Genomic DNA, 57671 nt, shown 5'->3' on the forward strand with positions numbered 1-57671 from the left:
GGAGATTTTTTCGGCAGTCAGAGCCGAAAAAAAGTGAGCATGGGCAGAGAATGCACATCAAGCATTCTTTGCACATACGAACGGTGCTCCGGCGGGGATTCCGGTTTTGTCTTAGACTCTCTTCGCGACGGAGGTGTCCCCGGAACTTAAGCCTCCCTCCCTCCCGAACCAGCCAGCCCGCTGCCGCGGGATTCCTCTCACCGCCCCCCTGCCACACAACACCTGCCGTCATGAAGCATCTTGAGCCGAAGTCCACGTAGTTATATCCCTAAATCCCAAGTATATAAAAAGCAGGAACCATCACAATCCCTGCAATAGCCCCTGCCAATTATTACATCCTGATAACCGCCTTCACCATCTCATCTTTCCTGTGAATGCTGTCCTCCAGTGCCTCCCCTATCCGGGAGAATTCATAGGTATCGGTGACGATTTTCTTCACCGGAATCTTCCCGCTGCTCACCAGCTCGATGGCTGTGGGGTACAGATTTTTATATCTGAATACCGTGTGCAGCTTAGCCTCCTTGCTCATCAGCGTCCCAAAGTCATACGGAAAAACGGGATTGGCTGCCATACCTACCAGCACCACGGTTCCTCCCCTTTTGACCAGTTTTGCGGTCTGTTTTGTGGTGAACTCTGTGCCTGCTGTCTCAAATACCAGATCTACACCTTTCCCCTGGGTAAGTTCCATAATTGCTTCTTCAGCATTCTGTTCTCTCCCGTGAATCACTGCAGACGCTCCCAGTTCTTTTGCCATCTGCAGGCGTTTTTCTATAACATCCACCACATAAACAGTGCAGATTCCCATAGCTTTCAATGCCATCAAGGTGCAAAGTCCAATACAGCCGCTGCCCAAAATGGCTGCTGTCTGGCCTACTTTTCCCTCTGACTGCTCTGCCGCGTGAAGTCCCACACACAAAGGCTCAATCAGCGCCCCCTCTACGGTATCCATAGTATCAGGAAGCCTGTAAACCATATCCGCAGGATATCTGATATACTCTGCAAAAGCACCGTCGTACGGGGGAGTGGCCAGGAAAACCACATCCGGGCAGAGATGATATCTTCCGGTCTTGCAAAACTCACATTTTCCGCAGGGATATCCCGGTTCCACAGCCACCAGGTCCCCCTTCTCCAGGCCTTTTACCCCATCGCCCACTTCCACAATTTCTCCGCCGCATTCATGCCCCAGGATCATAGGCTTTTCCACCACGAAATCTCCGATGCGTCCATGCTCATAATAGTGAACGTCCGAACCGCAGACACCGCAGTGTAAAACCTTGATTAGAACTTCGTCCCGGCGGATGGCGGGGATGTCCCGCTCCTGCTCTTCAACCTTCTTTATATCTGTTAATACTGATACCTTCATAGTCTCACCTCTCCTATCGCATCGTTTACTCAATCACAGGAGTGCGGTTAATCTTCGGATCTGTAAAAACGTCATATTCGTCCAGACTCTTTGTACTGAACTCAGAGATTACCGCACCCTCCGGGCCGGCCTGAAACCAGTGTTTTGTGTTGGGGACAAGAGTATACTGTTCTCCGGCATGCAGTACAATCTCATGGCCAACCGTGTAGGTGTCCTCATATCCCTCCGGTTTCTTTCCAAGGGGATTGGAAGTCTCTTCTCCTTCCACATACAGGTACACGCTTCCGTACCTGCAGCGGAATGTTTCTTCTTTTCCCTCGTAGTGCAGCTCGGGTATGGGTCCGTGGCAGTGTTCCGGGCAAGTCTGGCCGGGAAAGAGAACCATCTCCTTTGCACAGCATCTGTCCGTATTCACAAAAGTGACCAAAATCAGCCCGATGTGTTCCAGATCCTCCAGTCCAAAGTCTGCGATTTCTATTGCAGCCTTTTCTTCATCTGTCAAAACAATTGCAGCCTTTTCATAAAATTCCAGCGCCTTTTTTCTGGCTTCTTCATAACATTCTTTGCGCATTCTATACCTCCTGCATAGTTATCCTTTATTTTACCTGTTTGATGACAGGTTCCTTTCCGCCGATTCCCTTGATTCTGAAGGTTTTTACCTCCCCGGGAAGCAGATCGAAATAGCAGTCGGAGCAATCATAATCTCCCTTGGCGTAAACTCCGTGTGCAAAACCGTCCGCGGTAACTGTAACCAGTTTATCCTCACCCTCCTGGCGGATCTCCACGGTTCTCACAGGGTTGGGTCCGAAGTTCAGCTGACGCATATCATCGGTGCGCAGCCATATATTGTCAACGGCATCACTGTCTGTATAGAGCATTACCGTACCTGCGGCATAATCTCTTTCAGGAAGCTTTTCCTTCAGAAGATATATCCTCTCTCCTGCAGGAACTTTCAGTACAATGTCTCTGAGTTCCTTCACCTTTCCGTCAAAGGAGACGTAGCCTATCTTTCCGGAAACCTCCAGATCCTCCGGATAGTCATTAGCCCCCTGCAATACCAGCTGCCCGTCTGCTGCCCGCATGGTAAACTTCTGATGAGCGAGAGCCCGCTTTACCGCATAAAAAGGAATCTTTCTTCTAAGGTAATAATCAATAATGGTCCAGCCCACTTCTCCCCAGGCATCGTTATACATCCAGAACAAACCGCCGCCGCAGTGTTCCTTAAAGCGGATAGCCTCCAGTGAATATCCGTACATTAATCCATGTACCATTCCGCCGTAGAGAATGTATTCGTCCAGGGACAGTGTCTCCGGATGATCCAGATAATTTTTCTCAATTGCTGCATTTACAGTTCCCTTTTCAAATACATTGGAATGCATATGCCAGATGTTTCCTTCCCTGTCCATGGAGGCCCCATCCATATATTCTTCTGTGCTTTTCCTGCAGCACGGACCGATAAAGCCGTATTCGCTTACAAACTTTGATTCTATGGTGTCATAATCCTTCGCCTCGATACGCTCTTCCATCTTTTTGCTCATCAGAGCATTGTGCCAGCGGTGAACATCTCCGACGGTATCATCATTGGGGAGATCCCCTCCGTAAGGTGAGCTGTTCCAGTAAGGAATCTGAGGGCAGTTGTTTCGTATGATCTCCTTCGCCATCAGATTGGCAATTCTAAGTCCATACTGGTGCTCATATGAAAATTCTATTCCCCATCTGGGATTGTCAATGGAATTAAAGATCCAGTGTACCTCATTGGTGCCGCAGTATAACCCCATACAGCAGTGGTTTCGCAGTCTCTTGGTCTGGTAATCCAGCTCCTGGCGCATCTCGTCCCGGAACCATTGCTGATGATCCGGATAGGTAGAACAGGCAAACATAAAGTCATGCCACAAAAGGAGTCCTTTCTGATCGCATAATTCATAGAAGAGGTCTCTCTCATACAGGCCCCCGCCCCAAACACGGATCATATTAAAGTTGGCCTCTGCCGCCTCGTCCGTGAGCACATGATACTTTTCATCCGGTACTCTGGCATAGATGAAATCATTGGGCACCCAGTTGCCTCCCTTGCAGTAGATGGGCTTCCCGTTGACAACCAGAATAAAATTCCTGTCCTCCCCGGCAATCACACTGGTATCCAGCTGTATGGTACGGATACCAAAGGAAAATGCAGGATATTCCTCTGTCTCCCCGCCGCAGGCAGCACATACCCGCACTTCATACAGGGGCTGCTCCCCGTAGCCATTGGGCCACCAGAGACAGGGATTCTTAACTTCAAGTTCCAGATCCAGATAGTTATATCCGGAGGTAAGAAGCTGCTTCTCCAGTTTGGCTTCCGCGCATACCGCGCCTTCTCTCACCATCTGAACCGTTACATCACAGCTTTTGGAACTGATGAAGCACAGATCCTCTATATTTACCATCGCATGTACCCGGGCTGTTTCCCCCAGCTTTTCCGTATGTAAGTGTACCTCGCGGATGGCAATAGTCTTATAGCTTCTCAGACAGACGTTTCCGGTGATTCCTATGGTGATTACTTTAGGCCCCCAGTCCCAGCCTACAGTATACTGAGGCCGTCTCACAAAGGAACGCCGGCCGTCCCCCCGGAATTCACCCCCGTTATTGCTCTCCAGGCAGACTGCATGATCCAGCTCCGCCAGATCCTCTTCTGCCACTTCTTCCAGACCGCTGGTGACTCTCACCATAATCTCGTTTTCCCCCGGCACCAGAAGATCCTTAACATCGTATACAAAGGGGTAGTGCACATTTCTGTGGCAGCCGATAAACTGTCCGTTTATAAAGATGTCGCTTCTGGTATCCAGCCCCTCCAGGACCAGCTCAACAATATCATCCTCCATACATACGGCGCTTCCGTCGAATGTCTTCCTGAACCACCAGGATCGGTCTTCTATCCACTCAGATTCCCTGCAGTAGTCAGAAAGTACGGGATCTTTAATAACCCCAGCCTCAATTAAAGGCATTCTCACATCTGCAGGCAGACTGCAGTCATACCACCCGTCTGTCTGACGGTCTATCTGGCTTTTATATTCCTTCCCCCATTTTAAAGGGGCCTCATGGAGCTGCCAGTTCTCATTTAAACACAATTTTTTCATTCTGTATCCACCTCTTCTTTTCTTATTATCTGAAACTTATGGCTTAACCCTTAACCGCTCCTGCAATCATTCCCTTAATAATCTGTTTGGAGAATGAGAAATACAGAACCACAGCCGGAAGAATCGCAATCAGCATGGCGGTCATCATCTTAGGGTAATCTGTGGTAAACTGACCTTTAAAGAGGGTAATCCCCACAGGTACAGTCATCCACTTTTCTGAGTCAATCAAAATCAGAGAAAATGTAAATTCGTTCCATACGTAGAAAAACTGTATGATGCCCACTGTTACTAAGATAGGCTTGCACATTGGCAGGATAATGGAAAACAGAGTTCTGTGAAGGGAACTCCCGTCAATGGCCGCCGCCTCCTCCACCTCCAGAGGAATCGATTTCACATAGCTTTCCACCAGGAAAATGGCTATGGGCAGCGAGAGGGCTGTGTACGGCAGCACCAGCGTGAACCAGTTGTCCGTCAGGCCCATCTTTGTAAAAAGCACGTACATCGGCACCATCAGGGCGTGAACCGGTACCAGCATCCCCACCAGGAAATATCCATAGAGTGCCTTTCTCCCTCTGAACTTGTATCTGGAGAGGAAGTAGCCTACCACGAATCCGATGAGCAGGATAAATACCAGAGAAAGAAAACTGTTTCGAATGGTGTTTCCCATCCAGGTAAGAATCTTGCTGTTGGTAAATATAGATATGTAATGCTGAAAATTCGGGCTCTTTGGCAGTGCAATGGGACTCTGGTAAAATTCCGCCTTATCCTTCAGCGAGGAGTAGAACAGCCATATCGCCGGAAAGATACAAGACAGGGAAAATAGTATCAGCACAATATTTGGTATAATTCTTAAAATTTTTCTTCCTGCTTCTTTCATCCTAAACCTCCTTATCCTTCCCGAACCGCAAAAGCAGTCCCCGGCTTCCCGCCACCAGAATCAGGCTGACAATCAGTATGATAATGGACATCGCACTGCCGTATCCCATCTTATAAGACATAAAAGACGTCTTATAGGCATACATGGCCATCACACTGCTGGATGTACCCGGTCCGCCTCCTGTCATGGCATAAATATGATCAAAAATCTTCATGTTGCCCGCAATACAAAGGGTAACGCAGACAATCAGGGTATTCTTAATCAGGGGAAGCGTGATATAAATGGCCCGCTTAAAGCCGCTTGCGCCGTCAATTTCCGCCATCTCAAAGATCTGGGGATCCACGGAAGACAGGGCCGACATGATAATCAGCAGGTAATAGCCCACATACTGCCAGATCAGCGGAATTGCCACCAGCAGAAGCACCAGCTTATCATTATTCAGCCATGCCTGAGCCAGATCCCCCTGACCGATTACTTTCAGAAAAGAATTTAAAAGCCCGTAGTGGTAATCATAGATCATATTCCAGATAAAACCGATGACAACAGCGGAAAGAACCGCCGGAAAATAACTCATGGTGCGGTGGAACCCTTTAAACTTAATGTGCCGTCCATTCAGCATCACTGCCAGAATAAAGGCAATTCCTATCTGCCCTGCCAGGCAGACTATGGTAAGATAAATATTATTTCCCAGAGACTGGCGGAAAACCGGGTCTTTAATAACGTCCAGATAATTCTGGATTCCCAGAAAAGTCTTATTCGTTCCTCCTGCCCAGTCGAACATTCCGTAGTAGGCGGCAAGGCACACCGGAACCAGAATAATAAAGCTGTACCAGAGAATACCGGGAAGCATATAGAGGAATATAGTCCGCTTTTTTACTTTTAAACAACTGCTCATACACTCACACCTTTCCAATTTTGGACAAAAAGAGAGACGGACCTTCTGCGGACAGAAGTTCCGCCCCTTTTTTCAGCCTTTATTTTAGTTTATCCTGCTCCGCCTGAATCTCTGCCGCCAGATCCTTCGGCTCCTTGGATCCATTCAGCAGATCCTGTATTCCTGTATTCATCACCTCAATGACAGCTCCGTCCATAACCAGATCGTATACCGGTGTGAAATTCAGTTCATTGGTGAGTGCGATAAAGTCCTGTGTCAGCTGAGGAAATGCAGATACATCCACATCCTCTACCAGACCGGCGCCCATAAGGCCGTGTTCTTTGGCAGCATATTCACACATCTCATATCCTGTGGTAGAGAAGATAAAGTCCATAGCTGCATCCAGCTTTTCTCCTGTGAGGTTTTTGTTCACTGCAAAATACCATCCGCATCCCCCGGAGATACTTTCCGGCTTGCTTCCATCCTCTGACGGGAGAACAGCTACCTTTGTATTCTTAATGGTCTCTTCGTCGGCAAAGGATTCAATTGCAGCCACACTCCAGTGTCCGGAGACAACTGCTGCTGCCCTGCCCTGAGAGTAATATTCAACGCCCTGTGTCTCTGTTATGGTGTTAAAGTCAGGATTCAGCACATTTTTCGTTGCCAGTGTCTGCAGTCTCTCCAGTGCTGATACAAAGGAATCATCTGTGAATTTTGCTGTCCCGGATTTGTCGATGATGCTATTTGTCCAGTCAGCCCCGGTAAACCTGTCGCCTAAGGTGGACAGGATGCAGGATTCCGCAGCCCATTTCTCACTGTTTCCCAGAGCAATGGCTGAAATTCCCTGTTCCTGGAACTTTTCTGCCGCAGCGTAGATGTCGTCCCAATTATCCGGGAAGGAATCGTATCCTATGGATTTCCACAGTGCCTCGTTGTAGTAAACCACGGAGGTTATAGACATCTGGTTTGGCATGCCGTAGATCTGGCCGTCCCTGGTGGCTGCGTCAAACACACCCTCTCTGAAGTTATCTTTATATTCGTATTTGTCCAGATACTCGTTAATGGGAGCCACGATGCCGTTCTCCACAAAATTATCTACCCAGGATCCCTTTACCATAAACACATCCGGCACCTCGTTCACAGCAGCCTGTGCCTGAATCTTTGTTGAGTAATCGGACTGGGACATGGCCTGCTGGGTTACTGTGATATCCGGGTGATCCTTCTCATACTGTTCCACCATGGCCAGATAGCTGTCTCCCACTGCATTGCTCTCCCGTTCTTCCTGCAGGTAATAATGTGATACGGTAAGTTCAATTCCGTCTCCTGCCCCTTTTTTGCCCTCTGCTTTTGCATCATCCCCGCCGCCGCAGGCAGTCAGACCAGTTACCGTAAGTATCCCTGCCATCAAAAGCGCAGCAGTTTTCATTTTCCTTTTCATTCCCAATACCTCCAATTCGTTTTTGTTAGATTCATTATATCGGCCCCGGCGAAAAGAAAAAACCGAAGTTATTGTTTTTGATATCCTGTTAAAATGACCTGTTGAGCGCCTGTCGGCCTGTCTGAGGACAAAAACATCCTAAGTTATTTACCAGTATCCTAAAAAATCATCTCCTTGGGGATTCTCCCCCTATTTCATTGACACTCTTTGTCTTCTGATGATAAGATCCAACCAGAGAACAATCTGCCATAAGGAGTATGACTATGAAAGTTAAAATGACCATGCGGAAGAAAATTATTCTGTTTTTCCTCTGCCTTGTAGCGATTCCCATTCTTATTATATATATTGTTGCCAGTAACCTGTTTATCAAAAGCGCCCAGAAGGATCTCAAGAACCTCTATGCCGCCAATATCAATGAGGTGGGGAAGAATATTGATGTGTTCTTCAGCGATGCCCTGGACTTAACCCTGTATCCCCTCATGGAACAAAACCTGAGGACCTTTCTCACAGAGCCCCCCTCCAGTCCATCTTATCTGAAAGACAAAAAAAATGCCAGCGATATTCTCCTTTCTATGCCCTATGGATTTTCCTCTGGCATTCACGGCATTACACTCGCTAACATGGTACCGGATATGATTGGTGTGGGATCTAACATCCGTCTGACCAAAGAGGATACGGAGGCCGCCAAAGAACAGAACGCATCTCCCAGCTGGGATTATTCCGCTGCCAGAGAGAAGAACGGATACCTATATCTCACCCGGCTGTTAAAAAATCCCAGCAATATCTCCCAGCACATTGGCTATATAAAGCTCTCCATCAGCTGCGCTAAGATAAAGGCTGCTATTGCGGAAAACCAGAAGGATGATCAAACCTCTTATTTTCTTCTCTCCCCGGGCAACGGATGTCTGGTAGAGTCAGATACCAGCCGACAGTCAGATTTCCCCAAAGAGGAGCTCTCGTATCAAAAACTATCTCAGCTGGCAGCTTCTGCGGAAAACAGTAAAATTATAAGCAACCGGATTCTCTCGGCCTACTCCATAGAGCACACGGATCTTATTATATACAGCATTACCAGGCCGGACGTCCTTACTGTGGTGAAGAAGACCTTTCTCTCCAACATGATGATTCTGTCTGTTCTGGTATTCGCCTTTTCCATCCTGCTGTCACTGGCCTTTGCGAAGATTATCACCAAGCCCATGGACATGCTGGGACGGCGCATGGCCTCCCTGTCCAATGAAGACTTTTCCGTCCGTGTACCGGTAAAGGGGACAGATGAAATCTCTGTTCTCTCTCATCATTTCAATGAAATGGCTGAGAGGCTTGAATTTCTCTATAAAGAGGTTTACATGGGAGAATTAAAATTAAAGCAGTCCCAGCTTGATATGCTGCAGACCCAGATCAATCCCCATTTCCTCTACAATACGCTGGACACCATCTACTGGATGGCCCAGATGGGAGATACCCAAAATGTAAGCACCATGGTTTCCAATATGTCGAAAATGATGCGTCTGACCCTCACGCCCAAGACAAACGATAAAATCCCCTTGTCACAGGAGTTAGAACATCTTTCCTGCTATATAACCATTCAGCAGATACGCTACGGAAGCAAAGTCCAGTTCTTCCAGACCTGTCCGGAGAATCTCATGGATGAGTATGTTCTTAGCTTTCTTCTGCAGCCTTTGGTGGAAAATGCATTGGTCCACGGCCTGAAAAACAGCCTCCACGGCTTTGTCCGGGTTACCATCTATGAGGAAAACGGCAATATTATATATGAAGTAGCCAATACCGGCGAATTGATCTGTCCGGACGAGATCAGCGCCATCCTGGCCGACCCCACAGATTCTCAGAAAGGGCTCGCCCTCAAAAATATCAGGGAGCGCCTCCGTCTGAAATATGGGGAAGCTTATCCAATGGAATATTATGTAGAAAAGGAATGCAGTGTATTTAAAATCACGCAGCCAAAGGAGAGTACGATATGATAAAGATACTGATTGCAGATGATGAAGATTTTATCCGGCACGGCATGCGCTACGCCATTCCCTGGGAGGACAACGGCATGGAGGTCATAGGAGAAGCCGGCAACGGGGAGGAAGCTCTGCAGCTTGCGGTCCGCCTCCGGCCTGATATTGTCCTGGCAGATATCCAGATGCCCCTTATGGACGGTCTGGAGCTGGCCCAGCGGCTCAGAGAACTGCTGCCGGAAACCAGGGTAGTAATTCTCACTGCTTACGGAAATACTGAGAATCTTACCAGCGCCATCGATGTCAAGGTAAGCGCCTTTCTTTTAAAGAGTGCAGACAGCAAAAAGATTCTGGAAACAGTAGTCAAAGTCAAAAAAGAAGCAGAGGCGGCTCAGGCCAGCTCTCATAAAGTTTCTCAGCTCAAAGATATCTATGAGGAAAACCGCCATCTGATTAAGGGCACCCTGCTCTCCCGGTTTTTGCAGAATCAGGTTTCCTATTCTCATTTTGCAAAAAAGGCGGGAAAAATCGGCCTGGATCTCTTTGCCTCTTCCTATGCACTGGCCCTGATCCGCACGGACAGTACAGATGAGAAGCTGGTTCTTGGCAGTCTGATCCAGCATTTTCTGCGTTTTCAGCCCTTTGCCTTTTTCATCCGGGATCAGCATGCCATTGTTATTCTGAATACAGAAGAATACCCTTTGGACCGGGATGCCATGGATGATATTCTCCCCGGTATACTTCCGGTCACCTTTGGCAATTCCATTGTTGTAATGAGGGATGTTACTTCCGCGGAAGAATTCCCCCTTGTCTACACGGTTCTCACCCAGGCGCTGGAACACTGCTTTTGGAACATCGGGCAGCCCTATACCCTTCTCACCCCGGAACAGAGTTTTACCTCTGACGCAAAGATACAGCCCTACACCCATGAAAGTCAGCTTATAACAGCCATACTTTCCAGAGACTCCGGCCGGATCCAGCAGCAGCTTCATACCTACTATTCCTACATGGAAGAGCATAAATGCTCCCGTCTGCTGTTTCTGGAATCGGTCAAACGGCTGGCGGTCCTGCTGGGAGCTGTCTCAGAGGATACCGGGGATATTCTGAAGATAAATGCGCTGATGGAAGAGATGGAAACCCCCCGGGAAATTATGGATCTCATTGCAAGCCTTGCCCTTCCCGCCAAAGCGGAACACCCTGCACATTCCCAGATTGAACCTGCGCTGCACTACATACACCAGCATTACACGGAAGATATCCATCTTGAGGACGCGGCGGGAGCTGCCTACCTATCCCCAGGCTATCTAAGCCGTATCTTTAAAGCGGAAACCGGCTATGCCTTTAAAGAGTATATCCACAGACTCCGTATTCAAAAGGCCCAGGATCTGGTGTGCGGCACAGATCTCAAATATTATGAGATAGCGGAACAGGTGGGATATAAGGATTACAAATATTTTTCCGCATACTTTAATAAAATTGCAGGATGCAGCGCAAAAGAATACCGGAACACTCACAGCCGCTCATCTGTATGAGTCTCACCCTCCCTGCCCTTAATAAGCTGGGGGCAGGGGAGATACTCTATGGAAACTTCATTTTTAATGACACCTATAAATTTCCCCATTCTCTTGCAGTCCAGTTTTTTAGTAATTACCATATCGTCTATGTTGCCGTTGAGCGATTTTAATAAATGTTTCTCTTTATAGTGATAGTACCTGCCAATATAGAGATACCCCTCCTTCAGAAACATCCAGATCTCCCCCTGCTTAGGCATAACTTCATCTTCGTACCGGAATCCCAGAAAAGAGCCTCTGAAAAACTGAGGTTCCAGAGCATTGTCGCAGATGTGCACGCAAAAGGTACAGTCTCTGGTTAATAAATTATTGTCTGCCACAATCATTTTTTCTATCTTGCTCTCATATTCCCCCAGCCCGTCCACTACGTTGGTGAACTCAAAACATCTGAGCCGGATCTTATCCTCTGTTTTCAGATAGATCATGCGGTCATATTCCAAATCTATAATAAACTTAATATATTCCTTTATATGAGGCGCCAGCTGCTTCATCTTATATACATATTCCTCGTACTGATAAGGAATTTTGGGCTCCCGGTCAGAGAATTCATCCATGGAACACCGGAGAGCAGAGGCAATGGACTGCATGGTTTCAAACCTGGGATCCGGGGTATCCCCGCTGCTTATTTTTGCCAATGTACTCAGAGGAATCCTGCTTATTTTCGCCAATTCCTCCAGGGTATATCCCCGGTCCCGGCAAATCTTTTTAATCTTTTCCCTTTTCAATATATCAGCCCTTCCATATTTGGTATTTTTATACATATTGCGTGAATTGACATTGATCGCTGCTCTTCTCTATAATTTACCATATGCGGTATCCCAAGGTTATACAGAAACCGCCAAGAATAAGATGGAGGAACACTATAATGGAAATGAAAACTCTGCAAATCGTATTTTCGGATGACAAGATTTATAATGTTAGTTTAACTGACGAAAATGGAAAAGTAAACCAATTGTTGTCAGGACTACTGCAGATAGGCCAGGCAGCAGCAATACCGTCTCCTGCGGAGGCTTGTCCAGAGGATGAAAGCGTCTCCAACAATCTCACTCTCTTGCTGAATCATCTGGGACTGTCACCTAATCTGAAGGGTTACTATTATATCAAATATGCAGTTCTCCAGGTCATGAGGGAGCCCAGTCTTCTGGTAGGGATCACCAAAAAATTGTACCCCGAGATCGCAGACGAGTATCACACAACCACCGGCAGCGTGGAACGCTCCATCCGCCATGCCATTCAGATAGTCTGGCGCAGCGGCCACAAGGAGCGGTACTGCCGGCTGACCCACAGTACTATAACAGACAAGCCAACCAACAGTCAGTTCATAGGAATCCTGGCTGAATACATAAAAATTGCAAAGGCAAATGATATGGCTATCGGCTGAAGAGCACTTTGGCCGGCAGTCTAAAAAAGGCAGATACCAAATGATATCTGCCTTTTTATCCTGTTTATCTGAATACGATAGAATTCAGGATTCCCGGAATATCTGCCTGCAGCTTCAGAATCTCTGCCTGCTGCTCCGGTCCGTAAGAGCCAATGGCGCTCTCCTTATCCTGTCCCGCTACAAACCACATGCCGGAATGCTGTCCCAGGTTTTTCGGATTCTTTAATTCCGCCATATAAAGCTCTGCTTCCTGCTTTGTCTTTGCTGCCACAACACCAAAAAGCGGCTCATAGTCATCCTCTCCGCTTTCGTTTTTGAAGGCAGCGGCATACATGGCGATCCACATCTTGTCAATGGCTCCGTACTGTACAGGCTCATCCCAGGATTCCGGTACTGTCATATAAAAATATTTTGTCACTACCCGGTCTAAGTCGAAGTCTATATCGTCATCACCTAATTTCATCCATACGCCGTCGCTGTCTACATAATAACCGTCCGGGGTATATCTGGATACATACATAGCTCCGCTTGCTCCTACGTAGTAGCTGCCAATCCAGCGGTTCGCGGCCATTGCCCCTGAAGAATTGAGATAATACCAGGTCTTTCCGTCCTTTATCCACCCGGTAGCCATCGCCCCGTTCTCTTTAAAGTAATACCAGGTGCTTCCCACCTGACACCAGCCCGCAGCCATGGCTCCGCTGCTCTTCAGATAATACCATGTATTCCCCTGCTTCAGCCAGCCTGTCTGCATCGCTCCGCTTCCGTTGGCATAATACCAGGTCTTTCCGTCCTGATACCAGCCTGTCGCCATGGAGCCGTCTGCTTTCATATAATACCAGATCTTGCCCTGCTTCAGCCAGCCCGTCTGCATGGCTCCGTTTGCCTTCAGATAATACCAGGTATTTCCTGATTTTATCCAGCCTGTCTGCATCACTCCGCTTCCGTTGGAATAGTACCAAGTCTTTCCATCCTGATACCAGCCTGTCGCCATAGATCCGTCTGCTTTCAGGTAATACCAGGTGCTTCCCTGCTTCAGCCAGCCTGTCTTCATCGCTCCGCTGTTGTCAGAATAATACCACTTTCCTCCTGCCATATACCAGCCGGCGGCCATAGATCCGTCACCCCGCAGATAGTACCAGGTATTCCCCAGTTTCAGCCAGCCCGTCTGCATGGCTCCGCTGTTGTCGGAATAATACCACTTTCCGCCCGCCTGGTACCAGCCGGTGGCCATAGCTCCGTCACCCTTCAGATAATACCAGGTATTCCCCAGTCTCAGCCAGCCCGTTACCATGTAGCCGGAATCATTGAAATAGTACCATTTGTTGTCAATGAGATCCCATTGGTTCACAGGATAGGTGCCGTCTGAATAAAGATACCACCAGCCTGTCTTATTCTGTTTCCATCCGCCAGTCTTCACCGGGGGAGTTGTCTGCTTCTCAATGCTAATCTCTTTCATGGCATTGGATAAATCATCAGCAAGCTTACCGCTTACCTCGGGAGCCGCAAAAGATACTCCTGCATATAGTGTCTTTGTATATTCATCTTTAAGCCATTCTGTAGACTCAATTCTTCCCCCGCTAATCTCACTATATCCTTCCGCCAGATATATGTTATTGTCAGTCGGTTCCGCATCCTCGGACTCTTTATGCCGCACAACAAGCATAGCAGGCATATCTCCTTCTGCTTTTACATACACCCTCCCGGCTTCCAGTATAAAGGAACCCTCGGTCCATATGCCTGTCCATTCCTGTGATCCAACATAGAGAGTGCTTCCTTTTCCTTTAACAATAATATCTTTATCAGCTGCTATAGCTTCATTTACGCTGTTTACAGTGAGATGTGCATTTGTCAGAAGAAGTTCCCCGCCTACGTACATTCCTACCTCTGTATTCAGGTAAAGAGAGCCTTCTCCCTCAATGTCTATACTTCCTGAGACATTTATTCCTGAAATAGCAGCTTCACCCAGATCAGCCTGTATCTCATTTGTCCCGTTCAGACGCAGACTCAGGTTCATCGGTTCGCCTGAAGAATCTTCTGCATAAATACCAAAATCTCCCACAGCCCCTGTATTAATCACAGCTTCTTCCAATGTAAGGATCCCGCTTGCAGGATCATATTTAGCAGTGCCCTCGCCGCACGGCACTGTATTATCTTCTGCCTCCAATATGTTCTGTCCGTTTACCCACAGCACTTTATCCGGCTCTGCCGCCCTTACCGTTGCCGGCAGTACTGCTATTCCAATCAGGACAGCCATCGCCGCCAGGCATTTCCCTAAGAATGTTCTTTTTACCTTTTCTTTACTCCGGTTGTTCATCATTTTCCTCCTTCATCTCCTTGTTTTTTATATAACAGCATAAACCAAGACCTTCCGACCTTTTCCACTCATCTCCTCCTCAGTTTCTTTTATGATTTATGCTCTATATCGTGATTTTCTACTGTACAAGAAAACTCACACTACTAAGTTCTATTATATAAGATATATGTAAAAAATGCATTATATTTTTTACTTTTTTATGTATAATTTGTGCATTTTATGGAATTTCAGTACATCAACGTAACTCCCAGACAAAGAAACAGCAGGACAACCACCCAAGCTTGTCCTGCTGTTTCTCTCATTTCCCTTATTATCTGAAGACCAGGGAATCTAAAATGCTTTCCACGTCTTTATGCATCTGCTGAATCTCCGCCTGCTGTGCCTTGGTGTACAGATCAATCACCGTGTTCTCATCACCGCCTGCAATAAACCAAAGTCCGGAGTGCTGGCCCAGATATCTTCCGTCTTCCATTTCCGCTGCGTATTCTCTCGCTTCCTGCTCCGTCCTCACCGCCTCAATGGTGAACAGCTCTTCCTGCTTCTTTTGATTGCCATCCATGACAGTGTCTGCATACAGGAACGCCCAAAGTCCTCTCCCCACGAAATATTCCATCCGGTTATTCCATGTCTCTGGCAATGTGAAATAGTAATATTTCGTCACCATCCGGTCACCGTCTGTCTTCATATCATCCTCTGAGAGAGGCATCCACATGCCGTCCGTATCCACATAATAGCCATCCGGTGTATAGCCCGAGGTGTGCATGGCGCCTGTACTTCCTACATAATAATTGCCGATCCAGCGGTTCACCGCCATGGCACCGCTGCTGTCGGCAAAATACCACTCATTCTCTGTCAGGAACCAGCCGGTGGCCATGGCCCCGTCTTCCTTCAGATAATAGGTAGTATTTCCATCTCTCAGCCAACCGGTATAGACTGCTCCGTCGCTCTTCAGATAATACCAGACGTTATTGGTTTTTGCCCATCCAGTCTTCATAGCCCCGCTGGAATCAAACACATAATTTTTTCCTGCCACCTGATACAGACCGGTTACCATCGCTCCGCTGTCCTTCAGATAATACCAGGTCTTCCCCAGCTTCAGCCAGCCCGTGGCCATTCTTCCGTCGGATCTCAGATAATACCAGGTATTTCCTACCTTACACCAGTTTACAGCCATGCTTCCGTCGGCTTTCAGATAGTACCACTCATCCTCAAGAAGTCTCCAACCGGTGGCCATGGCTCCGCTGTCCTCCAGATAATACCATAGACTGCCTGATTTCAGCCATCCCACAGCCATGCTTCCGTCGGACTTCAGATAATACCATTTGCCGCCGGTCAGTAACCAGCCCTTAGCCATCGCTCCGTCTCCCCGCAGATAATACCAGGTATTTTCCAAGAGTACCCAGCCGGTGGCCATCGCTCCGCTGTCCTTCAGATAGTACCAGGTATTTCCCACCTTGCACCAGCCGGTGGCCATCGCTCCGCTTGGCTTCAGATAGTACCAGACATTCCCCTTTTTCAGCCACCCGGTAGCCATATAGCCTGAGCCGTTAAAATAGTACCACTGTCTGTCAATGTATTTCCACTGATTCACCGGATATGACTTATCCTGGAACTGATACCACCAGCCGATTCTGTCTCTGATCCAACTGCCCTTCTTTTCAATTCTGACCTCATTCATAGCGTTGCCAAAATCCGGGGAAAGCTTTCCCTTCTCTCCTGGATTGAGAAAAGAGGTCCATGCAGCCGTCTCTTCCCCCTCCTGGAACCAGTCTGATACTGCGGCTTCCCCGCCGTTTCTCTCTGCATATCCGGAATCCAGGAGAATCTGAAGTTCAGGCTCCTCTCCCTCTGCCCCCTGTGTCTGCCTTGCAGCCACGCCTGGCATCCCCGGTCCGCCTTTGGCAGACACATTGCCGGATTTGACCGAGATCGTACCCCCTGCACAGATTCCCATATTTTCTGAGGAGTGTGCTGCGACAGATGCCCCCTCAATCCCTATGTCCTGTTCCGCCTGAAGAGCCGGCTCTTTGGATTTCACCGTGATGCTGCCTCCCTTTAAGCGCAAGTCTTCTGCTGTATAGATGCCGTCCTCAGCCTCAATACTCAAGGCTCCGTTCCCCTGAACGGTAATCCCGCCCGGAGAAAATATACCGCCTGTAATTTGGGCGTCCTTCCCCGCCTGAATCCGGCTGCTCCCTGCAAGCTGAATCGTCAGATCTGCGGGTGTCTCCCCTTCATATTTCACAGAGATGCCATTGCCGTCCTCATTTCCCGTTTCTATTACTGCGCTGTTCAATGTAAGCACATGTCTGGATGCATCGTATACTGCAGTACCTGCCCCGCAGGGCACTGTGTTTTGTTCCGCCTCCAGGATATTCTGTCCATTGACCCATAGTTCCCCGTCTCCCTCCGCTGCCATAGCTGTGGTTGAAAACAGCAGGCTTCCAAAAATCACAGCTGCCGCCAATCTCCAGCTTAAAGCTTTCGGTCCTTTGCTTCTTTCTTCTGTCTCTTTCATAGGCTCCTCCTTTGTATTTCTTCAACGTTCCATAGCCAAACCCTTTTTACTAACTATTCCCATTATAGCGAATTACCCATGGGATTGTCTATAGTCTGTTGTCCCCCTGCCTGGCTGTCTTTGGACAAAAAAAGCCGGACATATCCGGCTGCCGCTTTCAAAAAGCAGGCGATGAATGGCTTGATTCTCAAAGTATTGACATTATCTGGTCCATCTCTTTGTACTGATAAGGGATATTGTTTGCGCGGCACCATTTCTCAGCTATTTTGCACAGGGCTTCAAAGTTTTCATCTATTGTCCAATCTTTACTCACCCTGGGCAATTGAATCATATTTTTATTTCCCAGCGCTATACTATCATAATTATGAAAATAGGGAGTCAGAGAAAATTCCACTATGTTTAAATAGTAAGAGACATCTTCCTCCTGTTCTACGATCGCATCTGCAATATCTTCTATATAACAATACTCTTTGCCCCTTTCCAGCTCAACCCAGCATACCCCTCCCATTTCTTTTACCGTGAATTCATTATTTTGCAAATCTTCCGGGTTAACACTGTCTAATATGACATCTCTGAGAACTATATCATTGTCTTTTATTTTTACTTCAGCCAAAGTTTTATTGTTTCTTTTATACACAGAAATCAAGTCTATTGCTTTCCATTCCTTTCGTATTAATTCTTTATTAGTTAACCACATATTCAACGTTTTTATAGTCATCCTCTTACATACGTGTATAAAAGCCCGGTAATTCATGCTTATCATACAAATGATATATATAGCACCTAAAAAGAGAATATAGTTTTCTACTAATGTAACCTTACTGTCTTCTTTCACCAGGAATAAAAAGAGCGTTATCACTGTTAACGCAGCCATAAATCTATTCCCCCAGATAACTTCAGCGGGTATTTCCCTATATGTATTTCTTTTCGTATACGGGTAACAACTCCACCGCTTATTTCCAATATTCATACACTTTTCTTTTGGGTAAATGTTAATGACACGAAAATATTCTAACGCAATAGCATAGTAGAATAAAAACCAGAACACTAGTACTGTCAGTATATATGGCAGCATTTTATGCACCTCCAAATGGGAATCTGTTGTCCTTTATATACAGAATATTTTTAGAACTTAACCATATGATGTGAAACCTGCCGATAAGCATAGGGTATCCCCCGCTTTCTGCACCACTTCTCTGCAAACACGCATTCTTCATAATTTGCGAGGCAGCAAACATCCTCAGTGCTTATATAATTGCTATTATTTATATAGGGGATTTCGATAAAAATACTTGCTAGTGCACTTTTAATGTCTTCTCTGGCACACCTGATTATTTTGCAATCAGACACTCTTATAAAAAACTGTTCCTGTTTTCTATACTTTCGTTTTATAGTCATTTTTTCTACTAAATCTTCTATAAATACATAATTTGGTTCCTTACCTTCTACCCATAAAACCCCGCATCTCTCATAAAGATAATACGGCTCCCCATTTTTCTGTAAAAATAAGATACATTCTATTATGTCATTGCTTCTTTCTACACGAATCTTTGCCTTCGAACCCTTCCTGCCGCATGCCGTAACTTCCAGGACTTCTACTTCACTTTTTAACTTTTTTCTGATTTTGAATGCCCTTGGGGAATTTATACATGCAAGAAACAGGTATTTTATATTATCTCTATTTACTCGTTTGTAGTAGTCAAAAAATATTTCCAAATTTACGGCAGTAGCTATAATGAATCCAAATAAACCAATTGATATGAAGTATATAAGGCCTATCATGTAGCTATGACTTTTATATACACACATATTTATCAGCCATATTCCCAAAACACAAAACAGTAGAATATTTTGTATAATACATGCTGCTGCCATTTCCCGGGGAATGCCTTTGCTTGTATTTCTTTTAGAATACGGAAATAGCAAAAATCTCATTTTGTTTATCGTAATACATTTATCATAAGGATACTGATTAATAAACAGAACATAAGTATCTGCAATTGTATAATACCCTGCTACATATACAAATATAAAAATAAGAATTTCCATTCTTTTCCACCCCTTGTAAAACATCAATAATGTGACATGTATCGAAACATCTCTTCATATTTATATTTTATTTGATTTTTACGGCACCAGGCTTCCGCATATTGAGCAGTTTTGTCTCCATACATCCCTAAAGCCCATCTTCTGGTTTCTAGTTTATCAACCCTTGGAACTATTGCAAAGCGGTCAGATTCCGCATAGTATTCTTTGTTTTCCCTGTCTGCAGAAAATAAATTCGGTTCAGTCCTGTCAACGACGTAAATATGTTCCGCATCTTTTGACAACATGGCCTCTATAATCTTTTCTATATATAAAGCTTCTTTATCAGGTTTCTCCACCCACATGACAGAACAACGTTCGAATAGAGCCAACGGAACGTCTGTGTCGGTACCGTTCGGAAGTATTACATTATGATAAGTATAATTATCTGCCTGTCCTCTTACAACTGCATATTTTCTATTATTACGTTTATAAATTTTCTTTACGCCTACTACTCCTAAGTAATTTTTAGGTATCTCATAGTCCAGAATATGCAAAAAATGCTTATAATTTTTCATATTTAGTCTCTTAAATTCATATCTAAACAATTGTACTGACAGGCTCATACTATACAGCACTACAAATACTACCAATATAATAATATAATCACCTATGCAGTCCTCAAATGTTTCCTTATCGGATTTATTCCAGATCCACTTAAAAATAAAATACAAAAAACAAAATCTGTTTAAAATGCCAGAAATAAAACATTCCACAGGAATTCCTTTTTCTGTACATCGTCTTGTATATCCCCAAAGCAGACGCCTCAGCCAAGAAAATACATTTATGCAGCTTCGAGGCGGGTATCTGTTAATCACTTCAAAGTAATTTTCAGATATACGATGCTCCCACAATACATACAAACAGATAAAACTCATAATTTTTAAAATTATCATAGGTACTCCTATAACATCCCCAAAATATTTAATGCAGAGGCATAGACTGATACATTACTCTATAACAGTAACGGATTTTATTCGAGAAGCACCATCTTTCTACAGCCTTCATATCCCGGTCAGTAATAGAATAGTTCAAGTCCCCCTCCTCGTAATCCCATGCCCTTTTAAGTAAATGCGGTATAAGTATATAATTATCAGAGTTTTCTATTACTTGCTCATAGTTTTCAAAGACAGGAACTATCTCCAGGTCTGAAACTCTCAGGTAGTATTTATAATCCTTCTTTTTTTCAAGCATTACACGCATAATATCCTCTATGTAAACAAAATATTTTTCTTCTTTCCTTTCTACCCAAAAAACATCTAATAATTTATATAATACTAGTGGAGGAGTTTCTGCCTCCACAACAACATTTTTATACTCTTTATTATTACAAACAACAGTTGCGTAAGTTCTTCTCCTGGTTTTATAAGTACTGGCAATCTGCGCTTCCCCTATATATCTCTTTGCTCTCCTTCTCTTACTAAGGAATAGCAGATAAAAAAAGTTTCTTATTGTTAGCTTTTTATATTGATAGAGCAGTACTGTTCTTTCAAAGATTGCGATACAGAGTAAAGAAAAAAACAGTGCAGCAATGCAGTAGCCCTGCATCACTTTAGTAAAGTACTTTAGTTCTTTACAAAAGAAGTATATCCCACAAACAAATACCGCTCCGCTGCTCATTAACAGATATAGCTTAAAAAAGAACAACTCTCTTGGAACCCCTTTTACTGTATTCCTCTTTGTATATCCAAAGAGTTTAAACCTGACATTATATTTAGGATATATACACTTGTTCCTCGGATAAACGTTTATGTGATTACAATACAAAATTCCCATCCCCATCTCAAAATACAAGTTAATAACCAGTACCGTAAATAAATTATACAGCAAGCTCTTCATCATTTCCCCTATTTCTATATAATAGAATCTTGATTTCCGTTGCAATCTGCAGATATCACACCATGTATGCTATCATAAGTATAATCGATATTGATTTTCTTTGCATCTGATAATTATGCCATATTATTGTCCTTTGGTGTCTGTGCAGGCAGCCGCAATATATAAAAGAAAGTAAAAACGCCGTCCCAACCATATCCTGGTCCCTGGGCGACGCTTTTTCTCTACAAATATTTAAAATAATCTCTGTATTCATTTACAATCTTCGGCAGATAATCCTGGAATCCTTTGATATGCTGTATCACATAATCATCAATACTGAAATCCGACGCAGTTCCAAAGGTGAGCATCTCGTACATCTGTTCATGCTCCCGAAAGCTTACAGGTATAAAATCATAACAGTTAAAAATCTGAATCAGATAACGCATCCGGGTGAGGTGGGACCCCATCCGCTGTACCACACTGAAGGTAAGAGGCTTATTGGCTGCAATATAGATAATCTCGTGGAATTCATCATCACAGGTGAGAAACTCCTCCAGTCTTCCCATCTCAATAATCTCCTTTTGTGTCCTCAGATTCTCCATCAGCTTTTTCCGGTATTCCGGGCCGATGTGCTTCATAGCGGCTTTCATGGCAGCCGGTTCCAGATTTCTTCTTATAAAGAAGCCTTCATTCACCATATCAATATCAATATAGGAGACCTTGGATTCTTTCCTGGGCCTTATGTCAATTAAGAATTCCTCTTTCAGTTTCAGAACCGCTTCATGAACCGGTGTCCTGCTTACAGCCAGTTGTTCCGCGATATCTCCCTCATTAATTACAGTTCCAGGCTTCATAGTCAGATCCAGTATATTTGTCCGCATGATACGGTATGCATACTCTGCATGACTTTCTCCGTCTCTTCTAGCACCAACGTTCATACAACCCCTCCAGTGATTAACTTTGTTTTTTCATTAATTTACCATATAATCTTTCTCACGTCCATCCTTGCAGGCCAAACTTCTCATTCTCGTCTCACCTGCACCAGGGTCTCACCCCCGCAGGGAATAACCCCGATTTTCGCGTCCTGCCCCATAATCTTTAGGGCATTAGCCACCGCCTCCTGCACATCGGTAAATTTCTGAAATCTCAGCAGGCGGCACTCATCCTCTGTCAAGGTATCTGTAACACAGAATACCTGCACCTGTTCCACTACCTGATAATGGCAGAGAGGATTGCAGATCCCCACCAAATCCCGGATGGTTCCATTTTCAATATCTTTTCTGGCTGTCTTCTCGTCCTTATTCAGATACTTCTCCAGGATAGGCTTATGAGCAGGGGAATTTCCGCAGAGGCCTTCCGGCGGGTCAAACAGATAAATCACAATCCCTCCTTTTTTAACCCCCTTCAGTGAAAATCCTACGGGTTTGAATCCCTGCCAGTAGTCCAGATAACAGGGGTATGCAGAGACAATCACAATATCCGCCAGTTCCGGAATGGAGGGGCACAGGACCTTTTGGGCAAAAGCGACTCCCTCCCTGTGGGCTTTCAGATAATGGCCGCAGAATAATCCCAGAATCTGCCCCTGGGCGCTTAAGACTGTATTCACAATAAAATTCAGTCCCACCTTTTCTCCGATGGCATCAATCTCCTGCCTAGCCTTACAGTTTACATTTCCGAATACATCCTCGATCCGTTCAAAGCAGCCTGACAGATGGGTGGCCTCTGTTGTAATCCTGCCGCTGACTCCTGGCTGAATGATCTTGGCACCTCCGCCCCATCCCACTACGTTATGGGGAGCGATATTCCCGATAGCTATCAGATAGTCTGCCTCCAGGACGGCTTTGTGGATATATAGAGGAGTTTTCATTTGTTCTGTCTCACCGATGTACTGATAATCCTCCTCCCTCTGAGCGTCCACATTGACCACACCGTATTTTTTAAGCACATCTTTTCCTATCTTTTTATCCAGTTCTTCCTCCGTCAGAGGCCTGTGAGTTCCAGGAGCTGTTATAAATATTATATTCCGGCTTCTCTGTTCTACCCGCTTCAGAAGATACGGAATAATCTTCCGGGAGGGAGTGGGTCTGGTAGCATCGTCTATAATAACAGCTACTTTTCCGCCCAGAGGGATATCCTCCAGAGATGCCCCTCCCAAGGGCCGGTCAATGGCTTCTTCAATTACCTGTTCCTCCGGCACCGGATTTTCTTCCAGCTTCTGGGCTGCATAATATAAAAAATTCCTTCTATCCAATATCAGCTCTCTGGCACCGTTTCCTGTATCTATACGAAACTGCATTCTCTCCATTTTATGCTACACACCCTTCATTACTTTCTCCAGTTCCTCCAGGCGGCGTCTCATCTGCCGTTTTGCAAGGAATCCGTACAGACCTTTGAGCCCCATTTCACCGATCCAGAGTCTGGGCAGCAGTGCAATTTTTATCCAGGCCTGGACAGCCACACGCCCTTCCCCCATGGTCAGCTGAATAAAATGCGGTCCCCCTGTAATACTGTAAAGCTTTCCCCAAAGTCCCTCTTCTCCCATCTCCTGAAATCCTTCTTTTTGCAGATACCGGCCCGCAGCCTCCTCTATTAATTTTCTGTCGCCCAAAACCGAAACTTCTTCATAGTACCGAGACATATATCCTCCTCCTATCCGAACAGCCTGATTAAGAACAGCGAGATCCCAGGTATATAGGTTACAAGGAGCAGTACTGCAATCAGAGCTCCCAGCAGAGGCAGCGCCTCCCTGATAAATTCTCCCACCTTTACCTTTGTTATATTAGCAGCCGTGAACATAAGAATGCCAAATGGAGGTGTCACTCCGCCGATGGTAATGTTCATACACATAATAATCCCGAACTGCACCAGATCAATTCCCAGCTTTTGAGCAACCGGCGCCAGCAGGGGAGGAAAGATCACCAGTGCGGCATTGGCATCAAAAAACATTCCCATAAACAGCAGCAGGGCATTTACAATCAGCAAAAATACATACTTATTGTCTGTAAGTCCAAGCAGGAAGTTTGATACCGTAGAGGGAATCTGCTCCCAGTTCAGGTATTTTGAAAACAAGCCCGCACAGCACATGATAAACATAACAGATGCCGTGCTGAGTACAGATTCGATTAATATTCGCGGAATATGTTTTATTTTTAATTCTTTATAAATGAAAATCCCTAAAAATACGGAGTAGATCACACAGATAGCTCCGCATTCTGTGGGGGTAAACCATCCCAGCCTGAGCCCCATAATGATGCCAAAAGGCATAATGAGGGCCCATACAGAACTTCTTGCCTGTTTTCCCACCTCTTTCCAGGATGCTTTGGTCTTTCTGGACGGCAGATAACCACGTTTTTTGGAAATTCTCCACACAGTAATCATCAGTGCCGCTCCCATTAGAATTCCCGGTATATAACCTGCCATAAACATATCGCCGATGGACTGGTTCGTTACGGTAGCGTACAGAATCAGGCATATGCCAGGGGGAATAATCGGCGTGATTACAGAAGATGCCGCTGTCAATGCAGATGAAAATGCTTTGGAATAGCCTTTCTTCTCCATCTCAGGAACCAAAACCTTTGCCTCGAAGGCGCAATCCGCAATGGGTGAGCCTGAGATACCGCCCATAAAGACACTCAGAAGAATATTTACCTGTCCCAGGCCTCCCTGCATGTGTCCAGTCAGCACTTCCGCCATATCCATTAATTTTTTGGAAATCCCGGCATAGGACATCACAACGCCTGCTGTAATAAAGAAAGGAATTGCCAGCATTGGGTAGGATGTAGTGCTGCTCATAATTGCCTGAATCAGTAAGTCCATGGGAAGATCATTTGATAAGAAGATAAAATATACCATGCCTGATATGGCAAGTGAAAAAGCAACCGGTACATTTATCGCAAAAAGTATAAACATTAATAACAGAGGTAAAAATGCCATCTTCTACTCCCCCTCCTTTCCCTGTAAAGCTGTAATCTCATCTGTCATATCCTGTACCGGATCTATATTGATAAGGCTGGCATACAGCGGCCTGCTGTTATAATCTTCATATTTAAAAATATTATATATCTGCTTGATGCAATGCAGAAGCATCATTAAAAAGCCAAATACAACAGACAGATCTACGTAAGTATATGGGATATGGAGAATCGGTGTAAGCTTGGCAACAGCTGCAATGGAAAGATTCACTGACAGATATGCTATAGCCGCTATCGCTGCCATCTCAACCACTGTAGTAAATACTGCCACCCCTTTCTCCATCTTCTTTGGAAAGAGCTGGACCAGCAAATCGATACTGCTGTGTCCTTTTCTTTTAAATGCCGCGCTCGCTCCAACGAACACTACCCAGGCATAGCTGGCATAAGAGATCTCTTCTGCCCACGGCAGGGACTTTCCGGATACCAGGCGTAATATAACATTGGAACTGGTCAGTACAATCAGCAGAACGAGAAAGAAACCTGCGATAAACTCTTCCAGATTAGCCAAAAAAATTTTCAGTTTTTTCTGCATCTTGAATCTCCTTCTTTCAAATTTTAATGGCGGCCAGACATGCCTGTCCGGCCGCCGAACATACAGGTACTGTTTCAAGCCTGATTACTCTTTGTCCACAATTTCTTTCACCCTGTCAAAAACGCCGTCTGTCCATTCAGGAAATGCTGTATACACAGTTTTACATGTCTCAGCAAACGCCTCTGTATCTACTTCTACAAATTCAACCCCCTGTTCCTCCATTTCCTTTCTTACCTGCTTTTCAGCAGCTAATACTTCTTCCGTTGTTCCCTTCGCAAATGCCAGTGCCTCTTCTGTTAGAATGGTCTGCTGCTCTTTTGTCAGGCTCTGGAAGAACTCTTCAGACATTTCTAGTCCGCCCGGAGCAATCATATGGCCGGTGAGCATTACATAGGGAGCCACTTCATGGAGCTTGGCTGCATAGATACTTGGAAGAGGGTTCTCAGCCGCATCAGCCACACCCTGGGAGATTGCACTATAGACTTCACTGAAAGCTATGGTTGTGGGATTTCCTCCCATGGCTTCAATAGTCTTTACCCAAAGAGGGGTGGTAGGCACACGGCACATAATGCCCTTAAACTCTTCCGGGTTGGTAAATTTCTTTTTACTAATAACCTGTCTGGTTCCAAAATATGTAGTCATGCTGTCCAGAACACGTACTCCCTTTTCGGCCGCATGTTCCACCATCTCCTGCCCATAATCGGATAATCCCACTTTCTCTATATCCTCCGGGGCATTGTACAAATACGGGGCATTCATAACCGCATAATCCGGTACAAAATCAGACATCTGAGCTGGATCGAAAAATCCAATGATATTCCCCCCTCTGGTAATCGCCTCTACGATATCCTGTGCATTTGCATAAAGCTCCGAATTAGCATATACCTGCACTTCCAGGGAGCCCTGAGACCTCTCATTCACACGCTCTGCAAATGCCTCCATTTGGTTTACCGCCGGTTCTCCGCTGGTAAGAATAGTTGCAATCTTCAATACCACCGGTTCTCCATCTGACTTTTTATCTGTTTCTTCTTCTGCCTCTGATGTATTTGACTCTGTTCCCCCAGAGCTGTCATCAGAACTTTTTCCGCATCCGGCCAACATACCTGCAGCTAACACTGCAGCCATAAAAAGGCTTAAAATCTTTGTTTTCATATATGCTCTCCTTTTCTTCTGATTCCCAAAGGAAATGTACAGAATACCTGTCGTAATTTCCTTATATGTTATGTTTTTGTGTTTTTCTAATATATCAGACGCAATTACATCATAATACACTCAAGCCCACTGTGTCAATGATTTTTCTCGGTATTCTTTTTCTCTTACTACATTTTGTTATATATACATAGTTATTATTAAATATATTTGTGCGTTTTATCCATATGTTTCACCTGCTTCTCAGTCCCATTTTTTCTTTTTATAATATATCACTGTAATATTATCCAATTTTTTCTAGCCGGCAATTTATCTTCAAAACAATAAGCTGCTGCCCGAAGACAATCTGTCTTCAGGCAGCAGCCTGTCTGCACACCATTTCCATTCCATTTTACTTATACTGACAATTCTCCCTGAAAACCTCATACATAGTCAGAATATTTTCCAGAGGCACTCCCGGCTGAATATTATGCACCTGTGAGAAGACATAGCCGCCTCCAGGCTTAAAGATTTCCAGATTTGTTTTCACCTGCTCTTTTACCGCTTCTGCTGTCCCCAGGTTCAGACAGCTCTGTGTATCCACTCCACCTCCCCAAAAAGTAATTTTTCTTCCATACTTCTTCTTCAGTGTCTCCGGATCCATACCTCTGGCTGATATCTGAACCGGATTCAGGGCATCCACCCCTATTTCAATCAGATCGCCAATAATAGGTTCAATCGCCCCGCAGCAATGCAGCAGCAGCTTTTTCTTATACTTTTTCTTTATATAGCTGTAAAGCCGTTCCTGATAAGGCTTCACCCTGGCTCTGTACGTCTCCGGGGACATCAGCAGCGCGTCCTGTGCCCCCAAATCATCCGCCACTTTTACAATGTCAATCTTATCCCCTATGCGCACCATAATAAAATCAATCAGTTCCAGATAATATGCCAGAATCTTCTCGTGAAGGGCATCCGAGAGTTCTTCATTGGCAAGCAGATCCATATAATAATTTTGATTTCCTCTCAGCCAGGAGGGAAGGCCAAACATAGGCTCCCGCAGCCCCTCCAGAATACAGCACTTATCCCTGTGAGCCTCCGCCCTCTCTGTCAGCCCTTCTACCATGTACTCTGTAGGCGGCAGAAAGGTGAAAGCCTCCAAGTCCTCCGGCTCCTCCACCTGCTCCATGGGGTGAAAACACATGTTATAATAATACCCATCCGGATTCAGCTTTTGTCCCACCCCCCACATGTCTGTAAAGGTGCCGTCCCCATTGTCCTTCCATGGGCGGGATTCATTAATGTACAGGGAACACGTATCACCTCCAAAATACTCCACCACGCTGTCATCCGGCACAACAACCCCCTGCTGAACTGCTTTTATGATAGTCCCATTGTCTTTCAGCCCCAGTTTTACCTTCAATGCCTTCTCAATCTGTTCATGCATGGTAGAATTATTAATTCCTCCAATATCCAGCGGCACCCTGTCAGCCTCTTCATGATTCAATGCCGCCATTACCCTTTCCTTTGATGTCATATTACATCTCCTGTAGTGATTTATTCGCGTCTGATATATCACTATATTCAATATAATACTTTTTGCTCCATGGGTCAATGTCCATTTTTGCTCATATTTTCCATGTATTTTCAGTAATACTGTACAATTCTTTATCCTTTTTTATTTATGTAATATTTCACATTCCCAATCTTTTGAGTCAATATATTCAATTAATTCATTGGCCTCTTCCACACTGTCCGCCAGTATGTTGAGCGCCGTCCGCTCATGAGGCAGTTCCTCATAGATTGCGTCGATATCTCCCTTTGTAAAGGGTCCCATTCCCAGAACAAGGTTCTTTCCTCCTTCCAGTACAGCTCTGCACTGGGGCAGCATTTCTTCCACAGAAGGACCTGTCAGATCTTTATTCAGCTGGACTGCTTTTAAATTAGCCACCTGCAGAATCCCGTCCAGATGCAAAAAGCTGGCTGGATGAAGATGTACCAGCGAATACTCATAATCCTCAACAATTCTGCAGGAAGTCTGATACAGATACTCCTGATAATGCGCCGGAGACATCAGGGAAGCCAGATCTTCCTGGTACCAGATTACTCTTCCGGGAGCCCATATATGATAAAATCCTATGCTCCTGCCCCCTAAAAAAGAGGTTGTCACCTTATACTGATCCCTGATAAGCATTCGGAGAGCTTCCGCTACCCGGAAAAATGCAGCCTTTACTTTTTCCGGTTCATCCATCAGTGCATAGGCCATCTCCGATTGCCCCATTAAGGCTCCCACGGTGTCTGTCACGCCCCTTAAAATAGGCTGGCATACCGGAAACCGTCCCTTGGCAAACGACGTCAGTTTTTCCGAAAATTCCAGGTACTTCTGGTACCACTGGTTCCTTTCTTTGTCTTCTATCCCCTTTATATCCCCCGGCTCTCCAATCACTGGCCTTGTGATCACACTAACCGTTTCTCCAACTATTCTGGCGCCAAAGATTGCCTCCATCCACGGAAGTCCTGTACAAGGCTCGGCCGCAAAGAATCCATCCTGGTTAACAGCCTCCGCCTCCAGAAACATACGTTCATAATCCGTCAAAAAATCTTCGACCACAATCTGTTCCGGTGTGATTTCATGCCCCCGCTCCAGCAAAGGAAGCATAGCCTCAAACCTTCTGCTCAAAAATAAGTCCCCAATCCGCACAATCACCAAAGGTTTATTCCCCGTCTCTCCCGCCCAGAACGCCCTGTGGCGCCTCAGTTTTTCTTCTGCACTCACCATATGTTCCTTCTCCTTTCTGCTTACAAATTTTTCTTCTAATATATCACATACTACTTATAAATGCAATTTATTTATTATTGCTGTAAAATTCAATATTTCTGTCTTCTTTATGATATATCACTTCTTTATGGTCAAAAAAAGAGGATGCACACGCTGTGCACCCTCCGCCTGTTTCCGGCACCCGGAACTTTTCTTCTTTACTCATCGTCAATCTCTACGGTTACCATATACACACTGGTCTCCGGAACCACCTGGGTAACCGTGCCGCTCAGCTTCGCAAGGGGTTTTCTCAAATTGCCCGACATTGCAACCGCATCCTTAATGGTATAATAATACATCAGCCCGGACATGGTACTTGCTTTGTCCTCTTTTAATTCGATCCTGTCCCCTGGTTTCACAAGCCCCTCTCTCTCCATGGTAAAATCAACCAGCTGCCCCATTGATACATGCCCTCTTTCTACTCTGTGTTGTTTTTATCTTACCACAAAAGTCTGAGAATTCCAACAGGAGCAGATCAGTCCCTTTTAAGCCGCAGGGCAAATCCAATGCTTGCCAAAAAGGGCACATAATAATCAGCCGTCCACCCCTTCCCGTCCAAAGCCTGTATTTTTATTTATAGGTTTCCTTATAATTCTGGAAATATTCTCTGTGGTGAGGATTTTCCTCCCACAATTCCTCAGCCTTTACGCCCCATTCTCTGGCATATTCCACACACTTGCCGCAGAGGTGTTCCACAGTCTCCGGCGACTGCAGATCGGTAGACCTGGCCCCGGTTTCGTGCACCATCCTCTGGAGGATCTCCGGGTTCTCCAGCATCGGGCAGGGCCGGAGATGATTCCCGTTAAAGGGCTGGTTTTCTCTGTAGGCCATAAACAGCGGCTGCTTCAGAGCCTCCAGAAGAGAAACCTCTTTTATATTGGCGCTGGAGTAATGAACAAATACACAAGGTTCTGCATCTCCGTTGGCATTAATATGCAGGTAGTTCCTGCCCCCGGCAATGCAGCCGCCTACAAACTCCCCGTCATTCTGGAAATCCATGACAAAGATTGGCTTGCCCCCTTCTCTGCCTCTGATCTCCCGGATTCTGCGGTACATATACTCTCTTTGTTTCACCGTGGGAATCAGTTCCTTTACCGCCGCATTGCCCACAGGCATGTAATTAAAGTACCAGCTGTAGCGGCAGCCGTGCCCAATAATCAGATCCAGGAATTCATCTGAGGTGACAGTCTGGACGTTAGCTCTGGTGTAACAGATGGAAGTACCAAAAATCAGGCCGTACTTCTTCAGCAGATCCATGGCTCCCAGCACCTTCTGAAAGATTCCATTTCCTCTCCGCCCGTCGTTTACCTCCTCGAACCCCTCCAGGCTCAAAGACAGGGATAAGTTCCCCACTCTCACCATCTCCCTGCAGAAGTCATCATCCACCAGAGTTCCGTTGGTAAATGCGTGAAATGCACAGTCGTTGTGCTTCTCGCACAGGCGGATCAAATCTTTTTTTCTCACCAGGGGCTCTCCCCCTGTATACATGTAGAAGTAAACGCCCAGCTCTTTGCCCTGGGTAATTATGCTGTCTAAAAGCTCATAGGACAGATTCAGCTTATGCCCGTATTCAGCCGCCCAGCACCCCGTACAGTGAAGGTTGCATGCGCTGGTGGGATCCAGAAGCATAACCCAGGGAATATTGCACTGGTGCTCCTTTCTCATCCTTCGTATGGTCTTCGTCCCCTGAAAGGCAGCTTCGTATCCCAGATTCAGCACAGTCGTCCTGAGCACATGGGGATTTACTTCATCCAGAAGACAATTAATATATCCCATCCACTTTCCATCCTGCTGCTGAATGAGGGCTCTGGCCCCTGCATAGGTTTTTTCCTGAAACATATCTCCGGCCAGCTTTTCTACCAGATCCACCAGATTCAAAAGATGTTTCTCTCTGTCTTTGTTCACATATTTGAGCACTTCATCGATTGTCTTTCCCACTGCTGCCCGTTCCATTTTTCTCGTTACTGTCATATTTTTTCCCTCCTACCCTACATAAAAATCCCCAAAGCCGCCAGTGTCATGAATACCGCGTCCGTCAGGCATACCACTTTCTTTTGTTTTACCCCCAGCCAATATCCGTACAGGAATCCTCCCACAGCCCCGGGAACAGACAAGCCTAATACACAGATACCGCCCCATAGGGCGCCGCCGTTCCCGTAGTAAAGGCAGATTCCTATAATAACTGCCTCAAGCCCCGTTCTCACAGATCTCAGGATGCATCCCTTCACAGACAGAGGATCCTCCCTGCGCTCTAGAAACCCTGCCTTGTCTGTCCCATTCCGGAACCGCCGCACCGCAATCATCAGCAGCAGCAAAGCTGCCGAATAATGACAGAATCTTCCACTGATATGTACGGCCGGAAGCTTTTGCATCAGACAGGCCGCCAGTCCCCCGAGAGCCATCAAAAGCAGCTGCACGCCCGCATACAAAACCCCCATGACAAGAGCCTTCTTTTTTCCCCAGTTTTCCTGGGTAGCTCCAATCTCCATAGTGGTTTCGAATATATGCAGGGCCAGACCCAGGGCAAGGAACCACACTACAACTGTCCCCACCTCACACCACCTCTTTCCGGACAATAGAATTATATCTTCCTTTAATTATAAAAAAAGAGACTGAACATGTTAATATTCAATCTCTTTCCAATGTTTTCTTTATAATGACAACAACACTATTTTGTCGCTTTTCAATGACAAATCTGACTATTTGTCATGTATGGCTATATAGTTCCCGAATCATCTCATCCAGGGGCTCTGCCACCAGCATAGTATACGCCTGGGCAACCTCCTGCGTCGTTACCTCCCACTCTGTCTTAATCCACCGTATTATTACAAAAGAACTGACCGCCGCGTAATACTCTGCTATAGAATCCGGCGTGAGAAGACGGTTGGCCATATGCTTTCCCTTCATTTTACTCTCCAGCACCCTTTTCATAATGTCCCGGAATGCCTGGAAAATTATATCCTGAAATGAATTCTGTCCCTGAATCCGTACGGCTTTTCTGTAAAAGTCAAGATCCATCTCCATTCGCCTCAGCATCAGACGGACTGCCTCTTCCATCATATTGCTCTCAATCAGGGCTTCTGCCGGCTGTATTATTTCCTCTGTAAAAATCCACTCTAAAAGGTCATACTTATCCTTAAAGTGATTATAGAAGGTAGGCCGCATCAGACCTGCTTCCTCTGTGATATCCCGGATTGTAATCTTCTCAAAAGGCATCTTAAGAATCAGCTTCTTCAGACTGTACCCCAACGCCTCTTCTGTTGTATTTCCCTTCTGGCCCATAATACCCCCGCTCTGTGGTATGCTGTCATTCTGTCCTATCTATGGATATTATACAATATCATGCCAGAAATTCAATACAAATCGTAAGCCGGCCAAAAGGCCCTTTATAATAACGGCTGTCACGGGGCATCGATTACCGTACCGTCCATGGCATTGATGATCAAAAGGGCCTGAGCCGCACTGTGAAAGCCTGCCTGGGATAAAAGATACTCCCCCTCCTCCGGATACACAGTCTCCATACTCCCGTAAAAGATCCATGCGGGGACCAGTCTGCCCTCCTGGCCATCCGCGTCCTCCGCAGTTCTTACATACCCGAGTTTTATCTGCTGCACCTGCGCAGAGGCTTGAATGTTCTGTTCCTGATAGCTTTTATATTTCTCTCCTATCATACGCTGAAATACCTCAGCTATCTCCTGGAAGGGCAGAAGATAAACTGCCTCACCGGCTCCTGCCTCAACAACATAAGGATTTTTAATCAAGACCCGCCGCAGGCCGTCATCGGTGTAGAGGATGGAAATCTCCTCCGGCTGCCAGATCTTCTGATTGGCAGAGCTCCCCTCCCCCAATCCGATCCCTCCTTCGCTCTTCCTGTCTTCTCTCAAAGTCAGGGAGGTTGCATATTTGCCCGCTTCCCGGTAATACAGGAGCGGGATCTGGTCAATTTCCCTGGTATAGTGAAGGACGAGGCCGGTTTCTGCGTCTTTCTCCTCAAAATAAGGGCTGGCCGCTTTCTGATACTCCAATTGCGCCAGGGCAAAGCCTTCATAGCCCAGCTGTTCCAGAAGGGCATTGCCCTCCCCAATGATTGTCTCAGACGGAGTTTCCATGGAAAAATCCCCCTCCTGATCAGAGACCCTGGACTCCGTAAAGTACTCGGCACACCTGGCTGTCCTGTCATAAAATCCTATCTTTTGAAGCACCTCACCCTCATCGTTGACTGTTACCATTTGAAATTCATATTCCTTATCCCCTATGGTGACATATCCCTCCAGGCTCGCCCCGTCTGCAGGTTCCGGTATCTCGATGGGAACCTCCTTCATCTCCACAGATGCCGGTGCCTTCTCGCCTCTCTTGCGGTACGCTTCTATCTCGCTGTCCAGACGCTCCCTCACCCCGGAATCCGCTTTGTCTCTCAACGCCTCCAGCTGCCGGATATATCGCTCACACTCCTCTTTGGTCATCTCTCCCGCCTGTTTTTCATCCTGATACTGCATCAGCGGCTGTCCCTGAAAGAGCACCCCTGTGACCCTGTCCAGATCCTCCTGACTGATATCTCCTGATTTTACAGGTCTTATCTCCATCTTCTCAGCTTCCGGCACCCAGATATCCGCATCCGCCTCAACCCGAAACATCCCCTCATTTGTCTCAAAAGAAGTCTGATACCTCTCCGGGGCCTGTACCTGCCCTTTTACTGTAGATACATTCTCCCCCTTTTCCTCCGCGGTGTTTTGGCTTTGGGCACCTCCCTGCACCTCATTTTGTTTTTTCTCTGTAACCGTCATCTGACTGGTAGTCTGATAACATCCCAGAAGCCCTGTCACAAGAACTCCCGCACACGCGGCTCCCGCAAGAAACTTATTTATACATCTGCTGCTCATACACTTCCTCCTTTCTCATCCCAGCATACCAGCAAGAACATTCAAAGTATTCAGGAAGTTGTAAATAAATTGTAAGCGTCTGTAAAAAGAATACGGGCTACCGTGCCGCAGCCGGGAGAGCTCTCGATTTCAAGGCTGGCCTTGTGGATATGGGCAATTTCTTTGCACAGGGCAAGCCCCAGTCCAATCCCGCCCTCTTTTTTAGTTCTCGCCTTGTCAACCATATAGAAAGCCTCTGTTACCTTTGAAACCTCGTCCGGGGGGATTCCCCTCCCCTCATCGATCACCTCGATCTTGTGATCCTTTGCCTCCATCCAGATACTGCCTCCCGGCCTGGAAGCTTTGATGGCATTATCCACAAGGTTTACCAGCAGGCTTTCCATGAGATCGCTGTCCATGGGGATCTTCTCCATCCGGCAGTCCATGGAAAACTGTATCTCCTTCTCCCGGAGGTGTTCCTTCTCCACATGGGCAACCCTTTGAAACAATTCCTCCACAGAGCCAAGAGTCAGATGAATCGTATCATTTACATAAAGTCCGGTGAGGCTCATCATCTTGCCGGACAGCCGTTCCAGGCGGCAGCATTCCTGGTAAATATAGGAGAGGGCCTTCTCTCTCTGCGCCTCCTGCAGCTTTACATGGAGCAGCGTATCCGCATACCCCATGATGGAGGTCATGGGCGTCTTTAATTCGTGGGTCAGACTCCCCAAAAGCATCTTCTGTTTTTCTGTAATCTCCTGCAGCTGGGTAATCTGTGTTTCCACCTGCTCCGCCATCTGATTAAAAGCCTCTCCCACCACCTGAATCTCATCCCGGGAAGTTACGGGGACCCGCTCCTGGTACTGCCCCCGGCTGATGGCCAGGGATGCTTTCTCCAGATTGTACAGAGGCCTCAGGGCAAGCCGGGTCAGAATGCCAATGCCGGCTGCTGCCAGAAATGATACCAGCAGATAAACGCCTCCGAACAGCACCGCCTGCTTTTCAATCCCTGTAAAAACCTGGGTAATATCCTTTGCCGTCAGAATATACGTTTCCTCCATTCCCTCCACGGGCCTGGCCATTAGGAGAATGTACCTGTGATTCAGCTTTTGAATCTCATAATCCGGATGATTGCTGTCCCAGGGGCTAAGCTTGTCCAGAATCCCTGTATCAGACACCTGAAACTCTGTGAGATTTATCACAGGCTCCCTATTTTGTATCAGAGCATAATCCTTCCCGCAGCACTTCCTGAACTGAAAGTCCAGAAAAGATGCTTTTACCGTACCGCTCATTTCCAGGAGTTCATTGGATTTGCAGAACTGTTCAAAGGCGTATCCCACGCCCTCCATCTGCTTTCCCTCATTAAACACTCTCTGCCCGATGCTGTAGCCGCCCATCCGGACAATGGTAAAGCTCCCGCAGATCCCCAGAGCCAGCAGAAGTATGCCTGTAGTTAGTATGGATATCTTTTTCCAAAGCTTCATTCACTATCCTCCAGGCGGTATCCCAGCTTGGGAATGGTCTTTATCTGGTCCTTCAGACCCAGTTTCTTTCTCAGCTGGCCCACGTGTACATCCACAGTCCGGGTCTCCCCCATATAGTCACTGCCCCACACCTGCAGCAGCAGCTGCTCTCTGGTAAACGCCACATTCTTATTCTTTACCAGCAGCAAAAGCAGATCATACTCCATGGGTTTCAGGATGACACACTCCCCGTCTTTTCTTACCTGATGGCTGTCCAGGTTAATTTCAATCCCTCCGAAGCTTAGTACCTCCTTCTGCCGTCCGGTCCTCTCCAGGACCTTTTCTATCCGCACCAAAAGCTCCAGCACCTCAAAGGGCTTTACAATATAATCCTCAGCCCCCTCCCGAAGGCCTTTTACTTTAGAAGCAACATCTGACATAGCCGTAAGGTATATGACTGGAATTGCCCTTTTTTTAAAGCATTCCATTAACTCAAATCCATTCCGGCCGGGCAGCATAATATCCACAAGGGCCAGATCCAGCTCCTTCTCATTCCACAGTGCCTGCTCCGCGGCGTCTCCTTCGTAAACCGGGAGAGTCTCATATCCGGCCACCTCCAGGTTCATACAGATCAAATCTGAGATTGCTTTTTCATCTTCCACAACCAGAATCCTGTTTTTCATCTCTGTCTCTCCTCTGTTTTTCAAGTTAAGGCTATTTTACCACAGAGAGGAAGATAAAAAATACAACAAAATGTAAACAGAGAGGTTCCTCACTATCCGTAGACTCTGGCAATCTCCTCCCGCATAATTTCTACCCACCGAACGGCATTCTTCGGCTGATTTCCAAGTGTATTATTGTCTTTCATTATAAATTCACAGATCCCGCCTCTTGTCTCCTCCACCGCTCTTCTGCAGTCTCTTCTCACCACATCCTCATTCATAACAGGCATCGCAAGGGGGGTGGGCATAGGTTTTACAGAGGCAATATAGTCTTTTCCCAGATATTCCGGCACTTTTGACCAGTCTGCCCATGGGGAAACCGACACCCTTCTAAGGTTGGGCAGCTGCTTCACATAACTCCACCGGGGATCAAAAGGCTCACAGCACCCATAACAGGTAAGGGCAAACCTTTCCAGTATTTTTTTGTGTCTGGGCAGGATAAACTCCCCATACAATTCCGGGTTCATAGAAACCGTCTCCTGGCTGTCACAGAACCCCCACATGTCCTGTGTCGTCACCGTCTGCCCCTCTTCCACCCGGGGAATCTCATCTGTAAACCCGAATCCGCCGCTTCCCACATAGGTTCCCTCCGTATTCTGGGCCAATAAGCCGCCTTTTTCCAAATCATCCAGCATCTGCAGCTTCCCTTCACACAGAAGATCCAGCATACGTTCGGCCCATTCAGGCTCTGCTATAAAATCACACATGAAATCTTCCATCCCCCTAAGATTTACATAATCCCAGCAAAGTCCCAGGGTCCACCACCAGGTATTTTTTCTGCGGACTTTTAAAATACCATCAAAAATCTCATGCGCCAGATTCATCACCCGGTCGGATTCCGTCCAGTCGATGGTGTATCTTGGGTGATGCAGTTTTTGGAAGTCGCGCTCATACTCCTCAATCGCCTGCTTGACAATATAGCTGCCGCCATTTTCACCCCCGATTTTTTCCAGCGGAACTCCCCATCCGGAATCCCAATAGCTGTAGGGAACATCAAAATACGGTTCTATCACTTTGTCGTCCCTCATTTTTTCTGCCCAGAAAATCTGCTTTCTCAGCGCCATCTCCCAAACTCTTGCCAGGGGTTCCCGGCACTGCAGCGTAGAGGCCGGTATGCACTCATTCCATCCGTTTTCCGGATCGATAAACACAACCGGCCGATCCGTTTTCAGATCATTGTGCAGCCTCCACAGCTCTTTCTTCTCCTTCATATCCGGCCGTTCAGAGATTTCTGCCACCTGACCGGCCAGCCTCCTTAGAATTTCTTTTTCATCCTCTGTAAATAAAAAGGTAGTACCCATTGCCTTTAGTTCCGGATAACCGGCTGCTGTCTGCTCTGTAGCCGGATCTCTTTTATGTTCTAATAATCCCATTAACGTCCTCTCCTATCTTTCTCTGCTCTGCCTGTAGTCCGTGGGAGACACATCCAGTATCTTTTTAAATGCCGCGCAGAAATAATGCTGAGACTTGTACCCCACCTTCTCTGCCACCTCATATATCCGCAAATCTGTCTGCTCCAGCAGCACAAGCGCCCTCTGCATACGTATCTTAGTCAGATAATCTATCAGCGTTGTCCCCATCTCTGCCCGGAATAAACGGCTGAGATATGCCGGGCTTACACCGCACCATTCTGCAGTCTGCTGGGCGGAGACATCCGAATCACTGAAGTTTTCCTCAAGAAACTTCCTGGCCTGCAATACAAGACCTGACAAATGCTTCCTGTCCTCTTCTTCCCAGCCCTGATAAATCAGAAACATAGATTCAGGGCCTCCGGCTCTGGCCACCCTGGTCTGCAGCTGCGTTTTCATACAGTCATTCACCACAGCCTTAAGCTCTGCATCTGCTGCATACATCTGGTTTTCATCCTTCATATCCAGAAATAGAAACAATCGATCAAAGGCATCGAAAAAGGTATACACAGTCCCATAGTATCCCAGCACCTCCTCCGAGATATTCCGCAGTACAAACTGCCAGAGCTGCCTGTCCCAATCTTTTTGGATAAATAAGTCATCCGTGCCGGACGGAGTTATTCTCCACAGACACAAATCTCCGGAAAAACTGATTTCATGGAAGGAAAGGGCCTCCCTGATTTCCTCTGCATCCAGGGCACCCATCAGAATCTGGTTGAGCACTCGTTCCCGTAAAAGGGGAAGATGCTCCTTCAGCATTTTCTCCGCCTGCCTCATGTGCACATTTTTATTTCTGCGCTCTGTTATTACAGCCTTTGCCCTGTCTATAATATCTTTCAGCTGTTCTTCATTTACCGGTTTCAGAATATAGTCAAAAACCCCCATCCGCACTGCCTGCCTGGCATATTCAAATTCATCATATCCTGTAATAATGATACAGATGGTATCCGGATGCTCCTCATATATTTTTTGAATCAGATCCAGCCCATTCAAAAGCGGCATACAGATATCAATGAGACAGATATCCGGCTGTTTGGCACATACTTCCTGAATGGCACATTCCCCGTTAGGCGCAGAACCGCATATTTCCATTCCCATCTCTTCCCATGGCAGCGCCTCTGCAAGTCCCCGCCTGATCTTTGGTTCGTCATCTGCTATTAAAACTTTCAGCATACTCAGTCCTCCTGTATTACCGGGTGGCATATTAGTGCAGTTGTCCCTCCGTTTGGTTCACTTTCCAGATATAGTCCATAGGGTTTACCATAATTCAGTACAATCCTCTGATGTACATTCACCACTCCGTATGCACCGTTTGACTCCGGTTTAAAATGCTCCAGCAGGCCCCGAACCTGCTCCAGCTTTTCCTCTGCCATTCCTAACCCATTGTCCTCAACCGCCATAAAAATCTGGTCTTGTTCCCGCCATACATGAATAGTAATCTTTCCCGCCGCCCCGCTCTCTTTAATGCCATGGTAAATGGAATTTTCCACTAAAGGCTGCAGGATCAGTTTCTGTACTTTCAGCTCTTCACAGTTTTTAGCCACATGAATCTCATAGGAGATCATCTCCTCATACCGCACCTTTTGTATCTGCAGATAGCTTGTCACATGCTGTATTTCCTGTGCCACTGTTATGATTTCCCTGCCCTTTGACAGCGAGATGCGGAATAAGGTGGATAACGCATCTATAGTTTCCACAATATCTGCAGCGTGGTATGACTTTGCCATCCAATGAATCGTATCCAGCGTATTGTATAGAAAGTGAGGCTTAATATTAGCCTGCAAAGCTTCCATCTCTGCCTTGCGTTTTGCTTTCTGCTCTGTATATACTTGCTTTACATAGTTATTCAGCTGCTGAATCATGACATTAAAGCCATACCCCAGCTCCGTGATTTCCTCCGGTGCTCTCTCATCAAAATGGACGGTCAGATCGCCGTCCTCCGCCTTTTTCATCAATGCCCTGAGCGTTTGGATTGGCCTGACAATAGACCCTCCCACCTGAATGGACACCACAGCCATTATCAGGGTAATCACAAACAGCATTACCGCCAGGAGACTTTTCAGTGTATTAATCTGTCCCAAATATTCTGTCATAGGAACAACTCCGATAATCTGCCAGTGGTTTCTCTGGTTATACACCTCTACCTGGATATTATCTTTCTTAAATTGAGGAATAATGCCTACCACAGGGGAGTAGACCGTTTTTCCCTCTTTGTTAAGGATATAAACGTAAGACCCATTGCGGCTTAAGATATTGGACATAGATCTCTCCAGCACCTGACTGTACATCTCTACGCTTACCGCTCCTATATATTCTCCCCTGCTGTTAAACATGCCCCGGCACACGATTAGCATCTCAGAGTTCCTGGGTTCCATCTCCTGGTAAATCTGTTCATTGGCCCTGAAATTAAGCACATGGGCTGTTTTCTGTTCCCGGCTGCACAGCTGGTACCATGGCTGCGCTTCCGCCTCTGCATAAATCAGCTCCTCCTGATCCGTAGAGTACTGAAAACCGTTCTCATAGGAGATAACCACACGGGCCACCTGCTCCACACTTGTGCGGTAATAATTAAGCAGCCGGTACATTTTTTCTTTTCTTTCAGAATCACCGTTATAACTGCCTATGTCCTGAATTTCTCCGATTTCCTGTATCTGTCTGTCTCTGGAAATAAAGTAGGCCAGGCTGTCATAAGACTTAAACTGCTGATCGATATTATAGTTGATCAGATCCAGCGAATCCTTCGCATTATTCGCTGCCAGGTCCATGATGCTCTTTTTATACGCTGCCTGCATGGTCAGAGACAAGATGACAATAGGAACCAGAATGATCCCGACAAAATACACCATAAGCCGGGTACTGATACTGTTTTTTCTCACTTTTTTTCCTATTATCATCTGTCTGCCTCTCCTGCAAAGGTCTGCCGGATTCTGCAGACCTTTTTTCTTTTCTATCTATAGTTATCTACACTGTCTGCACGCACGCCTTCATAGGGAATATAGTAATTATTCTCCAGGGTTTCTCCGCCTGCGGCTTTAATCGCTACATCCACACATTCACTGCCCTGCTTCTCTGCATTCTGGAAGACCGTACCTGACATGGTTCCCTTTTCCACCGCATCCAAGGCCTCTCCCTGAGCATCAATGCCATATACCTTAATCTTGCCTGTCATCCCTTTTTCCTCAATTGCCATCACGGCGCCCAGTGCCATAGCATCGTTCTGGGCTACCACGGCATCAATCTCTTTTCCGGAGGAAAGCCAGTTTTCCATGAGAGACATTCCGTCTTCTCTGGACCAGTTGGCGGTTTGTTCCGCAACAATCTCGATGTCCGTTCCCTCAATTGTCTTCTTCAGACCGTCATAACGGCCAATCTGTGCATCATGCCCCATCTGGCCAAACATAACAACTATATTTCCCTTTCCCTGCAGATCCTCTACTACCATTTCTGCCTGGATCTCTCCGGATTCTACGGCGTCAGAGCCTACATAAGTGCTGGCCTGATCCTGGTTTGAGGTGGTGGAAATCAAAGTGATAATAGGGATCCCTGCCTCCTTTGCCGCCGTCACAGCAGGTGCACAGCCATCCGCTGATATGGGGTTCATAACAATCACGTCTACCTTCTGGGCAATAAAGTTTTCTACCTGTCCCACCTGTTTTTCTGCATTCATCTGGCCATCAGCCACCTGGATATTGACACCTGCCTCTTCTGCCCTTTTCTTAAATGCGTCGCTCAGCCGAACAATATATTCGTCCGACAGTCCCTGGAACGTTACCCCTATGGTAATCTCTTCTTTCCCGGAGTCATCTGCGCTCTCCTCAGACGCTTTTTCTTCTGTTCCCGTTTTTTCTTCCTCTTTGCTCTCTTTTGCCGTATCACCGCAGCCCGCAAGACCTGCTGCCAGCATTGTGAGTACTAACATCTTTGCCATCCATTTTCTTCTCATTTTCATACCTCCATTTTATATGATTATTTCCCTTTGTGGAATACAAAGTTCTTTCCATTATTTTTTACTGCTTTTTGTCTGCACATCCAGCAGCACTGCCAGAACAATAATGATACCTTTGATGATCTGCTGATAATATGCCGATACATTCATCAAGTCCAGCCCATTGCTTATCATTGCCATGAGCAGCGAGCCAATCACTGCGCCATATATGGTTCCCACACCTCCTGAAGTACTGACACCCCCGATGACAGCCCCGGCAATGGCATCCAGTTCATATCCTTCCCCCATCGTCGGAGTTCCGGACTGGATTCTCCCCGCCAGCATAATTCCTCCAAGACCAGCCAGTGCCCCGGCAGCGGTATAGACGATAAGCTTCACACGCTGCACCCGGATTCCCGACACATGAGCTGACTGTTCATTCCCTCCTACCGCATAAACATGACGGCCGAATTTGGTCTTATTCAGAATAAAGGCAGTTACTATAACAACCGCGACCATAATAATAACCAGCATAGGAATTCCCAGTACTTTTCCGCTGCCCATAAAGATATAGGCGGCTGACAGACCAAAAACGGGAGTGGCATTTGTCACAAGGAGTGCCATCCCTCTGGCTGCCTGCTGCATTCCCAAAGTGGCAATAAAAGCAGGGACACGCCCTTTGGATACAATCAGCCCGTTTATAAAGCCGCATAACATGCCAACCAGGATTGCTGTTAAAAATGCTGCCGGCATATTCGTTTTATCTGCCAGGCCGAACATGGCCGAAGTCACCCCGGCCAAAGCCATGATAGAACCCGATGAAAGATCCATCCCTCCGGTTATGAGGCACAGTGTCTGGCCAATGGCTATTACAGCCACAGTAGATGCCTGCTTTAAAATATTCAGCAGATTGGACGGGGTAAAAAACGCCTGGTTTGCAATGGACAGCACCAGGAAAATAACCAGAAAAATAATATAAATCCCGTATCTGGAAATAATCGTTTTTATATTCTTCTTCTCACTTAGCATCTTCAATATTTTCCCCCAATCCTGTTGCATATTTCATAATTGCCTCCTGTGTCATTTCATTTTTTTTCAATACTCCTGTGATACGGCCCTCATGCATAACCAGTGTCCGGTCACAGATTCCCAGGATTTCCGGAAGCTCTGAGGAAATCATCAGGATCGCCTTCCCGCCCGCCGCCAGCTCTCTCATAATACTGTAAATCTCGTATTTTGCCCCCACATCAATTCCCCTGGTAGGTTCGTCCATTATGAGAATTTGCGGATTCGACATGAGCCATCTGGCAATAATCACCTTCTGCTGATTCCCACCCGAAAGATTCCTGATTCCCTGATTTCTGGAAGGGGTCTTAATATTGAGCTGCCGGATTCTCTGATCCACCCCCTCATTTTCTTTCCTGCTGTTAATCACCTGCCCCCACCGGCAGAATTGCTTCAGGGTGAGGATACTCATATCCTTTTTCACTGTAGTTTTCAGATTCAGCCCCGACTGCGCCCTGTCTTCAGTGACAAAGGCCAATCCGGCACGAATTGCATACCGGGGACTTTTTATAGAGAGCCTGGAGCTCCCTATATAGATTTCTCCGCTGTCCGCCCGCCGCAGTCCGAAGATCGTCTCTACCAGTTCACTTCTTCCCGCTCCCATAAGCCCTGCAATTCCCAGAATCTCACCTCTTCTGAGCGAAAAGTCCACGCCGTTAAACAGAGAACCGCTGCTCAGAGCTTTGACTCTTAAAATCTCCTCACCCAGCTCATGGGGAATCTTTGGGGGGTATACATCCTCTATACTCCTCCCTACCATCTTTGCAATAAGCTCATTGGCTGTCAGATGGGACGCTTCATAAGTACCCACAGTTTTTCCGTCCCGCATTACCGTGATCCGGTCTGCAATGCGGAATATCTCATCCATTTTATGGGATATGTAAACAATCCCTATGCCCCGGGAACGGAATTCCCCAATCACCCGGAAAAGGGCATCCACTTCTTTATCAGAGATAGCCGAAGTGGGTTCGTCCATAATTATAACTTTGGCTTTCATAGAAACAGCTTTTGCAATCTCTACCATCTGCCGTTTTGCCACAGACAGTTCCCTCATTTTTAGATTGGGATCAAGCTCCAGCCCCAGCTGCTGCAGTGCATTCTGTGCTTCGCGCTTCATAGCCTTCTTATCATACAGAATCCCCCTGCCTATCTCTCTTCCCAGAAATATATTCTCCGATACCGTCATATCCAGCACCGTATTCAACTCCTGGTGTATCATAGCAATGCCGTTTCTCATGGCATCCATAGGGGACTGAATCACAGTCTTAGCTCCATACAGCCGCATCTCCCCTTCGTCAGGGTGATATATCCCATCCACAATCTTCATAAGCGTGGATTTACCGGCTCCGTTTTCCCCCATAATGACATGCACCTCTCCGGGGCTCACCTTCAATTCCACCTTATCAAGCGCCAAAACACCCGGAAATCTTTTCGTAATGTTTCTAAGCTCCAAAAGATACTCTCCCATCAATTCACCTCCTACCATAAAGTATAGAGAATTCAGGAAAAAAGTATTTATTATAATATGACAAGGTTGTCCACTATTTTGACCTTATACCGTAGAGAAACAGAATTTCTCCCGGTAAAGAACATTTATATAATGAATATCGCCGCTGATCTGCAGCTAAAGATAAGGCCGCTGGAAATAAGCATCAAACAGCCGGCCATAGGAAATGTTATTCAAAATATGTTAAGAAAAGCCTCAAAAAAACGCCTGTAAACTGACATACATGCAGTTTCTGTGAGTTTATTTTCGCCTAATATGCTGATTAATTATGGTAAGGGACAAGTTTTCCCTCTTCCAATAACCAGGTGACATAACTGCAGCGCCGGGGGCCACCTCTGGCCCCCGGCGCTGCAGTTATGTCACCGTCCCCCTCTCTTTAATGCTGAACCGTAACCCATTTCAATTCCGTATATTCCTCCGCTGAAAATGAGCTGTTCTCCCGCCCTACACCGCTCATCTTCACGCCTCCGAAGGGCGCACGGGTGGAGCCTACCACTGTAGATTCATTAATATGCACCATCCCCGCTTCTATCTCCTCAGAAAGGGAGAGGGCCAGCGTGATATCATTGGTCAGAATGGAACTGGACAGGCCATACTCATTATCATTGCACAGTTCCACCCCATGCCGGGCATCTTCTGCGCAGATTACACATACCACCGGTCCGAAACATTCTTCATAGAAAATATCCATCTCTTGGGTGACATCCTTTAAAAGCGTTGGTTCGTAAAAAGCGCCCCTGTGCTTTCCCCCGGCAAGAAGCTTTGCCCCTTTGTTCACCGCATCTTCTATCAGACGGTCTAAAACCTGGCACTGTTTTTCGTGAATCAGTGGACCAACGATTGTCTCCGGATCGTGGGGATCTCCCATGACGATCTTGCCCGTTTTCTCCGCCATCACCTCACAGAACTTTTCATAGACAGGTTCCTCGGCAATGATTCTGCTGGTGGCCATACAGATCTGTCCCTGGTGGAAATATCCACCGAATACAGCAATATCCGCCGCTTTATCCACATCAAAATCCTTTAGTATCAACATAGGGTTCTTCCCTCCCAGTTCCAGGGAGTACCGTTTCAGAGAGGAGGCAGCCTGCACGGCAAGCCTCTGTCCCACCTGGCTGGAACCTGTAAGGGCAACCATCCGCACCCTCCTGTCTGCGGTCAGGGCGTCGCCCACCACCCTCCCGGACCCCGGAAGGACGCTGAGCACGCCTTTGGGAAGTCCGGCCTTTTCAAAGCACCTGGCAATCACAAGGCCGGATAAGGGCGTGCAGGACGACGGTTTCAGAATAAAAGTATTCCCCATTGCAATGGCGAAAGCCACCTTATTGATTGCCAGAAATAAAGGATAATTAAACGGGGCGATTCCCACCACCACTCCCAGCGGATTTCTTGTGTAGTAAGAAAGGTGATTGGGGTATTCTCCCTGGATTACCCCTCCCGATATACGGCAGCATTCCCCGGCAGCGGTCCGGATTAGTCCGGTGCAGCTGGCAATCTCTGCAGTAATCTTTGTGAGGGAGGATCCGCTCTCGTCAATCAGCCACGGTATATACTTTTCTGCGTCTTCCTCCAGGCAGTCGGCAGCTTTTAAGAGAATGGCTTCTCTTTCCTTGGCCAGGGAGTGTCCCCAGCTTTTCCGGGCTTCATAGGCGCCCCGAAGGGCCTCCTCCACCTCTTTTTCCCCCGCTGCCCTCACCCGGCAGAACACTTCTCCCGTTGCAGGATTAACGTTATCAATCCATGCTTCTTTTTCAGGGCGGACCCACTCCCCATTTACAAACAGGTCAAATTCTCTCATTCTCTTTCCCCCTATTTTATCATGTCACGCAAGGCTGCGATAGTTCCCTCCAGGCCGAATCCGTATTTGTCATAAAGCTCCGGTCCGTCTCCAAATCCCGGGAATACCTGGGGGATACCCATACGGGTAAACCTGCAGTCCAGATTCTTATCTGCAATTACCTCTGCCACAGCGCTTCCCAGGCCGCCAATGGTGTAATGGTCTTCCAGTGTCAGGATCGCACCGGTGTCACGGGCCGCTCTCACAATGGCTTCCTCATCAATGGGCTTCAGGGTATGCATGTCCAGTACTCTCACGGAGATCCCTTCTTTTTCCAGTGAATTGGCCGCGTCAACAGCCTGAGCCACCATAACCCCGCAGGCTATGATGACCGCATCCTTTCCGGGCCTTGTCTCGATAGCCTTCCCAACCTGATAGGTTACCTCTCCGGGCTGGTACACCACAGGTTCGCCTTTTCCTCTGGCAAGACGTATATACACCGGGCCGGGATGGTTCTCGGTAGCCAGCAGCACATCCCTCACAATCCCCGGATCCCCCGGAACGATGAGGGTCATATTGGCCATAGATCGCACAATTCCCAAATCCTCCATGGCATTATGGGTGGATCCCCCGGTGGAGGTAAGCCCCCCGTTGGTCGCTATGATGCGCACCGGGAGATTCTGGTAGCAGATATCTGTCCGGAGCTGTTCGCAGGCGCGCATAGAGGCGAAGGTGGACATTGTGGTGGCATAGGGGATATTTCCCTCAAGGGCAAGTCCCGCCGCCATGCCAAGCATCGTCTGTTCTGCTATGCCTGCATTGATAAATCTCTCCGGGAATGCCTTTTTGCATCCTTTTACACTGCAGGTACGCATCAAGTCTGCTGTCAGCACATAGATTTTCTGATTTCTCTCACCCATTTCCTGAAGAGTATCTCCGCAGATTGTTCTGGATGCCGCGAATTGGCCAAAATTAAACGTTACACCCATATTACTCACCCCTTTCCTTATCCCAGGCTGCCCGTATCTCTGCAAGCGCCTTATTCATATCCTCCTCACTGACAGAGCCCGCATGCCAGTCAGGATTATTTTCCATAAAGGAAACGCCTTTTCCTTTTACCGTCCGGCAGATAACCACTGTGGGGGTATCCGACTCGGGAGAAGGCAGCTGATCCAGAGCATCCACCAGCTGAGCCATATCGTGCCCGTCAACCTCCACCACATTCCAGCCAAATGCCTTCCACTTATCCCCGTAGGGTTCCATCTTCATCATGTCTTCCGTAAAATCATCCAGCTGAAGACAGTTCCTGTCTACAAATGCAACCAGGTTTCCCAGCTTATACTGATGGGCGTTCAGCGCTGCTTCCCAGGTAGTTCCCTCCTGGGATTCCCCGTCGCCCAGAAGAACAAATACTCTGTGCTTTTCCTGGTTTACCTTTGCGGAAAAGGCCATCCCGCATCCAATGGGCAGTCCGTGCCCCAGTGACCCGGAAGAGGTTTCCACTCCGGGCAGATTGACCTTGCAGGGATGCATTCCGTATGCACTGTTCAGCTGTCCGTAGGTCTTCAGAATCTCATCAAAATCAAAAAATCCCTTCAGCGCCATAGCGATGTACATTCCTACCGCACCGTGTCCCTTACTGAGGATAAAGCGGTCCCGGCCCGGCATCCTGATATCTTTTGGGTCTACATGCAGCCCATAGTGGTACAGGGCAATCATGATATCTGTCATAGACAAATCTCCGCCTATGTGAACGCTGCCCTCAAAAGTTCCGCACAGTGTGAGCAGATTCACCCGCATCTGATACGCTTTTTCTTTTAAACTCATTACAACTTGTGTGTCGGCCATATATATTCCTCCTTTCTGGAATTTGCCTGTTTAACATTCTAGTAAAATCTTAGGATATCTGGACTCCTGAAATAACGCAAAGGCATCCAGCGCCTGTGCCAGAGGAATTACCTTTCCGATAATTTTCTCCGTCTGTACCCTGGGAATGAGGTTAATTGCCCGGGGAAACAGATAATGGCTTGTAAATACTGTCTGAATACTGGCCTCCTTCATATAAAGTTTATAGAGATTCAGAGGCATCTCATACGCAGGGGGAAACACTGCAAAATATGTTACTTTGCCGCAGTGAGCCACAAGGTCAAGGCATACATTGGCCGCCTTTGGCGAGCCCGACACTTCAAATACGTGATCAAACCCATTTCCCTCAGTAATCTCCATGCTTCTCTTCTCCAAATCATCATGAAAGGGATCCAGCGCATACTCCGCGCCCATGTCCAGCGCCAGCCGGCGCTTCTCAGGCACGGGATCAATGGCTGTTATCCTGGCGCCCCCTGCCAGAAGCACCATATTCAGCAGTATGGAGCCTATACCGCCGATCCCGGACACCGCCACGGTCTGTCCATGTTTGATTCCCGCCAGATCCATGGCGCGTATGGTGCACACGGAAGGCTCCACCAGGGAATACTTCTTTAAATCCGCATCCGCGGGTATCTTATATACTGCGCTGATGTCTGTGACAATATATTCACTGAATGCCGCTACCGGCGCTGCCTGAAGACAGTACTGGGGCAGCCCCTTTTTGCACATGGGGCACTTTCCGCACACTGCCACCGGCGCCACCACTACCTTGTCCCCGATCCGGTAACCGTAATCCCCGGTTCCTTCTCCCAGCTCAGTTATCACACCCGATGCCTCATGCCCCAGGGGAATCCCCGGCTGAGCGCCCAGAACCCCCATGGTCACCATATGCACATCTGTGGCACAAAGAGCGGCATAGGCTGTCTTTATCTTAACCATTCCGGGACGTACCTCTGGGATATTCACCTCCCGGACCTCAATCTTATCCTTTGCTGCAAAATACACTGATTTCATTTTTTCCATACGCTTCACCCGAAGTCCCTTTTGTCTTTAGGCAGGAGATAAACTACCTCCTGCCTAAGAATTCATTCCCTATATTTCACCGCACTATTTGCTCTGTGCCTCTTCTCTGATCTGATCAATGGTTTTCCACTCAAAAGGAAGCACCTTGCAGTACTGCAGATCCGGATCCTCATACTCTTTCCAGTTTTCCTTTGTGATAGCTCCGTTTGGAAGATCTGATGCGGCCGGAAGGTTGCTTGCGTCGTATCCTTCCTCAAACATCATATGAATCAGATCCACTGCAGCGGAACCGTTTAAGTTCGGGCTGTTGTATCCGGTTACCAGCATCTCTCCGCTCTCCAGATACGGGAACATTTCTTTTCCGCCGTCTGCGGCGCAGGCTACATAGATATCTTTTCCGGGTGTGAGACCTGCATTTTTGATTGCCTTGATTGCCCCGGCGCCCATGGGGTCACAGGCTGCCATAATTAAATTTATGTCAGAGTTTCCGGCGATAATATCTTCTGCCGCTGCAAGTCCGCCCTCATTTGTCCAGTCACCCTGACCCTGGGCAACAATTTCAAAATCCCATTTGTCACTGCTGAATTTTCCTTTATCTCTCAGCTCGCTGAACAGATCATTTGCCTCCAGGTATGCGTCTTCCTGGCAGGCGTAAGGATTGCCCTGCTGTTCTGCGCGTTTGTACAGAATTCCTGCGATCATGCCGTTGATGCGGCTCTCATCAATGGTGTGTCCCATCATACCCAAAATCGCTGCTGCCTTAATATGCTGATCCTTGAAGAACTCACCCATATAGAGTCCGGATTCCCAGCCGCCGAAGTAGTTGTTGGCAAGGATAGAAGTAACCACCGGCACGTCCTCTGCAAAGTCTACACCGGCACCGATAACCGGAATTCCTGCTTCCACCGCTCTTTTTACATCTGCTGCCGCTGCTGTAACGTCCATAGGATTCAGGATAATCGCATCATATCCGGCTGTAATCATGGATTCCACATCCGCGCTCTGCTTGGAAATATTGCCGTCCGCGCACAGCATAACCAGCTCATACCCATAATCCTCAGCCGCCTTTGTTGCACTGTCAATCATCTCTGTAAAGAAAGAGCTTCCCATCTGGCCCATAGATAAGCCAATGGTAAGATTTCCTTTTTGCTCCTTAGGCAGTGCCTTGTCAATATCCTTTCTGTCCTTCATAGCAGGAGATACCAGCCCGCTCAGGGCATTTCTCTCAGTAAGCTTGTAGATCTCGTGTAAGTCACCTGTATCGGCAGTGTCCTCCGCCTTGGTGTCACTGGCTGCCGTGGTATCGGATTCTTCTGCTTCTGTCTCCTTCGTTTCTGCTGCCGGTTCTTCTTTCACCTCATCAGAGCTAGCCTTGGTGTCCCCGCAGCCTGCCAGGGAACCTGCTACCATCCCCACTGTCAGTGCCATTGCCAATAGTTTTCTTACTTTCTTTTTCTGCATAAATCCTTCTCCTTTCATTTACGCTTTTTTATTAGTGAATTCATTTCACTCCCTTTGTTACTGCTTTTTGTTTCCTATACTTTTCAAGAGAACTGCCGCAATGATGATCACACCCTTTGCAACCTTCTGGGGATAAGCAGCAATACTCAGCAGGTTCATGATATTTCCTATCAATGCCATAATCAGTACACCGATGATGGTATTTACAACAGATGCCTTTCCGCCCTCCAGATTCGCACCGCCGATAACCACGGCAGCAATTGCGTCCAGCTCGTATCCGCCGGATACGGTAGCCGGGGTTCCGATGGCTGCCCGGCAGGTAACAAAGATTCCTGCAAGTGCACTGAGCGCACCGCAGATGGTATATGCCGCCGCCTTGTAGAGGTTCACATTGATACCGGACAGGCGCACTGCTGTCTCGTTGCTTCCGGACGCTATGGTAAGACGACCGTAGGAAGTCCATTTGATTAAGAATACGAACAGCAGAATCACAATCAGCGTTACGTATACAGCAACCGGCACTCCCAGAAGCGGATCTTTAATTTCCGCAAACGCAATAAGAGCATCTGTGGCAGGAGTGGACGGCAGACGGATGGGCTGTCCGTTTGTGAGAATGTAGGCCAGTCCCTGGGCCATTGTCATAACAGCCAGAGTGGCAATGAATGCCGCCATCTTAAAATACGCTACCAGCACACCGTTCAGCAGTCCTATGACTCCGCCCACAAGGGCAGTAATCACAACACACCCGAGAAGTGCGGGAACTGAGGTAATGCTTTCTTTTGTGAGAAGCAGGGCGATAACCACACTTCCCACCCCCAGAATTGCACCGCAGGACAGGTCAATGCCCCCGGTCATAATGACAAGCATGCACCCGATCCCTACCAGGGCATACGGCACCTGCTGCCTCAGTACATTCACAACGTTTCTCTGGGAAAGAAAATTCGGTGACAGGCAGCTGGCAATTATAATCAGTAAAACAAAGATGATAATCGCATTGTTTTCCTTAAAAAACTTCTTTAAATTAAATTTATTTGCAACTTTTGCCTCGCTCATATTCGCATCCTCCGCTTTTATAATCCTGTAGAAGCCTATACCCCCATAGAGTAAGAGATTAGGTTACTTTCCGAAAAGTCTTTCTTATCCAGTTCTCCGGTGACTTCGCCGCCCCTCATGATAATCACCCGGTCACACATCCCCATAATTTCCTGCATCTCGGAAGATATCATCACAATAGAATAGTTTTTGGCAGCAAAATCATTGATAATTTTATAGATCTCTCTTTTTGCACCTACATCCACACCCCGGGTAGGCTCATCCAGCAGCAGTACTTTACAGTCTGAGGCCAATAGCTTTGCAATTGCCACCTTCTGCTGATTTCCGCCGGACAGGCTGGACACATCATTTTCTATACTTCCCACCTTGATAGACAGCTGCTCTACCATATCGTTGATATACGCGGTCTCCTTCTTTCCCGAAAGCTTCCCGAAAGCTGTCTTAAAAAGCTTCAGACACCCCAGGGTAATGTTATTTCGGATCGGAAGATCCAGCAGTACTCCCTGGGTTTTTCTGTCTTCAGGCAGCAGTCCTATCCCGTTGTGTATGGCATCCCTGGGGCTTCGAATGGTTACTTCCCTGCCATCCAGATAGATTTTTCCGGAATCCCTTTTATCCTCTCCGAAGATAGCCCGGATGGTCTCTGTCCTTCCCGCCCCTACAAGACCGTTGATTCCCAGAACCTCTCCCTGGCGGACCTCAAAAGAAACGTTGCTGACTTTCCCTCTGACACTGATATTTTCCACTTTGAAATTTACCGGTCCTATCCGGACCTCCCTTTTGGGATAATAGTCCTGAAGCTCTCTTCCTACCATTTTATTGGCCAGCTCCTGTTTTGTAATAGAAGAGGTCTCCACCGTGTCAATGTAGGTGCCGTCCCTCATAATGGTTATTCTGTCGCACAGCTCCATGACCTCTTCCAGACGGTGGGAGATATAGATGATGGCAACTCCCTCCTCCCGCAGTTTCCGCAGCAGACGGAACAAGTGCACGACCTCATTGTTGGAGAGCACGGAGGTAGGCTCGTCCAGTATCAGTACAGAAGCATTTCTGGACAGGGCCTTGCAGATTTCCACCACCTGCTGGTATGCCACCGTCAAATCACCTACCTCATCCGTTGCTTTTATATCCGAAAATCCTGTCTCGTTCAGATATTCCTGCGCCTTTTTCCGAAGCTCCTTCCAGTTGATAATCTTACTGTCTTTGTTCAGACTGTCGATGAAAATATTTTCAGCTACGGTCAGATCGTTTACCAGCATCAGCTCCTGGTAGATAATGGAGATTCCATAGGCCATTCCATCCTTGGGACTTTTTATATTGGCAAGTTTGCCTCCTATGTATATTTCCCCCTCATCCTTTTCCAGGGATCCGGCCAAAATCTTCATAATTGTGGATTTTCCTGCCCCGTTCTCTCCCATGAGCGCATGAATCTCACCCTTTCTCACCTTGAGAGAGACGTTGTCCAAAGCCACAACTCCGCCGAACCGCTTGCAGATGCCGCGCATATCTACCCAGTTTTCTGAATTGCTCATAGCGCACCTCCTATCTCGCCAGCATATATCCTCCGTCTATGGTAAGGACTGCTCCTGTAACCTGTTCTGCCGCCTCGCTGGCCAGGTAGACAGCCGCAGCCCCGATTTCTATGGGTTTGCCAAAACGCCCGGTGGGAGTGCAGGACAGCCAATAATCCGTCCATCCCTTCGTCTCTCCCTCATCCTTCACTCCCGTTACCAGATTGGTCTCTGTATATCCGGGAGCGATTGCATTTACCCGTATACCATACTGTGCCCATTCATAGGCCAGGCACTTGGTCAGCCTGTCCCCGGCCGCTTTGGCCGCGTTGTAGGAACAGCTTTTCTGGGGGATATTCACAATCCTGGAAGAATTGGAGGTGATATTAATGATCCGCCCTCCCTTCTGTTCCTTCATCTTCAGCCCTGCATAATGGCACATAAGAAATGTTCCGTTTAAGTCTACGTCCAATACCCGGTACCATCCGCTCAGATCATCTGTGTCTTCCATCGGGTCAAAGGGAGTGGCAATCCCGGCATTGTTTACCAGCACATCAATTCTTCCGTAATCCTCAGCCACTTTGGCAACCACTCTTTTGGCATCCTCCTGCTTTGTCACATCCCCTTCATAGGCCCGGTGGACACCGCCGAATTGCTCTAGCTCTTCTATGGTCTTAGCAGCGCTTGCCTGATTTCTGCACATAATAGCAACACTGGCTCCGCTCTGCGCCATAGCCAGGGAGATTCCTTTTCCAATTCCCTTATTTCCCCCGGTTATCAGGACCACTTTCTCCTTCAGGGAAAATGCATGTTCCAAAGACTCTATCATAAAAGCTCCTTTCTCACTTGGTACAGTCAAAAACCAGCTTTGCATATTTTCCTGATTTCTGATCCGCGTAGGCCTGCTTACACTCATCCAAAGCATATATCTTTTCCACCACCGGCTTAAAATTCATCTGGGGAAGCATATTAACAGCCCTGGGGAAGGATTCCTGGGCCAGATACATTCCCTGGATTCTCAGCTCTTTCCGGTAGGTGTACTCCAGAAGATTCATAGACATTTCATAGTCCCTCCGGTACATGGACATGAATACCAGATGTGCTCCCCTGGCAGCAAAATCCAGGGTTTTTCTGGCCGCGGGTCCGTTTCCGGAGGACTCAATCACTGCATCAAAGCCTTTATTGCCCGTAATTTTCTGCACCTGCTCTTCAATATCCGGATCCAGAGGATTAAGCACGTAATCGGCGCCCATCTCTAACGCTCTTTTTCGCTTTCCCTCCATAGGCTCCAGCACGGTCACCCGCCCTGCGCCGCTCCGTTTCAGAAGCTGGGTCATCATAAGGCCGATGCCGCCCCCGCCTGAGACAGCCACGTGAGCCCCCAGCCGGAAGTCCGCCAGTTCCACTGCCCGCACCGCAATATTAAAGGGTTCTGTCAGTGCCGCGTCCAAAAGACTTACCCCTTCCGGCAGCTTATATACCTGATCCTCATGCCATACGATGTACTCCGCCTGGGCAGCCCCCAGGCCCTCTGCATGTTCGCAGAACTGAGATTCCCCTCCAAGACAGTAGTCACAGGAACCGCAGGTCCGGTAAAAATTGCCTGTTACTTTATCCCCTACCTTCAGCCCTTTGCGGTTTGCCTTTGGTCCCAGGGCCTCAATGGTCCCGGAAAGCTCGTGTCCGCAGGGCGATGGAATAGGAAGATCAAAATATCCCTCCAGCAGATGGGGATCGGAACCGCACACAGAGGCATACGCTACTTTGATCAGAACCTCGTCCTCATTTACAATCTCCGGCTTCGGTACCTCCATACAGGCTACCTCTCCCAGCTCTTTGGTGCTCTCATTAAATGCTTTCACCAGCATAACTGCTTTCATCCCTGCTCCTCCTTTACCAGATGGTCACTCCGCCGTCTATTAGAAAATCACTCCCTGTTGCATACGAAGACAGCTCAGAAGCCAGAAATACAACAATTCCCATAATCTCATTCAGGGACGCAAAGCGGTTCATAGGGACCGCATCCCTTACAAATTCCTCCAGAGGAGCCATATCCATATCATCGTGCAGACCGGAGAGAATCATTCCGGGGCTGATGCTGTTGCACCGGATGCCGTCCTCCACATAGCTGACTGCCATAGACTTGGTGAACTGAATCACACCTGCCTTCGTGGCGGCATAAACGGCCATATGCTGACTCATATCCTTTCTGCTCCCTTTATTGATGATGTGCCCTGACATCGAGGCAGTATTGATTATAGAGCCTCCGTTTCCCAGCTCTTTCATCTTGTTTGCCGCGATCCGGTTAACCAGAAACATTCCTGTAAGGTTAATATCTACCACACGCTTCCATTCCTCCAGGGAAATACCGGAGGGACTGTCGCTGCGTCCCGCAACACCGGCATTGGAGAATACAATATCCAGCCTTCCAAACAGCTCTGCTGTCTCCCGGATCATTCTTGTCACATCTGCTTCGTCCGCAACATTTCCCATGCACTTCCCCGTCTTTACGCCGTACCGTTTTTCGATTTCTCTGCAATTCTCTTCGAGAATCTGTGCCTTCTGGGGAATATCCATCAATACAACATCCGCTCCGGCCTCCGCCAGTCCGGCCGCACAGGATCTTCCGATCCCCCCGGCCCCTCCGGTCACAAGGGCTGTCTTTCCCTTCAGGGAGAGCATCTCATAGATACTCCTCAGTTCTGCAATCTGCAATGGTTTCATACTCTTTCTCCTTCCTGTTTTATCCTGCCTTCTCTATCCATACATCCTAATTTGCACTCTTAATCCTGCAGCTCAATTAAATTTCCGTCCGGATCCTTTAAAAATGCCCAGTGCTCCTCCGGGGTGGCTCTTCTGTCCGGAGGAAAGAAAAAGTAAACCCCGTCTGCCTTCATAGTTTCGTAAGCCTCAAAAATATTTGGAACACGCAGGCAGATATGAGTATAGCCAGGCTGGTTCCAAACCGTCTCGTCCCCTTCTTTTTGCGGATGAAATTGAAACAGCTCCAACACAATCCCATCCGGGGATTTTAAGAAACAAAAATCCGAAAAAGCTCCCGCCGACAGCCGGTACAGCCCATTGTGGGAACTGATAAATTCTTCTGAAAACACATCCTGAAATTCCAGCTGAAACCCGAAATACTTTGTATAAAACTCAATGGTTCTGCCAATATCCCGCACCGTAATTCCCACATGCAGAAACTTAGATACGCTCATATGCCATTTCCTCCCTGTTAGCCTGTCTGTTCTGTTTCTTTACAACATTTTTACTAGATTTATATAGAGTTACCTGTTTTTTTTATGCACTTTGCATATCTTTTAAGGTAATTATAGTATTTTCAATCATTTTTACAATTCGAATTTCAGGAGAGATCTATTCCTTGCGGGAATGAATCCCTGAACTACCTCAGGAGTTAGCCTTTGTTCCGTCCTCATGTGCCGCGGTATATGCCGTCCGGGTCATCTGCTCTGGTTTTTCAGGAGGACAATAGCCGGCTTTCTCCCATAAAGGAGCATTATACTCATACAAGGCGTCCACCAGTGGACCGGTGATCCCGGGATCGATCATGGCCGGCTCCGCCACCCAGCTTCCTCCCGGTGCCATTAACCTGATGCGGTATAAGCACTCCTCGTACCGTTCCCGGTATCCTGCGCCCTGCCTGTCCAGAATCCCCTGGTTATCGAATCCTCCCACAAAACAAATCTGCTTTCCATACTTCTTTTTCAGCTCATAGGGATGGTTGCTTAACTGCAGGGGATTTAAGGCGTCTATTCCCAGCTCTATAAAATCATCCATGAGAGGCGCAATATAGCCGCAGGAATGATGTTCGTACAGCATGCCCTGGCTGTGTACTGCATCCACAATTCGTTTCAAATAGGGTTTTATCATCTTTCTCCAGGTTTCCAGAGACATAAACATTCTGTCATTGGATCCGTAGTCGTCGTGGAACTGTATCTTATCAGGTTTATAGTATTGAGCGATTAAATTTATTTCCTCTATCCGGTAATCGGTGAGCGCTCCCAGAAGATCTCCGGCTGCCTCTTCTTCCATCAAAAGACCGCACAGGGCATCCTCCACCCCTGTCATAGCGTGAAACTGCTCGAATAAGCCATTTATTATAATCACACTGCTAAGCTTGTTCTCCCTGTCCCACTGTGCGGTATCCTCCCTGGCGCCCCTCTCCCAGTCATAGCTTTTGGGATCCGGAATCTTCAGATGCGTTCTCCACTCTGTGATATCCTCCAGTCTCTTTGTTCCCCTGGTCACCA

Annotated in this window: 50 protein-coding genes (1 of these 50 running past the window's edge); 3 read left to right on the forward strand and 47 right to left on the reverse strand. The window is 47.1% G+C overall.

Annotation, left to right across the window (positions count from 1 at the left end; genetic code table 11):
- Window positions 1-331: 331 nt before the first annotated feature.
- From BUA56_RS15460 to BUA56_RS15485, 6 genes are all read right to left on the reverse strand, one after another.
- On the reverse strand, window positions 332-1363 hold the full coding sequence (locus BUA56_RS15460; protein ID WP_072853323.1) for an NAD(P)-dependent alcohol dehydrogenase: 1032 nt from the start codon (window positions 1361-1363) through the stop codon (window positions 332-334).
- Between the two features lie 25 nt (window positions 1364-1388).
- Window positions 1389-1934, reverse strand: coding sequence for a D-lyxose/D-mannose family sugar isomerase (locus BUA56_RS15465; RefSeq protein WP_072853325.1), 546 nt, complete (start codon window positions 1932-1934; stop codon window positions 1389-1391).
- 25 nt (window positions 1935-1959) lie between these two features.
- Complete coding sequence (locus BUA56_RS15470; RefSeq protein WP_072853327.1) at window positions 1960-4476, reverse strand: glycoside hydrolase family 2 protein; 2517 nt, start codon at window positions 4474-4476, stop codon at window positions 1960-1962.
- A gap of 43 nt (window positions 4477-4519) precedes the next feature.
- On the reverse strand, window positions 4520-5353 hold the full coding sequence (locus BUA56_RS15475; RefSeq protein ID WP_072853329.1) for a carbohydrate ABC transporter permease: 834 nt from the start codon (window positions 5351-5353) through the stop codon (window positions 4520-4522).
- 1 nt (window position 5354) lies between these two features.
- Window positions 5355-6248, reverse strand: coding sequence for a carbohydrate ABC transporter permease (locus BUA56_RS15480; RefSeq protein ID WP_072853331.1), 894 nt, complete (start codon window positions 6246-6248; stop codon window positions 5355-5357).
- Between the two features lie 79 nt (window positions 6249-6327).
- Window positions 6328-7665 (reverse strand): ABC transporter substrate-binding protein, encoded by a 1338-nt coding sequence (locus tag BUA56_RS15485; RefSeq protein WP_072853333.1) that lies wholly within the window; start codon window positions 7663-7665, stop codon window positions 6328-6330.
- 263 nt (window positions 7666-7928) lie between these two features.
- On the opposite strand from BUA56_RS15485, the gene BUA56_RS15490 reads away from it, so the two are divergent.
- Complete coding sequence (locus tag BUA56_RS15490; RefSeq protein WP_072853335.1) at window positions 7929-9644, forward strand: sensor histidine kinase; 1716 nt, start codon at window positions 7929-7931, stop codon at window positions 9642-9644.
- On the forward strand, window positions 9641-11158 hold the full coding sequence (locus BUA56_RS15495; RefSeq protein ID WP_072853337.1) for a response regulator transcription factor: 1518 nt from the start codon (window positions 9641-9643) through the stop codon (window positions 11156-11158). Before BUA56_RS15490 ends, BUA56_RS15495 begins: the two co-directional genes overlap by 4 nt.
- On the opposite strand, the gene BUA56_RS15500 is transcribed toward BUA56_RS15495, so the two are convergent.
- On the reverse strand, window positions 11137-11958 hold the full coding sequence (locus BUA56_RS15500; RefSeq protein ID WP_072853339.1) for a helix-turn-helix domain-containing protein: 822 nt from the start codon (window positions 11956-11958) through the stop codon (window positions 11137-11139). The two genes, BUA56_RS15495 and BUA56_RS15500, sit on opposite strands and share 22 nt — an antisense overlap.
- A gap of 104 nt (window positions 11959-12062) precedes the next feature.
- On the opposite strand from BUA56_RS15500, the gene BUA56_RS15505 reads away from it, so the two are divergent.
- A complete protein-coding gene (locus BUA56_RS15505) occupies window positions 12063-12578 on the forward strand; it encodes a sporulation initiation factor Spo0A C-terminal domain-containing protein (RefSeq protein WP_072853341.1) in 516 nt (171 codons plus the stop codon).
- 64 nt (window positions 12579-12642) lie between these two features.
- On the opposite strand, the gene BUA56_RS15510 is transcribed toward BUA56_RS15505, so the two are convergent.
- The 40 genes from BUA56_RS15510 to BUA56_RS15705 form a co-directional block, all read right to left on the reverse strand.
- Window positions 12643-14892, reverse strand: coding sequence for an N-acetylmuramoyl-L-alanine amidase family protein (locus BUA56_RS15510; protein WP_072853343.1), 2250 nt, complete (start codon window positions 14890-14892; stop codon window positions 12643-12645).
- Between the two features lie 310 nt (window positions 14893-15202).
- Entirely contained in the window at window positions 15203-17410 is a 2208-nt protein-coding gene (locus BUA56_RS15515) for a carbohydrate-binding domain-containing protein (RefSeq protein ID WP_072853345.1), read from the reverse strand.
- A 187-nt stretch (window positions 17411-17597) separates the two neighbouring features.
- Window positions 17598-18380, reverse strand: coding sequence for a hypothetical protein (locus BUA56_RS15520; RefSeq protein ID WP_207650943.1), 783 nt, complete (start codon window positions 18378-18380; stop codon window positions 17598-17600).
- Between the two features lie 155 nt (window positions 18381-18535).
- The gene (locus BUA56_RS15525) at window positions 18536-19459 is read right to left on the reverse strand and encodes a hypothetical protein (RefSeq protein WP_139249498.1); all 924 of its coding nucleotides are present in this window, start codon (window positions 19457-19459) and stop codon (window positions 18536-18538) included.
- Window positions 19460-19482: 23 nt separating this feature from the next.
- Entirely contained in the window at window positions 19483-20013 is a 531-nt protein-coding gene (locus BUA56_RS22815; RefSeq protein WP_139249499.1) for a hypothetical protein, read from the reverse strand.
- Between the two features lie 406 nt (window positions 20014-20419).
- The gene (locus BUA56_RS15535; protein ID WP_072853354.1) at window positions 20420-21334 is read right to left on the reverse strand and encodes a hypothetical protein; all 915 of its coding nucleotides are present in this window, start codon (window positions 21332-21334) and stop codon (window positions 20420-20422) included.
- 221 nt (window positions 21335-21555) lie between these two features.
- Entirely contained in the window at window positions 21556-22251 is a 696-nt protein-coding gene (locus BUA56_RS15540) for a GntR family transcriptional regulator (RefSeq protein WP_072853356.1), read from the reverse strand.
- An 83-nt stretch (window positions 22252-22334) separates the two neighbouring features.
- The gene (locus BUA56_RS15545; protein WP_158641014.1) at window positions 22335-23609 is read right to left on the reverse strand and encodes a lactate racemase domain-containing protein; all 1275 of its coding nucleotides are present in this window, start codon (window positions 23607-23609) and stop codon (window positions 22335-22337) included.
- Window positions 23610-23624: 15 nt separating this feature from the next.
- On the reverse strand, window positions 23625-23951 hold the full coding sequence (locus tag BUA56_RS15550) for a hypothetical protein (RefSeq protein WP_072853360.1): 327 nt from the start codon (window positions 23949-23951) through the stop codon (window positions 23625-23627).
- 11 nt (window positions 23952-23962) lie between these two features.
- Window positions 23963-25246, reverse strand: coding sequence for a TRAP transporter large permease (locus BUA56_RS15555; protein ID WP_072853362.1), 1284 nt, complete (start codon window positions 25244-25246; stop codon window positions 23963-23965).
- 3 nt (window positions 25247-25249) lie between these two features.
- A complete protein-coding gene (locus BUA56_RS15560) occupies window positions 25250-25816 on the reverse strand; it encodes a TRAP transporter small permease (protein ID WP_072853364.1) in 567 nt (188 codons plus the stop codon).
- Between the two features lie 84 nt (window positions 25817-25900).
- On the reverse strand, window positions 25901-26968 hold the full coding sequence (locus BUA56_RS15565) for a C4-dicarboxylate TRAP transporter substrate-binding protein (RefSeq protein ID WP_103710766.1): 1068 nt from the start codon (window positions 26966-26968) through the stop codon (window positions 25901-25903).
- 388 nt (window positions 26969-27356) lie between these two features.
- On the reverse strand, window positions 27357-28478 hold the full coding sequence (locus BUA56_RS15570; RefSeq protein ID WP_072853368.1) for a uroporphyrinogen decarboxylase family protein: 1122 nt from the start codon (window positions 28476-28478) through the stop codon (window positions 27357-27359).
- 141 nt (window positions 28479-28619) lie between these two features.
- Complete coding sequence (locus tag BUA56_RS15575) at window positions 28620-29720, reverse strand: uroporphyrinogen decarboxylase/cobalamine-independent methonine synthase family protein (protein ID WP_072853370.1); 1101 nt, start codon at window positions 29718-29720, stop codon at window positions 28620-28622.
- A gap of 67 nt (window positions 29721-29787) precedes the next feature.
- Window positions 29788-29925, reverse strand: coding sequence for a hypothetical protein (locus tag BUA56_RS23435; protein WP_207650944.1), 138 nt, complete (start codon window positions 29923-29925; stop codon window positions 29788-29790).
- Window positions 29918-30160, reverse strand: coding sequence for a hypothetical protein (locus BUA56_RS15580; protein WP_072853372.1), 243 nt, complete (start codon window positions 30158-30160; stop codon window positions 29918-29920). Before BUA56_RS15580 ends, BUA56_RS23435 begins: the two co-directional genes overlap by 8 nt.
- Before the next feature lie 169 nt (window positions 30161-30329).
- Complete coding sequence (locus tag BUA56_RS15585; RefSeq protein ID WP_072853374.1) at window positions 30330-31730, reverse strand: radical SAM/SPASM domain-containing protein; 1401 nt, start codon at window positions 31728-31730, stop codon at window positions 30330-30332.
- Between the two features lie 17 nt (window positions 31731-31747).
- A complete protein-coding gene (locus BUA56_RS15590) occupies window positions 31748-32311 on the reverse strand; it encodes a hypothetical protein (protein ID WP_072853376.1) in 564 nt (187 codons plus the stop codon).
- Between the two features lie 154 nt (window positions 32312-32465).
- Window positions 32466-33041, reverse strand: coding sequence for a TetR/AcrR family transcriptional regulator C-terminal domain-containing protein (locus BUA56_RS15595; RefSeq protein WP_084067998.1), 576 nt, complete (start codon window positions 33039-33041; stop codon window positions 32466-32468).
- Window positions 33042-33160: 119 nt separating this feature from the next.
- Complete coding sequence (locus BUA56_RS15600; protein WP_072853380.1) at window positions 33161-34639, reverse strand: DUF6034 family protein; 1479 nt, start codon at window positions 34637-34639, stop codon at window positions 33161-33163.
- A gap of 50 nt (window positions 34640-34689) precedes the next feature.
- On the reverse strand, window positions 34690-36102 hold the full coding sequence (locus tag BUA56_RS15605) for a sensor histidine kinase (protein ID WP_072853382.1): 1413 nt from the start codon (window positions 36100-36102) through the stop codon (window positions 34690-34692).
- The gene (locus tag BUA56_RS15610; RefSeq protein WP_072853384.1) at window positions 36099-36764 is read right to left on the reverse strand and encodes a winged helix-turn-helix domain-containing protein; all 666 of its coding nucleotides are present in this window, start codon (window positions 36762-36764) and stop codon (window positions 36099-36101) included. Before BUA56_RS15610 ends, BUA56_RS15605 begins: the two co-directional genes overlap by 4 nt.
- 92 nt (window positions 36765-36856) lie before the next feature.
- Entirely contained in the window at window positions 36857-38176 is a 1320-nt protein-coding gene (locus tag BUA56_RS15615; protein ID WP_084068000.1) for a hypothetical protein, read from the reverse strand.
- A gap of 12 nt (window positions 38177-38188) precedes the next feature.
- Window positions 38189-39385 (reverse strand): response regulator transcription factor, encoded by a 1197-nt coding sequence (locus BUA56_RS15620; RefSeq protein WP_072853386.1) that lies wholly within the window; start codon window positions 39383-39385, stop codon window positions 38189-38191.
- 2 nt (window positions 39386-39387) lie between these two features.
- The gene (locus tag BUA56_RS15625; protein WP_072853388.1) at window positions 39388-41106 is read right to left on the reverse strand and encodes a cache domain-containing sensor histidine kinase; all 1719 of its coding nucleotides are present in this window, start codon (window positions 41104-41106) and stop codon (window positions 39388-39390) included.
- A 53-nt stretch (window positions 41107-41159) separates the two neighbouring features.
- Window positions 41160-42155 (reverse strand): substrate-binding domain-containing protein, encoded by a 996-nt coding sequence (locus BUA56_RS15630; protein ID WP_158641015.1) that lies wholly within the window; start codon window positions 42153-42155, stop codon window positions 41160-41162.
- A gap of 57 nt (window positions 42156-42212) precedes the next feature.
- Window positions 42213-43196, reverse strand: a complete 984-nt coding sequence (locus BUA56_RS15635) for an ABC transporter permease (RefSeq protein ID WP_072853392.1) — start codon at window positions 43194-43196, stop codon at window positions 42213-42215.
- On the reverse strand, window positions 43156-44670 hold the full coding sequence (locus BUA56_RS15640) for a sugar ABC transporter ATP-binding protein (RefSeq protein WP_072853394.1): 1515 nt from the start codon (window positions 44668-44670) through the stop codon (window positions 43156-43158). The genes BUA56_RS15635 and BUA56_RS15640 overlap by 41 nt, the downstream gene beginning before the upstream one ends.
- Before the next feature lie 415 nt (window positions 44671-45085).
- Window positions 45086-46507, reverse strand: coding sequence for an aldehyde dehydrogenase family protein (locus tag BUA56_RS15650; RefSeq protein ID WP_072853398.1), 1422 nt, complete (start codon window positions 46505-46507; stop codon window positions 45086-45088).
- A gap of 11 nt (window positions 46508-46518) precedes the next feature.
- The gene (locus BUA56_RS15655) at window positions 46519-47475 is read right to left on the reverse strand and encodes a transketolase family protein (protein ID WP_072853400.1); all 957 of its coding nucleotides are present in this window, start codon (window positions 47473-47475) and stop codon (window positions 46519-46521) included.
- A gap of 1 nt (window position 47476) precedes the next feature.
- Window positions 47477-48334 (reverse strand): transketolase, encoded by an 858-nt coding sequence (locus BUA56_RS15660; RefSeq protein WP_072853402.1) that lies wholly within the window; start codon window positions 48332-48334, stop codon window positions 47477-47479.
- A 30-nt stretch (window positions 48335-48364) separates the two neighbouring features.
- Window positions 48365-49375, reverse strand: coding sequence for a zinc-dependent alcohol dehydrogenase (locus BUA56_RS15665; protein WP_072853404.1), 1011 nt, complete (start codon window positions 49373-49375; stop codon window positions 48365-48367).
- An 84-nt stretch (window positions 49376-49459) separates the two neighbouring features.
- Entirely contained in the window at window positions 49460-50836 is a 1377-nt protein-coding gene (locus BUA56_RS15670) for a substrate-binding domain-containing protein (protein ID WP_072853406.1), read from the reverse strand.
- A 57-nt stretch (window positions 50837-50893) separates the two neighbouring features.
- Window positions 50894-51889, reverse strand: coding sequence for an ABC transporter permease (locus BUA56_RS15675; RefSeq protein WP_072853408.1), 996 nt, complete (start codon window positions 51887-51889; stop codon window positions 50894-50896).
- 35 nt (window positions 51890-51924) lie between these two features.
- The gene (locus BUA56_RS15680) at window positions 51925-53421 is read right to left on the reverse strand and encodes a sugar ABC transporter ATP-binding protein (RefSeq protein WP_072853410.1); all 1497 of its coding nucleotides are present in this window, start codon (window positions 53419-53421) and stop codon (window positions 51925-51927) included.
- A 10-nt stretch (window positions 53422-53431) separates the two neighbouring features.
- The gene (locus BUA56_RS15685; protein WP_072853412.1) at window positions 53432-54229 is read right to left on the reverse strand and encodes an SDR family NAD(P)-dependent oxidoreductase; all 798 of its coding nucleotides are present in this window, start codon (window positions 54227-54229) and stop codon (window positions 53432-53434) included.
- Window positions 54230-54242: 13 nt separating this feature from the next.
- The gene (locus BUA56_RS15690) at window positions 54243-55280 is read right to left on the reverse strand and encodes a zinc-dependent alcohol dehydrogenase (protein WP_072853414.1); all 1038 of its coding nucleotides are present in this window, start codon (window positions 55278-55280) and stop codon (window positions 54243-54245) included.
- A 13-nt stretch (window positions 55281-55293) separates the two neighbouring features.
- Window positions 55294-56124, reverse strand: coding sequence for an SDR family NAD(P)-dependent oxidoreductase (locus BUA56_RS15695; RefSeq protein ID WP_072853416.1), 831 nt, complete (start codon window positions 56122-56124; stop codon window positions 55294-55296).
- A gap of 59 nt (window positions 56125-56183) precedes the next feature.
- Window positions 56184-56618 carry a VOC family protein gene (locus BUA56_RS15700; protein ID WP_072853418.1) on the reverse strand — a complete coding sequence of 145 codons (435 nt, stop codon included), beginning with the start codon at window positions 56616-56618 and terminating at the stop codon, window positions 56184-56186.
- Between the two features lie 190 nt (window positions 56619-56808).
- Window positions 56809-57671, reverse strand: partial view of a uroporphyrinogen decarboxylase family protein gene (locus BUA56_RS15705; protein WP_072853420.1) — the 3' portion only. The gene runs 184 nt beyond the window's last position; the window shows 863 of its 1047 coding nt (coding positions 185-1047); the start codon falls outside the window, past its right edge; its stop codon occupies window positions 56809-56811.

Origin of the sequence: Lactonifactor longoviformis DSM 17459, assembly GCF_900129135.1 — a bacterium.
Taxonomy (GTDB): Bacteria; Bacillota; Clostridia; order Lachnospirales; family Lachnospiraceae; genus Lactonifactor; species Lactonifactor longoviformis.

Excerpts from the sequence above, each read along its gene's own strand:
- BUA56_RS15570 (WP_072853368.1), bottom strand. The coding sequence starts at position 28,478 with ATGACATCAAAGGAAAGGGTAATGGCGGCATTGAATCATGAAGAGGCT.
- BUA56_RS15610 (WP_072853384.1), bottom strand. The coding sequence starts at position 36,764 with ATGAAAAACAGGATTCTGGTTGTGGAAGATGAAAAAGCAATCTCAGAT.
- BUA56_RS15585 (WP_072853374.1), bottom strand. The coding sequence starts at position 31,730 with ATGACAGTAACGAGAAAAATGGAACGGGCAGCAGTGGGAAAGACAATC.
- BUA56_RS15635 (WP_072853392.1), bottom strand. The coding sequence starts at position 43,196 with ATGCAACAGGATTGGGGGAAAATATTGAAGATGCTAAGTGAGAAGAAG.
- BUA56_RS15575 (WP_072853370.1), bottom strand. The coding sequence starts at position 29,720 with ATGGTGAGTGCAGAAGAAAAACTGAGGCGCCACAGGGCGTTCTGGGCG.
- BUA56_RS15665 (WP_072853404.1), bottom strand. The coding sequence starts at position 49,375 with ATGGAAAAAATGAAATCAGTGTATTTTGCAGCAAAGGATAAGATTGAG.
- BUA56_RS15640 (WP_072853394.1), bottom strand. The coding sequence starts at position 44,670 with ATGGGAGAGTATCTTTTGGAGCTTAGAAACATTACGAAAAGATTTCCG.
- BUA56_RS15650 (WP_072853398.1), bottom strand. The coding sequence starts at position 46,507 with ATGAGAGAATTTGACCTGTTTGTAAATGGGGAGTGGGTCCGCCCTGAA.
- BUA56_RS15525 (WP_139249498.1), bottom strand. The coding sequence starts at position 19,459 with ATGGAAATTCTTATTTTTATATTTGTATATGTAGCAGGGTATTATACA.
- BUA56_RS15495 (WP_072853337.1), top strand. The coding sequence starts at position 9,641 with ATGATAAAGATACTGATTGCAGATGATGAAGATTTTATCCGGCACGGC.
- BUA56_RS15540 (WP_072853356.1), bottom strand. The coding sequence starts at position 22,251 with ATGAACGTTGGTGCTAGAAGAGACGGAGAAAGTCATGCAGAGTATGCA.
- BUA56_RS15555 (WP_072853362.1), bottom strand. The coding sequence starts at position 25,246 with ATGGCATTTTTACCTCTGTTATTAATGTTTATACTTTTTGCGATAAAT.
- BUA56_RS15485 (WP_072853333.1), bottom strand. The coding sequence starts at position 7,665 with ATGAAAAGGAAAATGAAAACTGCTGCGCTTTTGATGGCAGGGATACTT.
- BUA56_RS15660 (WP_072853402.1), bottom strand. The coding sequence starts at position 48,334 with ATGGCCGACACACAAGTTGTAATGAGTTTAAAAGAAAAAGCGTATCAG.
- BUA56_RS15550 (WP_072853360.1), bottom strand. The coding sequence starts at position 23,951 with ATGTCTCGGTACTATGAAGAAGTTTCGGTTTTGGGCGACAGAAAATTA.
- BUA56_RS15505 (WP_072853341.1), top strand. The coding sequence starts at position 12,063 with ATGGAAATGAAAACTCTGCAAATCGTATTTTCGGATGACAAGATTTAT.
- BUA56_RS15655 (WP_072853400.1), bottom strand. The coding sequence starts at position 47,475 with ATGGGTGTAACGTTTAATTTTGGCCAATTCGCGGCATCCAGAACAATC.
- BUA56_RS15625 (WP_072853388.1), bottom strand. The coding sequence starts at position 41,106 with ATGATAATAGGAAAAAAAGTGAGAAAAAACAGTATCAGTACCCGGCTT.
- BUA56_RS15500 (WP_072853339.1), bottom strand. The coding sequence starts at position 11,958 with ATGTATAAAAATACCAAATATGGAAGGGCTGATATATTGAAAAGGGAA.
- BUA56_RS15480 (WP_072853331.1), bottom strand. The coding sequence starts at position 6,248 with ATGAGCAGTTGTTTAAAAGTAAAAAAGCGGACTATATTCCTCTATATG.
- BUA56_RS15685 (WP_072853412.1), bottom strand. The coding sequence starts at position 54,229 with ATGATAGAGTCTTTGGAACATGCATTTTCCCTGAAGGAGAAAGTGGTC.
- BUA56_RS15560 (WP_072853364.1), bottom strand. The coding sequence starts at position 25,816 with ATGCAGAAAAAACTGAAAATTTTTTTGGCTAATCTGGAAGAGTTTATC.
- BUA56_RS15535 (WP_072853354.1), bottom strand. The coding sequence starts at position 21,334 with ATGAAGAGCTTGCTGTATAATTTATTTACGGTACTGGTTATTAACTTG.
- BUA56_RS15565 (WP_103710766.1), bottom strand. The coding sequence starts at position 26,968 with ATGAAAACAAAGATTTTAAGCCTTTTTATGGCTGCAGTGTTAGCTGCA.
- BUA56_RS15520 (WP_207650943.1), bottom strand. The coding sequence starts at position 18,380 with ATGAATATTGGAAATAAGCGGTGGAGTTGTTACCCGTATACGAAAAGA.
- BUA56_RS15620 (WP_072853386.1), bottom strand. The coding sequence starts at position 39,385 with ATGCTGAAAGTTTTAATAGCAGATGACGAACCAAAGATCAGGCGGGGA.
- BUA56_RS15510 (WP_072853343.1), bottom strand. The coding sequence starts at position 14,892 with ATGAACAACCGGAGTAAAGAAAAGGTAAAAAGAACATTCTTAGGGAAA.
- BUA56_RS15475 (WP_072853329.1), bottom strand. The coding sequence starts at position 5,353 with ATGAAAGAAGCAGGAAGAAAAATTTTAAGAATTATACCAAATATTGTG.
- BUA56_RS15595 (WP_084067998.1), bottom strand. The coding sequence starts at position 33,041 with ATGGGCCAGAAGGGAAATACAACAGAAGAGGCGTTGGGGTACAGTCTG.
- BUA56_RS15545 (WP_158641014.1), bottom strand. The coding sequence starts at position 23,609 with ATGCAGTTTCGTATAGATACAGGAAACGGTGCCAGAGAGCTGATATTG.
- BUA56_RS15465 (WP_072853325.1), bottom strand. The coding sequence starts at position 1,934 with ATGCGCAAAGAATGTTATGAAGAAGCCAGAAAAAAGGCGCTGGAATTT.
- BUA56_RS15490 (WP_072853335.1), top strand. The coding sequence starts at position 7,929 with ATGAAAGTTAAAATGACCATGCGGAAGAAAATTATTCTGTTTTTCCTC.
- BUA56_RS15670 (WP_072853406.1), bottom strand. The coding sequence starts at position 50,836 with ATGCAGAAAAAGAAAGTAAGAAAACTATTGGCAATGGCACTGACAGTG.
- BUA56_RS15605 (WP_072853382.1), bottom strand. The coding sequence starts at position 36,102 with ATGAAGCTTTGGAAAAAGATATCCATACTAACTACAGGCATACTTCTG.
- BUA56_RS15515 (WP_072853345.1), bottom strand. The coding sequence starts at position 17,410 with ATGAAAGAGACAGAAGAAAGAAGCAAAGGACCGAAAGCTTTAAGCTGG.
- BUA56_RS23435 (WP_207650944.1), bottom strand. The coding sequence starts at position 29,925 with ATGAGTAAAGAAGAAAAGTTCCGGGTGCCGGAAACAGGCGGAGGGTGC.
- BUA56_RS22815 (WP_139249499.1), bottom strand. The coding sequence starts at position 20,013 with ATGAAAAATTATAAGCATTTTTTGCATATTCTGGACTATGAGATACCT.
- BUA56_RS15600 (WP_072853380.1), bottom strand. The coding sequence starts at position 34,639 with ATGAGCAGCAGATGTATAAATAAGTTTCTTGCGGGAGCCGCGTGTGCG.
- BUA56_RS15680 (WP_072853410.1), bottom strand. The coding sequence starts at position 53,421 with ATGAGCAATTCAGAAAACTGGGTAGATATGCGCGGCATCTGCAAGCGG.
- BUA56_RS15580 (WP_072853372.1), bottom strand. The coding sequence starts at position 30,160 with ATGGGGCAGCTGGTTGATTTTACCATGGAGAGAGAGGGGCTTGTGAAA.
- BUA56_RS15700 (WP_072853418.1), bottom strand. The coding sequence starts at position 56,618 with ATGAGCGTATCTAAGTTTCTGCATGTGGGAATTACGGTGCGGGATATT.
- BUA56_RS15460 (WP_072853323.1), bottom strand. The coding sequence starts at position 1,363 with ATGAAGGTATCAGTATTAACAGATATAAAGAAGGTTGAAGAGCAGGAG.
- BUA56_RS15690 (WP_072853414.1), bottom strand. The coding sequence starts at position 55,280 with ATGAAAGCAGTTATGCTGGTGAAAGCATTTAATGAGAGCACCAAAGAG.
- BUA56_RS15470 (WP_072853327.1), bottom strand. The coding sequence starts at position 4,476 with ATGAAAAAATTGTGTTTAAATGAGAACTGGCAGCTCCATGAGGCCCCT.
- BUA56_RS15675 (WP_072853408.1), bottom strand. The coding sequence starts at position 51,889 with ATGAGCGAGGCAAAAGTTGCAAATAAATTTAATTTAAAGAAGTTTTTT.
- BUA56_RS15615 (WP_084068000.1), bottom strand. The coding sequence starts at position 38,176 with ATGGGATTATTAGAACATAAAAGAGATCCGGCTACAGAGCAGACAGCA.
- BUA56_RS15695 (WP_072853416.1), bottom strand. The coding sequence starts at position 56,124 with ATGAAACCATTGCAGATTGCAGAACTGAGGAGTATCTATGAGATGCTC.
- BUA56_RS15630 (WP_158641015.1), bottom strand. The coding sequence starts at position 42,155 with ATGAGAAGAAAATGGATGGCAAAGATGTTAGTACTCACAATGCTGGCA.